The following is a 52,572-nucleotide window of genomic DNA, read 5'->3' on the forward strand; positions in this document are numbered from 1 at the left end:
CCAGGGTCCCGATCAACGGCCAGCGCGTGGGGGCATAGATCCAGCCCAGGCCGATCAGTCGATAGGCCTCGCGGAACACCGCCACATCCCGAAGGATGGTTCCATCGCCCGTGATCGCATGGATGCGGCCCATGGCCTCGCGATAACTGACTCCTTGATGAAGGTCCGGGTCGTAATCCGACGCATCGATGTCGACGAAAGCCATGCGTCCATCGCGGTCACGACGACGCAGAAAGTGAACCTCGCGAAGACAGAGAGGACAGCCGCCATCGAAGAGAAGTGTGAGATCCGCTGGCGTGGATGCGGACATGGACGGGGTGCGGAGCGGCACCAGCCTGCAGCAGGCAGGCGCTTGATCGCGAGCAGCGCCACGCTGAAGAGATCATGTCCATTCCGTCATGACGTCTGGAATCACTCCCCTGAGCCATCAGGCACTGCAAACGCTGGACTTCAGCACCAACGGTCGTGGCTTTTCCCGGATCGATCCGGCCCTGAGCCGCTGGATCGCCACCAGTGGCATCGCCCGAGGGGTGCTGAACCTCACCTGCCTGCACACGAGTGCCAGTCTCACCATCAACGAGAACGCTGACCCCCGGGTTCTCAAGGACCTCGCCGCCTGGATGGACGACATGGTTCCGGAGTCCAGGGCTTACCTCCACGACGATGAAGGGCCGGACGACATGCCGGCGCACATCCGGACAGCTCTCACCTGTCAGGCCCTCAGTCTCAGCGTGGAGAACGGACGGTTGCTGCTCGGCACCTGGCAGGCGGTCTACCTCTGGGAGCACCGCCGAGCTCCCCATCAGCGCCGCATTGCCTGCCACCTCATCGGCACCCTGAAACCTGACGTGCAGCAGCCTTCCCGCTCCAGCGACACGACCACACTGCTGGCCCGTCGCAACAGCACGCGGCTCAACGAAGCGATCCAGGCCCGACATGACCCGGAGGCCTGGGCCGGCGACGGTGGTGTCAACACGGAGGTGGATCTGCTGGTGGACCGACTGCACGACCTGGCAGGAGAATGAACTCACCAGGATCCCCCTCTCGGCATGCCGACCCTGCTCACGCCTGAACAACGCCAGCAGCTTCAACAGGAGCGTCCCGCCTGGGAGGTGGGCGACACCGCCATGCGGCGCAGCGTTGTGTTCAGCGACTTTGTGGAAGCCTTCGGTTTCATGAGCCGCGTGGCACTGCTGGCCGAATCCCGTCAGCACCACCCCGACTGGAGCAACGTCTACAACCGAGTGAAGATCGAACTCTCCACCCACGATCTGGGAGGCCTGAGCACGATGGACGCCGAGCTTTCGGCAGCCATCGACGCTCTGCTGCCAGCATGAGCTCAACAGGGCAGATCTCATGACTGCAGCATCAGCCCCGGTTGGGGTCCCGGTGACGATTCTCACGGGCTTCCTCGGTGCCGGGAAAACCACTCTGCTCAACCACATTCTCAGCAATCAGCAGGGCGTGAAGACCGCTGTGCTGGTGAATGAATTCGGTGAGATCGGCATCGATAACGAACTCATCGTCTCCACAGGAGAGGAGATGGTGGAGCTGAGCAACGGCTGCATCTGCTGCTCGATCAACGACGAGTTGATGCAGACGGTGGAGCGGGTGCTTGAACGTCCAGAGGACTTGGACTACATCGTTGTGGAGACCACTGGTCTGGCCGATCCTCTGCCGGTGGCGATGACCTTCCTCGGCAGCGAGTTGCGCGACCAGACGCGACTGGACTCGATCATCACGCTGATCGATGCGGAGAACTTCGACCAGAGCGTTCTCGACACCCAGGTCGGGCGGGCCCAGGTGGTCTACGGGGACATCCTGATGCTGAACAAGTGTGACCTCGTGGAGGAGGAGCGGTTACAGACCGTTGAACAGCAGCTCCGGGAGGTGAAGAACGATGCCCGCATCCTGCGGTCCACCCAGGGGGACGTGCCGCTGCCTCTGCTGCTCAGCGTCGGTCTGTTCGAGTCGGACAAGGTGTCGACGCAAGACGAGCATCACGACCACGACCACGACCACGGCCACGAGCCACGACCATCACGACCACAGCCACAGCCATCACGACCACGGCCACGACCACAGCCACGACCACGGCCACAGCCACTCGGATCACCTGGCCGTCGACGGTTTCACGTCGCTGTCGTTCCAGAGTGATGGGCCTTTCGCCCTGCGAAGGTTCCAGAACTTTCTGGACAATCAGCTGCCCGCTGAGGTGTTCCGCGCCAAGGGCATTCTCTGGTTCAACGAAAGCGAACGACGTCACGTGTTCCATCTCGCAGGAAAGCGCTTTTCGATTGACGACACCGACTGGACCGGCGAACGCAAGAACCAGCTTGTGCTGATCGGACGCGACATCGATCACGACACCCTGCGGCAACAGCTCCAGGCCTGCGTGGATGAGGAAGCCGCCGGCACACCCTCCGCCGGATCGAGCGGAAACGGGCTGAACTGACTAATGTGTCGAGATGGAGAACACCCCCATGGCAGAGCCCATCACCCTGGTTGCCCTTCTGCTGGTGACAAGTCTGCTGCTCTGGCTGCTGGCCGATTCCGACGATGACAACAGCGGTGGTGGCCTGCGGGAGCCTGTTCTGATTCCGATCCCGGTTCGCGACCAGCGTCGCTGATTCCTCGAAGCAATCAACTCGATTCACCACACTTCCCTCGCCTCTGGCGGGGGATTTTTTTTCGTCGTGTAACAGCCGAACGGAGAGACCGCGGAGCGGGGTATCGCTATTGCGTATCGTTCGCAAAGAGCAATGCCGCGAATGCATTTCATTCTCAATAAGTACCGCTTTTGCAAAGTGGCGGCACAGGCCTCTCTGGCCGTGTCCATCGCGATCCTGCTGATCGCCTGCGACAGCAAGGAATCGACGGAGATCGGTGTCTATTCAGGACGCCACTACAACACCGACAAGCAGCTTTACGACCGCTTCACGCAGGAAACAGGCATCCAGGTGAAGCTCCTGGAAGCCAAGGATGACGCCCTGATTCAACGTCTCGCCAAGGAAGGTGCGGACTCCCCTGCGGATGTCCTGATTCTTGCGGATGCGGCCCGTCTCGATCGCGCGACCGGGATGGATCTTTTTCAGCCCATCGAGTCGGAAACGCTCAACCGGTCGGTTCCGGCCGATCTGCGCGACAGCAAGAACCGCTGGTTCGGTTTCACACGCCGGCTGCGGGCGCCGATGTTCAATGCCGAGAAGGTGAAGGCCAACGAGGTGAGCCGCTATGAAGACCTGGCAGCTCCAGCTCTCAAGGGCAGGCTCTGCCTGCGAAACCGTCGCAGCGTCTACAACCAGTCGCTGGTGGCATTCATGCTGGACACCCGCGGGGAGCAGGAGACGACGCAATGGATTCAGGGAATGGTGGCCAACCTGGCTCAGCCGGTGTTCAGCAGTGACACGCCCATGATCCGGGCCGTCGCTCAGGGCGACTGCGGCGTCGCTCTGGCCAACAGTTACTACCTCGGCCGCATGCAGGCTGGTGACAAGGGCGACGCTGACTTGGCCCTTTCCAGCAGGGTGTCAGTGCGCTGGCCCGACCCCGTCCACGTGAACATCACCGGTGGTGGCGTGACCCGTGCCAGCCGCAACCCCGACGCCGCCCGACGCTTCCTGGAGTTCCTCAGCTCCGATCAGGCTCAGGAGGGCTACGCCACGGCCAATCATGAATATCCCCTGCGCGACCTCGGCAACAATCCTGTTGTGAAGGCCTGGGGCCCGTTCCAGCCGGCAGCGGTGTCGGCGCAGCGGCTCGGTGAGCTGAATGCCAAAGCCGTCGAGCTGATGGCTGCCAACGGCTGGCAATGAGTCGTCGGCTGCTGGGACTCACGGCTGCCGGGCTTGCTCTGCTGGCGATCTGGCCCCTGCTGAACCTCATCGGGGAGGGACTGCAGGGAATCCGCGACGGTCTCGGCAGCCTGGGCCCGGATGGTGGCCTTCAGATCCGCGGCACGCTGAGCTTGCTGCTGGGCAGTGCCATCGCCGGAACCTTGATCGGCACCGCCAACGGCTGGCTGCTGATCAACTGCCGATTTCCCGGCCGTCGCTGGCTGCGCATCGCTCAGCTGATCCCCCTGGCCACCCCGGCCTATCTGCTGTCAGCGACGCTGGTGGATCTGGGCAGCCGCCAGGGCTGGCGCATCCACGGCCTGGCCTGGGGCATCGCCGTCATGGCTCTGTCCACGTATCCCTACGTGTTTCTGCTGAGCACAGAAAGTTTCGCGATGAGCGGCAGACGGCAGCTGGAGGCCTGCCGCAGCCTCGGGATCGGTCCATGGGCCGCCTTTCGGCGGGTCGCGCTGCCGATCGCGCTTCCGGCGATCGGAGCCGGTGTCGCCCTGATGGGCATGGAGATCGTCAACGAGCTGGGAGCTGTTCAGCTCCTCGGCATCCCCAGCCTGTCGGCCGGCATCCTGGAGGCCTGGCAGGCCGAAAGCGATCCAACCGGTGCCATCACCCTGGCCCTGATCACCCTGGTGATCGTGCTGACTCTGGTGGTGTGCGAACGGCGGCTGCGGCGTCGCAGCCGCCGCTGGAGTGACGGTGTGGCCGGAGGCGATGCCACAGCCTGGACATTGCAGGGGCCTCGGGCACTCGTGGCCCAGCTGCTGACTCTGATTCCGCCTTTGCTGAGCCTGGGGACGCCGCTGATCTGGGCCGCCACGAATCTCGAACAGCTGGCAGGCAACCTGGAGGCCGACCTCTGGCAGCTCAGTCTCCGCAGCCTGTTGCTGGCGCTGGCCGCCGCCGTCCTGGCTGTGGTCACGGCCCTGCTGTTGGCGATCGCCAAGCGCTGGAGTGAAGCCCGCTGGCTGCAGAGCCTCACCTTCCTGGCCGGCATGGGCTACGCCGTGCCCGGCACCGTGCTGGCACTGGCTCTGCTGCTCACCGGCGGCCCCTGGCAGCTGGCCCCGCTGGTCCTGCTGCTCTGGGGCTACGGCGACCGTTTCCTGGCCGTGGCCAAAGGCGGCCTGGATGCCGCCCTGGAACGCATCAGCCCCAGTCTCGATGAAGCGGCCACCGGGATGGGGTTCAACTGGCAGCAGGTGCTGCAGCGGGTGCATCTGCCGCTCCTGCGGGGTCCCCTGACGGTGGGACTGCTGCTGGTGTTCGTGGACACCGTGAAGGAACTGCCGCTGACCTTCGCTCTGCGGCCCTTTGATTTCGACACGCTCTCCGTGCGTGTCTATCAGTACGCCAGTGACGAGCGGCTGGCGGAGGCGCTGCTGCCGGCACTGATGATCCTGGTGCTGGGGCTGGTGGCATCGATGGCCCTGGTGCCCAGCCTCGATCAGGCCTCCAGCAAAGGCTGACCGTTGAGGCGGCGGATCGCCACGACGCCCGGACGGGGGGGCCGGCCCGGAGCCTGAGCCGGCCAGTTGGACCCCAGCGGCACTGTGCGCAGTTGCTGGAAAACGCCACCATCACGATCCTGCAGCTCGTGGGCCTGAACCTCCTCATCCCCCCGAGCCCGGCTGCCGTTCACCTCACCGGGATGCTGAACCGCCAGAAACAGCGACGACTCGGCCTGATCGAGGCACACCCCCGTCACCTCGCACTCCATCGGTCCCGTGGCAAAGCAGGCCGCCTGTTCCTCCTGGCTGCCCTTGCGGGGAACGAACCAGCAGCTGTTGTTGCCGAACACATCGCCCGCTGACGACTTCATCGAACGGTCGGTGACGATCCAGAGGTTTCCCTTGCTGTCGAGCGCGACATTGTCGGGATTGGTGAAACCGAGACCGCCGGCCCAGGGGGTTCCACCGGTCACAGCCATGCGCCAGGTGAAGCGGTTCTGGCCGGACTCACTCAGGCGCATCACCCATCCGTTGGGCCAGCTGCTCTGTCCGTCGGGTCCCTGGAACACGGCAGGGTCAGCACCCCCTGTCGATCCGGGGGATCCGGAGGTGAAAGCGATCAGCAGATCTCCACTGATCGGATCGATCTTGGTGTCCTCCGGACGGGCCGTGGGGGTCGCCCCGATCGCGCTGGCCGCCAGGTGGGCATCCACCAGAATCGCCCCCTGCAGCGCCTCGCCCTCACCCCGGTACAGATCCGACAGGGTGGCGAAACGGCGGCAGTAGTCCTCGACAGCCGCATCCTCCCGGAAGAGTTCCGCTCCCGCCTGACTGCGATCGCTGTGGGGCAGCTCCACAGGACAGCCGAGATCCGCATCGCTGAAACGGCTTGGACGGAAAGGATTCACCTCGGCCTCCGGTGTCACCGCCAGCCATTCACCACTGCCATCGGCACGGAAGCGCGCCACCTGAAGCTCGCCAGCCTCGAACAACCGTGAATTCCGCTTGTCCTGGACCGTTTCGACACGGTCCGTGCTGACGAAGCGATAGAGATGCCCACCGCGGCGATCACAGCCCGAATACACCTGAAGCGGCTTGCCGGCTTCAGCCCGAACCGCCACGGCTTCGTGGCGGAAGCGGCCGAGGGCCGTGTGCTTCACCGCTGCCCGGCCAGCCGAGGTCGGATCCACCTCCACCATCCAGCCGTACTTGTTGCCCGCCAGTCCGTAGACATTGCCCAGCCCACCCAGTTTTCCTTTCCGGCAGACCAAGGGACGCTGTGAAGGTGCGGCCGCACTGCCATCGGCATAAACCGGTTCCGGCACCTGGGATTGGAAATTCTCCTCAGCGCTGAGCACCGTTCCCCAGGGCGTGATGCCACCGCCGCAGTTGGCGAAGGTGCCGACGATCCTGTCGCCCAGGCCATCGTCGTAGCCCTGCCGTTTACCGGCCGTGAACACCGCGGTTGCCGGACCGGTGCTGAGCAGCTGCTGCTTGGGGTCCTCAAGACCACTGATCCCCGTGATACGGCGATCCTGGGCGCCCTGCGCCCGTTGCCACTGACCCTGACCATCCCGCTGCAGGGTCATCACCCCGATCCCGAGATCGGTCATCGCTTCATCCGCGACCGCACGGATCTGCTGCAGACGTCGGTCGCCGGCCGGCAGTTCACCGCAGTCGATGACGCCATCGCTGGGCTGCAGAACAGACACGAGGTCTGCGAAGGGCAGAGGCTTACCCACCACCTCCTCGAAGCCCTGCACCCAGGGCACGGCGCTGATGTATTCGAAGTTCACCGTCATCGATGCCCGGTCCGGACCGTGCTGGACAAAGCCGAGGTGATCGTTGTTGAACCCGAAGCGGCTGTCGCCGAGTGGATCGCCCCATGCCGCCAGCAGCTGGGACCGAAATCCCTCCGGGACCGTCAGCCGGTCCTCCACCGCCAGCTCCCGGTAGGTGGCCCGCTGCTCCGAGGCGTTGAGGCCATCACTGTCCACCGGCAAGGGCACCCGCACCGGATGAAACGGAAATCCTTTGGCCGCACTGCTGTTGCCCCCTTGCTCCATGCAGCCCGACAGTCCCTTGGCCGTCAACACACCGGCTCCGCCGAGGCCGAGCAGGGAGAGCACGGAACGACGGCGCATCGGTCAAGCCTCAATCGGTGCAAGCAGCGGTGCGGCGGGGAGTCAGCACCGCAATCCAGCTTGACTGAAGCGGATTGAAGTTGTCATCACTGGCCAACACCAGCGTCTGTCGTCCATCCGACAGCGTGGGGCCCACCGCCATGGCTTCCCAGTTATCTGGAGGCAGGCCAGCCTCCAGCAGGTTCCAGCCGATGATCGGCTGCAATGGAGGACCCTGCGGATCGGGAAAGGCGAACAGCTGAAGCCAGGCCGACCATTGATCCGGCATCTCAAACCCCCGCCGCAGTCCCAGCAGCTGCTGCCGAAGTGGCAGGGCGAGCAGTTCCGTCAGTCCGTCATGGCGGCCGTAGGCACCCGAATCAAGCGCCCCTGCGGAGCGGATCGCATCACCGGGACGGCGGCGCATCAGGCTGATTCCATCTCCGGGTTGGTTTTGCAGCAACGGCGCCTCCGCCGCCAGCAGAAGGTCCCCGGGGCCGAGGGCCGTGAGTGATTCCGGGCCTTTGTTGGAGCCAAGGCCCTGCCCAGTGGTGGCCCGCCAGGCCTCGGGCATCGGCAGCTCCTGCCGCAGCCGACCGCTGCCGAGGTCAATTTGGATCAACCGGGGCGGACGTTCCAAGGAACGGCGCCCCTCACTGGCGATCCAGGCCTGACGGCCCTGGACCACCAGCCCCTCACCATCGAAGTCCTGGGTCAGAGGCTGGCCATCGCCTCCCTTCAGCAGCACTCTGCGGCCGGGTCGCAGCAGGTCCCGTTGGCCCCGGAGCACCTGGGCGAGTCCACCCCAGGGCACCAGATGCCCGATGGGTGCATCGCTGAGCAACCAGAGGCGATCCTGCTTTCGCTGGTAGGCCGCCGCTGAGACCCCACCCAGGGGCCGACCATCAGCGAGGGTCCTGGGCAGCTCGATCGTCCGCACCAGCTCCCAGCCGGCCTGCAGCGGACAGGGGAGCGGCAGCGGAGGCGCGGCATCCATGGCGGTGATCAGGGATGGGCCTTCAACCGTCGCAGCAGGGCGCTGTCGGCGGCAACCGACAGCGCTGCGACGACATCCGCCAGGGTGGAGATCACCCGGTAACTGAGCACGGCGGCCAGGAGTGGAGCTTCCGGCACGGTGCTGCCGAGACGCAGCAGCAGCGTGGCTTCGAACACACCAAGTCCTCCAGGTGCCCCAGGCACCACCAGACCCACGGCATAGGCCAGAGCGAAGGCCGCAAGCCAGACAGGCAGGGAGGGTTGCTGCAGTTGAAATGCCTGAACGCAGCAGAGAAAACCGGCGAACCGGGTGAGCACGAATCCCAGCTGAGCAGCCAGGGGCGCCCAGGGGTAGTCGCCGCGCCCGCTTCCAGATGCATGCTCGGCAAGGTCTCCACCGGCAGAGCTCTGCAATTGCTCCGCCTTGCGACGTTCCAGTCTCTGCAGCAGCGGCTCCCGCCAGCGCGGCAGCATCAGCAGAGCCGGCAGCGGCGCCAGCAGCATCAGACCTCCCTGCCAGCCCCCGAGAGGCAGAAGCAGCAGCGACGCCACCACGATGAGCAGCGGATCCAGGATCACCGTCGCCAGGGCGGGGCCCGCCCCGATGGAGCCGCGCAGCACCCGGACCCGCTCCAGCAGATGCCAGATGCCACCTGGCAGGTACTTGAGAAGGTTGCTGCGGACGAACAGCGGAACCAGAGCGACTTCATCCGGCGGATGACCGAGCCAGGCCACCAGCACGCACCAGGCCAGACCGTTGAACAGGATGCTGGCCCAGGTCAGGCCCATCCCGAGCAGCAACCAGGCCCAACCCCGACCATCAAGGCTCTGGTCCATCAGCTGGCCGGACTGCTGATGCAGCGCCACGGCCATGAACCCGAGGCTGGCCAGGGTGATCCAGAGGCTGGGCTTGCGAAGCCAGCTCATGTCCAGGACCAGGGCTGATCACTGCTGAACGCCCAGCCAGCGTGGGAGGCCCGCAGGGCGGCGATGGTTTGTCCGCTGTCCTGACTGAGCCGCTGCAGATCATCTGCCTCCGGCTTGACCGTGCAACTGCCGTCCGGACGTCGGACCTGCTTGGCCCGGAGCGCGCCCCAGGGCGTGTGAAGGATGCCGTTTCGCCGGGGCAGCAGCCAGCGCCCCTGATCCCGTTCCCGCAGACCGATCGTGGGGCTGCTGCCGAACCAGATCTCACGCAGGGCGGCAGCCCGATCCGGAAGCACCAGAGCCGTAACCGACTGACCGGGGCGCCCCTTCTTCATCTGAAGCGGCGTCGAGGCCGCATCCACGGCACCTCCCCGCTGCAGCGCCGCCAGCAGCAGAGCGAGGTCCTCCGGTGTCGCATCATCGATCCAGGCTTCCTGCACCACCAGCGGCTGCCAGCGCGGGACCGGATCAGAGCCATCGGTTCCCGAGAATGCAGGCTCCTGCTCAGGGATCTGGGGCTTCAGCTGAATGAGCCGCAGCAGGTTGGGACGATCCAGTTCCCGATGGCCGAGACCGATGCCGATCGCCCCTGGTGTGAGCCGCTGGGGCGGAGAGAAGTGATCCACCAGCACCGACAGCAGCGCCAGACCGGTGGGTGTGGTGAGCTCACCGGCCGGCAGATCACCGTCATGACGCAGCGGGATCTGCCGGCGCCGGGCCAGCTCCAGCACCGCCGGCACAGGAACAGGCAGCTGCCCATGGGCTGACCTCACGCTGCCGTGTCCTGCAGGAGGTGCCGTGCAGGTGACACGCAGGGGCGCCAGATGCTCCATGGCGGCACAGACCCCCACCACGTCCACCAGCGCATCCATGGCACCCACTTCATGGAAGTGCACCGATTCGGGGCTGGTGCCATGCACTGCGGCCTCCGCCTCCGCCAGAGCCTCGAACACCGCCAGCACGCGTTGCTGCAGAGCGGGAGTCAGCGGTGCTGCCTCGATCTGCTGACGGATGTCCGCCCACTGACGATGGGGGGGCTCCGGCTCGAGAGCCTTCACCGTGATGCGGAGACCCCGCAGGCCGGAACTGCGACTCTCCTCGCTCCGGAGCTGGTAGAGACCGGCGAGGCCCAGATCCGCCAGAGCCGTCTCGATCACCGCCTCAGGGACGCCAAGATCGAGCAGGGCCGCCAGCAGCATGTCCCCCGCCACCCCTGTCGGACAGTCGATGTGAAGAGGACGACCATGGAAGGGCGGGGAGCCGTTCATCGTCCGAGCCTCGGAGCCTCCGCCAGAAGCGTTCCGACGCGATCCTCCAGCTGGGAACGGTCCTGGCGCAGCTGCTGCTCGATTTCGCGGCGGGCGCGACGCTGCTCCCGCTGCGCCGTGGCGACGTCATGCCCCGAGAGCCCCCAGAGGCGGCCCAGCAGGGCCCTGTCATCGGCACCACCACGAGCCGAGCCGTAGATCACGGTCTCAGCGGCGATGCCGGCCTGAAGGACACGGCTCCAGCGTCGTAGATCCTCCAGCGGCATCCGCACACTCTCCGGAACGGTGAACTCCGTGGCTCCACTGCTGCGCAGCCCCGCGCGCAGACACGCCAGGGTTCCCACCATCACCCGCTGTACCGGAAGCTCCTCCGCTTCGGCGATGAGCAGATGACCCGCCTCATGAACGGCGATGCGGCGCAGTCGCCCCTCACCACCGGGCATCGCTTCAGCAAGCAGATGACCACCCATCCCCTGCCAGCTGGCGGCATCGACACTGAGAGCCACCAGACCGCCTCCGACCACCACGACAATCCAGGCCGGGGAGATCCCCATCACCGGGCCGAAGGCACCGAGCCCCGTGATGGCTGCGACGACGATGGCGGCCCTGAGGGTGCCCGTGGATCCCTGGCCCTCCGCCATCAGCCGCGGGCCCGGGTGCTCCGGGGTGCCGCCGCACCGCGCCGCCCCCCCTGGCCGCGCCCCCCCTTGGTCTTGCCACCCCGCGTGGGCATCGGTGCGATCACCTCATGACGCTCGAGATGCAGCTCCTGCCCCTGCCGGCGGATGTCCAGACTGACGAAATGACGCAGATGCTCCAGGGGGAGTTCGCCCTTCATCTGCAGCTTGAAGGGAAGCGGGCGGGTTCCATCCGCACGGGGTTGCTGACGCACCTTCACGACAAGCTCACCCGTTTCGGGTTTGGTGAAGATCAGTTCACCTCGGATTGAGAAGTAGTCATCCCCTTCCGGCAGGGTGTCATCGGCATCACTCTGATCCGGGTCGAGGCTGCTGGGCTCCCAGATCCCGGCGATCTGCAGGTGCAGTTGATCGCTCTCCCTGCAGCGTGGGTAGACCACCCAGAGATGGGACTGATCCATGGCCAGATGCCGACGCATCAGGGTCAGCACCCGTCCGAGCACCACTGTCTCCAGTTCGACGCCGTTGCTGTCGAGCAAGGCTCCTCGCGTCAGTTGCTCGGGCTCTTTCGGGGTGTAAGTCCCGCGGACCAAACCGATCGCCCGGTACTGCAGCGGTTCGGTGACCGGGGGAATCGGGTGGTTGCGCATGAAATTGATTGGGGCGGCGGCAAAACCCGCAGGCCGACTGTAGCCAGCACCCTGAATCCTCTTCAGACTTCCTCTCACAGACAGCGCTGTGATGCCCCGCCCGCTCCGCCTGATCCTGCTGGCGGGAGCTCTCCTGGGAGCCGGCCTGGTGGGCTGGCTCACGGCCGCATCATTCGCTCCGCAGACAGCAGCCCGCGGCAGCCGTCTGGTGGTGGACCGGGAGGTCAGCGATCTGATGCAGAAGCTCGGGGATGAGCAACTCGATGACGAGGGTCAGCGCCAGCTTCTGGAGAGACTTCTGGCCCTGGGCCGACTTCAGGAGGCGCAGCAGGTGCTGCACCCACTCCTGGAGAAGGAACCGGGATCCCTGGGACTGGCTCTGCTGATGGCGGACCTGCGTCGGCTGAACGGCGACAGCCGTGGAGCCCGAACGGACCTCGATCAACTGCTGCGGCTGCACCCCGATCATCCGGAGGTGCTCAAACTGCGCGTTCTCGTGGAGATCCAGGACGGACGCACGACCCAGGCGCTTCAGTTGCTCACACAACGCTTCCAGAACCTTGGGCCAGGGCGACGTGGGGACATGGGAATGCTCCTCGCGGACCTGCAGCGCCGGAGTGGGCAGGTCAACGCCGCTGCCGGGCTTTATCAACAGCTGGCTGAGGAGTCACCGACGGATGCCCGGCCGCTTCTGGCTCTGGCCATGCTGCGCCAGGAACAGGGGAAGGCGGAGGAGGTGAGTGATCTGCTTGAGAAGGCACGCCAGAGACGAGGCAACGAGGGTGACGCCGATGAGCTCATCGACACGCTGGCCTCATCCTGGGGATTGAGTGCCCTGCGGATCAGGGCTGGGCGACCTGCTTCTCTTCCGCAGGCTGCAGTTCCAGCGCCTTGAGCGCGGCATCGATGGCGTCGGCAGGGGGTGTGGCGTCGTCGAGAGAACCTGCCTGTCGGATGCGGTTGATCAGATCCATGGGGTTGGTGGCATCGAGGATCGAACCGCTTTCGGAACCCTGAGCGCCGCTTCCGTAGATCTCACGCTCCTCCCTGTTCTGGTACTGGGTTTCCACCTGGGCCTGAACCGCAGGGACCTGGGCGAGCAACACCAGAGCGACGGAGGTGAACCGGAGGATCATCCCTGCAGATAACGATCGTTGAATGCTAAGCGTCTCGACCAGACGCCACAGCGCCGTGCAGATCGCCTCCTGGAATGTCAATTCCGTGCGCACCCGGCTTGACCAGGTGCTGAGCTGGCTGGAGACCAACCAGCCCGATCTGCTCTGCCTGCAGGAAACCAAGGTGGATGATCCGCAGTTTCCCCTCAAGGCCTTTGAAGCGGCGGGGTGGCGGGTGAGCATCCATGGTCAGAAGGCCTACAACGGTGTGGCCATGGTGAGTCGCGAGGCGCTTGAGGACGTCCGCTGCGGATTCATCGGCGAGCTTCCCGATGATTCCGACGCCAGAACCCTGAGCGAACAGAAGCGGGTGATCAGCGCCAGGCTTGACGGTGTCCGGGTGCTGAACCTCTATGTGCCCAACGGTTCAGGGCTCAAATCGGAGAAATACCCCTACAAACTGAGCTGGCTGGCCTGCCTGCGTCGGTATCTGGACGCGCAGGCGGAACGGGGTGAGCCCCTGTGCATGGTGGGGGACTTCAACATCGCGATGGAGGCCCGCGATATTCATGACCCCGACCGACTGACGGGGGGGATCATGGCCAGCTCAGCCGAGCGCGAGGCACTCAAGGCCGCTCTCGGTGACCGGCTGCAGGATGTCTTCCGGGTCTTCGAACCCGACAGCGGCCACTGGAGCTGGTGGGACTACCGCACCGGAGCCTGGGACCGGGACCGCGGCTGGCGCATCGACCACATCTATCTGTGTGATGAACTGCTGGAACTGGCACGCTGCTGCGTCATCCACAAACAGGAGCGGGGCAACGAGCAGCCCAGTGATCATGCCCCCGTGTCCGTCGATCTCGACTGGCCACCCGCCGATGAGGAGGACGAAGACGACCGACTGATCTGAACGGACAGCAGGGGAATCAGAAGACCTCAACCCCGGTGGGAAGCGTCACCGATCGCTTCGCGGACTCGCCGCAGGTCCTCGGAGTCGGAAGGACCTTGCCCGGATTGGCCCGGCCGTCCGGATCGAAGGCGCTGCGCAGCAGAGCCATGGTCTGGAGATCGTCCGGCTCGAACATCCAGTCGAGGTAGCACCGCTTGTCCGCCCCGATCCCGTGCTCGCCGCTGATGCTGCCACCCACTGCCAGACATTCCTTCAGGATGGCGGCGCCCAGCTGCTTCACCCGCGACTCCGCCTCCGGCTCACCGGCGTCGTAGAGAATCAGGGGGTGAAGGTTGCCGTCGCCGGCGTGAAAGACATTGGCGACGGGAAGTCCGTGATCCTGGCTCAGGCGTTCGATGGCGGCCAGCACGGACGGCAGGCTGCTGCGGGGAACAACGCCATCCTGGACGTAATAGGTGGGAGTGATCTTTCCCACGGCGGAGAAGGCCGACTTGCGCCCTTTCCAGAGCACCGCGCACTCCGTGGGGTCCTGAGCAAGGCGCAGGCCGCGGGCCCCGGCATGACGACACAACTGCTCAGCCCGCTCCGCTGAGGCCTGCACTTCCGCCACCTGGCCATCCAGCTCGATCAGGAGCACCGCGGCCGCATCGCGGGGGTACTCGTCGTAGCCGAAGAAATCGTCCACGGCGTTGATCGTGACGTTGTCCATGATCTCCATGCCCGCCGGAAGCAGTCCTTCCGCGGTGACGGCCCGCACCGCCTCGCCGGCAGCCTCCATCGTCTCGAAGTCCGCCAGGAGCACGTTCACGCACTCCGGCGCCCGCAGAAGACGCAGCGTGATCGCCGTCGCGATCCCGAGGGTGCCCTCGCTGCCGATGAAGGCCCCTCGCAGATCCAGCTCAGCTGATTCCGCCAGTCCATTGCCGAGCTGCGTCACCGTTCCATCGGGAAGCACCACTTCCAGGGAGAGGACGTGGTTGCTGGTGACCCCGTACTTCAGGCAGTGGACCCCGCCGGAATTCTCCGCGACGTTGCCACCGATGCTGCAGACCACCTGACTGGACGGATCGGGCGCGTAGTAGAACCCATCTCCCGCAACCGCCCGGGTCACCCAGCTGTTGATCACGCCGGGTTGAACGGTGATGCGCTGGTTCTCCAGATCGAGATCAAGAATCCTGCGCATGCGGCTGGTCACCACCAGCAGGGCCTGCTGATCGACCAGAGCGCCTCCTGAAAGACCGGTTCCACTGCCGCGGGCCACGAAAGGAACCTGGTGATCCCGGCACAACCGCAGCACGTGAGACACCTGTTCGGTGGTCTCCGGGAGCACTGCCAGCGGGGGCCGATGGCGTTCAAGTGTCAAACCGTCACAGTCGTAGCTGAGCAGGTCCTGACGCTTCGCCAACACGGCTCGCGACGGCAGATGACGGCGGAGATCCCTCTCCAGCGCTGTCCAGTCGTGGGGCACACCTCAACCTGCGCTGGGGTCAAGCTAAACAGCTTCCGGGTGCCGCGGCCGCGATCGAGACACACTCCAGACGCATCCGGACGTTCCTGGGTCAGGATGTTGCACGGTTTGCATCAGCCTCTTGGCGTCGGTTCCCGTGACAACTTCCGTGTTGAACACCAGCCGCTCCCAGGCCATCTTCGGCGAAGCCCAGGGCCTGATGCCCGGTGGAGTCAGCTCGCCGGTGCGTGCGTTCAAGTCCGTGGGCGGACAGCCGATCGTGTTCGATCGCGTCAAGGGCCCCTATGCGTGGGACGTGGATGGCAACAAGTACATCGACTACATCGGCAGCTGGGGACCGGCGATCTGCGGGCATGCCCACCCCGAGGTGATCAGTGCCCTGCAGGAAGCGATCGAGAAGGGAACCAGCTTCGGAGCTCCCTGCGCCCTGGAAAACACCCTCGCCGAGATGGTGATCGACGCCGTCCCCAGCGTGGAGATGGTCCGCTTCGTGAACAGCGGCACCGAAGCCTGCATGGCGGTGCTCCGCCTGATGCGGGCCTTCACAGGCCGGGACAAGGTGATCAAGTTCGAAGGTTGCTACCACGGCCACGCGGACATGTTCCTGGTGAAAGCGGGCTCGGGGGTGGCGACCCTCGGACTGCCCGATTCCCCCGGAGTGCCGCGCAGCACCACGGCCAACACCCTCACCGCCCCTTACAACGATCTGGAGGCGGTCAAACAGCTGTTCGCCGAGAACCCTGACGCCATCTCCGGGGTGATCCTCGAGCCGATCGTCGGCAACGCCGGATTCATCCAGCCGGAGCCCGGCTTCCTGGAGGGGCTGCGGGAGCTCACCAAGGAGCACGGCGCCCTGCTGGTGTTCGACGAGGTCATGACCGGCTTCCGGATCAGCTATGGAGGAGCGCAGGCCCACTTCGGCGTCACGCCGGACCTCACCACCATGGGCAAGGTGATCGGCGGCGGCCTTCCCGTCGGTGCCTACGGAGGCCGGGCCGACATCATGGCGATGGTCGCTCCGGCCGGGCCGATGTATCAGGCCGGCACGCTGAGCGGCAATCCTCTGGCGATGACCGCGGGCATCAAGACCCTCGAACTGCTCCGCCAGCCAGGCACCTACGAGAAGCTCGCGGCCACCACGGAGACCCTGATCAACGGCATCAAAGCCGCCGCCGCCGAGGCCGGGCTGCCGATCACCGGCGGAAGCGTCAGCGCCATGTTCGGCTTCTTCCTCTGTGAAGGCCCTGTCCGCAATTTCGAGGAAGCCAAGGCCACCGACTCCGAACGATTCGGCAAGCTGCATCGCGCCATGCTCGAGCGCGGGGTCTATCTGGCACCCAGCGCCTTTGAAGCGGGCTTCACATCCCTGGCCCACTCCGACGCAGACATCGACGCAACCCTGAATGCATTCCGCGAGAGCTTCGCGGCTGTTGCCTGACCGCTTCCGATGCTTCTGGCGGCGACTCCGGCGGTTCCTCCGCTTCTCTGCACCATCGAGGCCGTCCAGAGCCGATGGTCGCCCGGACCCATCCCAGGGGTGCGTGTGGTGCAGGGCCAGACCTTTGAGGTGCATCGGGAGGGAGCTGTTCACGTTTCACCCCGCTACGTCATCGAGAGCAGGCTCTCTGTGCTGGCCGACGACCTGCTGGCACCGGATGGGGTCGTTGCAGAGGACGGAACCGTCAGCTACCGCTGGTCATTCCAGGCCCTGATCGGCCCTGTCGCCACCGCCGTCAACCAGCAGCCCCGCGATGCCAAGGCCGTCGTGGAGGGCGATCTGAGCATCGGGTCGGATCTGCGGTTCAGTCTCCGCAACAGATCCACGCTGGTGGCGATCGGCCAGCACACACCCTTCACCCGTCTGGATGAAACAGCATCAGGTCGCTGCCTTGACCGATCCTGAACAGCTGCTGATCCGCGCCCGCTCTGCAGCACAGCGGGCCCATTGCCCCTACTCCAATTTCCGGGTGGGTGCGGCGGTTCTCTGTGCTGACGGCAGCGTCGTCGATGGCTGCAACGTGGAGAACGCCAGCTACGGGTTGAGCATCTGCGCCGAACGGGTGGCTCTGACGAGCGCTCTTGCCCAGGGAAAGCGGCCCACATCCCTTGCGGTGAGCTGCATCGATGCCAGCGACGAAACGGATGATCAGGCGGACACCGCAGCCCTGCGCATGCCCTGCGGAGCCTGCCGGCAGGTGATGCTGGAACTGCTGCCCAGCGATGCGGAGATCCACATCGACGGCGTCGGAAGCCGCCGCCTTGCAGCGTTGATCCCTCAGGGATTCCGTCTCAGCTGACAGCGGCCGTTGAAAGAGATCCGTCGTTCCGGGCCCAGCGTGCAAGGGCTTTGGAGGGATCGCCGATGGACGCCAGGCTCTCGTGAACATGGGCCTGCCAGTCCTGCTCCGGCAGGCCTGCGAACAGCATCAGATTGAGCGGGTAATGCTCGGAGTCCGTGCAGCGGCGGAAGTCGTCGCGGAACAGAAAGATCGGCTTGCCGAGAGCGATTGCGACGCCCAGTTCCACCATCACCCCCTCATCGGGAGGCGTTCCGTTCACGATGGCGAACAGCGCATCGGCATCCCGCACGTCCTGAACATCACGCTGGGCCACGCGATAGGCCCAGCCGGGTTCCGCCAGATCCACCTGACCGTTGCGGGCGAAGGGCTCCCAGACCTCCAGCCCAAGGGCTTCAAGCGCCTGGATGAATTCCGGCAGCAGCAGTCTCTTCCACTGTTCGGAGAACCCATACGGCGAGGCGAGGTAAATGGTCTTTGCCGCCATCACACCAGTCCACGAGCCTGTCGATAGGCCTGTTCGTCCACTCCGGCACGCTCGGCGTTCTCCCAAGGGAACACCAGCCAGTCATCGCGATCCGTGACTTCCACCGCCTCCCACCACTGCGTTGGCTGCTTGCTGACCCAGACCGCGAAGACTGCATCGGGCAGCTCCTGCCGCATCGCCGCCAGGGTCTTCCCTGTTTCATAGACCTCATCCACCACCAGACATGCCGAATCCGGGGTGGACAGCATCGGGAGTTCCAGCGCGTGGCTGAGGGCGACCGCAAGACACAGTCCACCCCGTGGAATCCCATGCACACCAGTGAAAGGATGTCCCTGAAAACGCTTGCTCAGAACGAGCACAGCCTGATCAAACTCGTTCCAGGTGAGCCGCCTCATGGCCGGAGCATGGCACAAGTCAATCTGAGATCAAGACGGCGAGCCGTCCTGCTGTTGGTGGGAACGTTTCTGATCATCCCCACCGTCAAAGCAGGGCCAACGCTGGGCCCGGACACGTGGCAGGACTTCATGGCCATGGCTGCTGTTCTGGAGCAGCAGGGGAACCAAAGGGATGCCTGCCGAACCGCCATGGCCATCGGCAGGAGCCTTGATGAGCATGAGGAAACCGAGCTGGAGCTGGCCTGGATGCCATCCGTCGGCCGGTACTGCGGTGCGATGCCGGCCGTTGAGACCCCGTCGAAGTGATCGGGATCAGCGGTAGTTCTCGAACTGCAGAGGGACATCCAGTTCATCCTCCTTGCTCTTCACCAGCTGGATCGCCACCTGGAGGTCGTCCTTGCTCTTGCCGGTGATGCGAACGCTTTCCCCCTGAATCGCCACAGTGACCTTCTTCAGCTCATCGCGCACGATCTTGCTCAGCTTCTTGGCGATCTCCTGGCTGAGTCCCTTGCGAAGCTTCACCACCTGCTTGACCCGGTTGCCACCGACGCTCTCCGGGTCCTGAAAGTCGAAGATCTTCAGCGAAAGATTGCGCTTGGTCGCCTTGGCGCGAAGCACGTCCTCCACCGCCTGAAGCGTCATATCACTGGCGGTGGTGATCACCAGTTCGGTCTCCTCGAGGTCGATCTCGGTCTTGGAATCCTTGAGGTCGTAGCGGGTTCCCACATCCCGACGCACCTGATCAAGGGTGTTCACCAGCTCCTGCCGGTCGAAATCGGACACCACATCAAAGGAGTAGGTGCTGGCCATGGCTCGCGTTTGCTCGACTCTTCAGCTTAGAAACCCTCCTGTTACGGGACCGCTCTCCATGTCGCTGCTGCAGTTGTTCACCGCCACGGATGCCGCGCCCTACGCCTGGTCCCTGGTGCTCGCAGGAGGGACGGTGCTGGCCAGCCTGATTCCCCTGGGCGCTGCCCGCTCAGCTGCCGACTTCGAGATCCAGGACATGGCGGCTCCCCGCGCCATGTTCGAACGCTTCCCGGACTGGGGGAAGCGGGCCAGCTGGGCTCATCAGAACAGCTTTGAAGCGTTCACCCTGCATGCGCCGGCTGCGCTGCTGGCTCTGATCGGCTCCCTCCATAGCGGAGCGCTTCCCGCTGCTGCCATCGTTGCCGCCTTCGCCCACCCAGCGCTTCGGGTGGCCTACATCGCTGCTTATGTCGGCAATGTTCCGCCCCTGCGTGGACTCTGCTGGGCCAGCGGACTCATCTGCAGCGGGCTTCTCTACAGCGAGGGACTGAAAGCGCTGATCAGCAACTGATCAGTCGAAATAGAGCAGACTCACCACCTTGCCCATGTCCTCGGCGGTGCGACAGCTGGCCAGAAGGGTTTCACTGTCGTGAAAGGCCAGACAGATCAGCTGATCGCAGCGGTTGATGATCTCCTGATTGCAGAGGCTGCTGGCCATCGGCAACGGCAGATCATCCTGCTCGGGCTTCTCGATCAAGTGCAGCACCCGATCCAGCAGATCACGGATTTCGACCGGCTGACGATCCAGGCTCTGGGGAAGCAGAACCGTGAGCTGGGACGGTTCGATCTCCAGAACGCCACGGATGACGGCCGCATTGACCCCCTGCGAGCCGGACGTGATCAGCGAATGCCCCTCCTGTACGAGGGAGCGCGCCACAAGCTCGATCAGATGGATCGCAACCACCGGCACATGGCGGCTGCCGAGCACAGCGATGCGGCGCTTTCCCTTGTCCTGCAGCAGCGCCAGCTCCTGAGCCAGGGTGTCCACCCGATCAAGAGAAGGAAGATCTAGAGACTGACCCAAGGACAACCCACCGGTCCTCATCGGAAACTAGCAACGTTCAAACCGTTGCTGCCTGCAGGTTCAGTGCTGCGAACAGACGATCCAGGCGGCAGTGCTCCTCGACGAGCCGGAAGGCATAGGTGGCTTTCACCGCTTCATGCAGCCGCACATGGCCGAAGGCCTGCTCGATCACCTCGACCGTCGCCAGCGTGTCGTGCTCAACCTTCAGCAGCGGAACATCCAGTTCTTCTGCCCGGCTGATCAGCTGTGGCAACGGTTCTCCAGCACCGGTGAGAATCAGACACTGGGTCGAGGCCTCGAGAGCCGCCAGCTGGATATCCGTGCGGTCAGCCCCGGTCACCACCGCCATGTTGCGGCGCCTCCGGAAGAACTCCATGGCGGAATTCACATTCATCGCGCCGATGCTCAGCGTCTCCACCAGCAGCTCCTGACGATCGGCGCAGCAGATCACCCGCGCCTCCAGACGTCGCACCAGTTCTCCGACGGTGACGCTGCGCAGCAGCGGCGAGCGGGGCATGACTCCAAACACCACCAGGCCGAGATTCGCCAGAGCCGGCACCACCTGCCGCTCGAGGCTTTCCACCTCATCAGGGGTGACGGCGTTGAGCACAACTCCCACCAGGCGGTCGCCGAGGATCTGTTTCGCCGCCAGCAAGGGCTCCACGCTGCGGCTGTCCTGCCAGAGATGCACCAGCACCACCTTGGCTTCGAGACCCTCGGCCAGCTGCGGCAGGCTCAGTCCGTAGAGCAGACCTTCCTGCAGGGACCCGGCGCACTCCAGCAGGGTCAGGCCTGGATCGTTCGCGACCTGTTGACGCAGTTGGTCGAATCCTTCACCAGGGTTCAGCTGACCCTGACCGAGACGAAGGGTGGCCGTCGTCGGTGACAGCAGATGGAGCGAGGAGATCAGTCGATCGGAGGACAGCCCCAGGGTGTCGCCGACGAAACGCACGTCATCGTCGATCAGGGGCTGAGGCAGAGGTCCCTTGTCGGGGTCCCAGTCGAGGCTGGTGGCCAGGGGCTTGCCAAAACGGATCGGAAGTCCGGACTGAATCAGCTGCTGGGCGATGCCCAACACCAGGGCCGATTTGCCGCTGAAGGGTTCACAGGATCCGATCAACAGAGTCGTTCCCATGAACTGATGCCGATCCGCCTTCCGCATCGAATCTAGGCGTCAGCTGCGGAAGGATCAGCACCCGTCAGCAACCATCTCCAGAAGCTGTCGGGCAGATCCGAGCCTGCCCCCCCGGAATCGGAACGATCCATCAGCCAGTCCACGAGCTGATGGGTGAGCAGCTCGAAGCGGTACGTGATGTCGGGCTGATCGGGGAACGCCAGTTCACAGTGCGCGATCTCCAGCGGCGCATGCACGGCGCTCCAGCTCAACCGGAAGCGATGACCACGCCCCCCGTGAACGGGACGCAGGCCGTCCAGACGGCGACCCGCCAGCACCTGGAGGGCCTCCTGCAAGTCCTGTTCCCTGGAGAGGCCTCCGCAGTAGGGAGCGAACAGTGCCAGCAGGGCGGCATCAGACAATCGCGGCGCCATCTGCGTACTGATGAGCCAAGGATGCCCCAAGCTGATGCCATGGCCCAGACCCTGCGATCCGAGACGCGCTGGAGCGGACGCCGCATCGGCATCACCGGGGCCCGGGGCAGGCTTGGACAAGCTCTGGGGCTGGAACTCCAGGCCCGTGGGGCCCATGTGGTCGGCCTCACCCACAGTCCTGAGCGCTCATCCTCCGCATCCGCTCCTGACTTCGAGTGGGTGGTGTGGCGGTGCGGGGAGGAGAAGGCACTTGATGACTGCCTGGCTGCACTGGACATCCTTGTCATCAATCACGGCGTCAATCCGCAGGGTGCACAGGACCCGGAGACCTTGAACCGGGCGATCGAGGTCAATGCCCTCAGTGCCTGGAGACTGATGCAGCGGTTCGAAGCCTGCGCGAAGGCATCGGCAGGGGGGAACCGCCGCGAAGTGTGGGTGAACACCTCGGAGGCTGAAATCCAGCCGGCGGTGAGTCCCGCCTATGAGCTGAGCAAGCGCCTGATCGGTCAGCTGGTGAGCCTGCGCGGCGCCAACCTCGACCCGAACCTGCGGGAGCATCTGGTGATCCGCAAGCTGGTGCTGGGTCCATTCCGATCGGAGCTGAACCCGATCGGCGTGATGTCAGCGGAGTTCGTGGTGCGCCAGGTGCTGATGCAGGTCGGTCTCGGTCTGCGGCTGGTGATCGTCACACCGAACCCGTTGACCTATGTGCTGATGCCGCTGACGGAACTCGGGCGATGGGTGTACAGCCGTTCGCTCAGTCGCCACGGTCCGTGAGGATCTCGCAGCCATCACTGGTCACGAGGACCGTGTGCTCCCACTGGGCGGACAGCGACCCGTCGCGGGTGACCACGGTCCAGCGGTCCCGGAGCGTGCGGCAGACCTTGCTGCCCGCGTTGAGGATCGGCTCGACCGCGAGGGTCATGCCAGGCCGCAGGGTGAGGTTCGGCAGTTCATCGGTACGGAAGTTGAACACCGAAGGCTCTTCATGCAGATTCCTGCCGACCCCGTGGCCGGTGTAGTCCTCCACCACGCTGAAACCGTTGGCCCTCACGTGATCTTCGACGGCACCTGCGATATCGAGAAGGGTGTTGCCGGCCTTGATCTGGCCGAGACCGGCCATCAGAGACTCCCGCGCGACGCGACTGAGGGTCTGAGCCTCGGGAGAGGCCTCCCCGACGCAGATCGTGACGCAGCTGTCGCCGTGGTAACCCTCGAAATAAGCACCCGTGTCGACCTTCAGCAGATCACCCTTGTGAATCACCCTCTTGGGGCTGGGGATGCCATGCACCACTTCGTTGTTGATGCTGGCGCAGATGCTTGCGGGGAACCCGTGGTAACCCTTGAAGCTGGGGGTGGCTCCCATCTCGCGGATGCGGCGTTCGGCGAAGGCGTCGAGATCGCCAGTGGTCTGGCCGGGCTCCACCATCGCCATCACTTCGCGGAGCACGGTGGCCACGATGCTGCTGGCCTGGCGCATGATCTTCACTTCCCGGGCCGATTTGATCTCCACACCCCGGCGTTTCTGGATGCGTGGACCGGTGGCGGTGGCACGGGAGGTCTGCGTGGTGCTGAGCAATTCGGCGAACAGGTTCATCACCCAACTCCATATCCGTCACGCTATCAACAGCGATTGAAGCGGTGACAGTCATGAGCCTGCTTGTGCGCGTGCGCGAACTGCATCGGCGCATCGCCCCCCTTGTGGTGCTGCCCCTGCTGATCACCGTGTGCTCCGGTGTCAGCTATCGACTGGCCCGGGACTGGTTCGGCGCCAGCCGCGACCAGGTGCACTGGCTGATGGCTCTGCATGAAGGTGAATGGCTCGGGGCGACGCTGGAGCCGGTGGTGGTCCTCCTCAACGCCATCGGTCTGCTCTGGATGCTGGTGACCGGTGCAGGAATGCTGATCGGGCAATGGCGCCGGAAGGTACACTGATTGTTTGGCGATTCAACGCGGAGCTGGGATGGCAGCCGATCCGAAGGACACGACGGTGGCGGACGAGAGCACAGAGACCTCGGAAGAGGTGGTGACCACCGAGGCGCCGGCGGAAGCCAGTGCGGCACCAGCCCGCAGACTCAGCCCGGAAGAGCTGATCCGCGGTTTCGAGGCAGACCAGCTGAAGGCGGAACTTCCCGACATCTACGTGGGTGACACGGTGCGGGTGGGCGTGCGCATCAGCGAGGGCAACAAGGAGCGGGTGCAGCCCTACGAAGGGGTGGTGATCTCCAAGCGCCATGGCGGCATGAATGAAACGATCACCGTGCGCAGGATCTTCCAGGGCATCGGTGTGGAAAGGGTCTTCATGCTGCACAGCCCCCAGGTGGCCTCGATCAAAGTTGAGCGGCGCGGTAAAGTACGCAGGGCGAAGCTTTTCTATCTGCGGGAACGGGTGGGCAAGGCCACCCGCGTGAAGCAGCGCTTCGATCGCTGAGGTTTCGACCTCGTTCAATCCAGTCGCCATCACATTGATGATGGTCAGGGGGTTCATCGCCTTGCGCCGTTAGTTCAGTTGGTAGAACGCAGGTCTCCAAAACCTGATGTCGGGGGTTCGAGTCCTCCACGGCGCGTCCGATGACCCCCAGTGCAGTTTCCCGGTTCTGAGCATGGAGTTGGATCTTCAACCAGGTGATGTTGTGAAGGTGCTCGAGTCAGCCGCCCTCGGCTGGGTCCGTGCCCGCGTCATCCGCGTCAAGTCAGGTGGTCGTGTGGTCGTGCAGAGCGACCAGGGTCGGGAATTCACGGCCCGTGGAAACCAGGTGCGCCTCATCGAGCCCGCTGGATTCAGGCCCTGAGGTCTGCTCGACAACGTTCACACGCATGATCCCGATGGCCGTGCCATCGGGATTTTTCTGTTGCAACGGCGTCGACATGGCTTCGCTGACACACTCCGTTCGCGTGCTGAAACGTGTTGACGGAGGGCATGCCGACAGTCGATACTTCTGATGTCGCGCAGGCGACACAGTTCAGGTTTCGCCGGGCGAGCTCCGGTTCCGAGGCCGATCTGGGACCGTAGTTCAACCGGTTAGAGCACCGCCCTGTCACGGCGGAAGTTGCGGGTTCGAATCCCGTCGGTCCCGTTCTCACCATCCTGTGTCGCCATGGTGCGCGTTCGTCTGGCCCCCAGCCCCACGGGCACGCTTCACATCGGCACGGCAAGAACTGCAGTTTTCAACTGGCTTTTCGCCAGAAATCAGAAGGGCAGCTTCCTGCTTCGCATCGAGGACACCGACAAGGAGCGCTCCAAACCCGAATTCACCCAGAACATCCTCGAAGGCCTCCAGTGGCTTGGCATCGACTGGGACGAGGAACCCGTGATCCAGAGCGAGCGGGTGGAGCAGCATCGCGACGCCATCCGGATCCTGCTCGAGCAGGGGCTCGCCTATCGCTGTTACGCCAGCGAGCAGGAGCTGGAGGCCATGCGGGAAGCCCAGAAGGCCGCCAACCAAGCGCCTCGGTATGACAACCGTCACCGGCACCTCACGCCGGAACAGGAAGAGGCCTTCCAACTTGAGGGTCGGGAAGCCGTCATCCGCTTTCGCATTGATGACTCCGCGGAGATCCGCTGGACGGATCTCGTGCGAGGACCGATGAGCTGGCGCGGAGCCGACCTCGGCGGCGACATGGTGATCGCCCGCAGAGCTGCTGCGGATCAGATCGGCGACCCTCTTTACAACCTCGTCGTGGTTGTCGATGACGCCGCCATGGCCATCACCCATGTGATCCGTGGTGAAGACCACATCGCCAACACCGCCAAACAGCTGCTGCTCTATCAGGCTCTGGGACTGGCAGTTCCGGCCTTCGCCCACGCGCCGCTGATCCTCAACGCGGAGGGCCGGAAGCTGTCCAAGCGGGACGGTGTGACATCGATCAACGACTTCCGCGCGATGGGCTACACCCCTGAAGCGATCGCCAACTACATGACCCTGCTGGGCTGGTCCGTGCCCGAAGGGATGGAGGAACGCTTCACCCTGCCGGAGGCTGCTGAGGTGTTCAGCTTCGAGCGGGTCAACAAGGCGGGCGCGCGCTTTGACTGGGACAAGCTCAACTGGCTCAATGCCCAGGTGCTGCATGGCCTGAGCAGCGAACTGCTGCTCAGCTGCCTCAGGCCTCTCTGGGAGCAGCGCGGGTGGCAGCTGCCCGCATCGGCCGACTGGGGGCTTGACCTCTGCACCCTCCTGGGGCCGTCCCTGACCCTGATCGAGGACGGTGTCGATCAGGCCCGCCCCTTCTTCGAACGCCCTGGCCTGGAGGCTGATGCGGAGAAACAGCTGGAGGTGGAGGGGGCCGCAGCGGCGATCAAGGCCCTGGCGGACGCTCTGCACGCCTCCCCCTGGAACGGGGATGACCCGGCACGGGGGCAGATCCTGCTCGCAGACGCCGCCAAGGCTGCAGGCGTGAAGAAGGGCGTGATCATGAAATCCCTGCGTGCCGCGCTGCTCGGTCGCCTGCAGGGGCCTGATCTGCTCACGACCTGGTCGCTACTGGCCAGGATCGGCGAGGACCTGCCCAGACTTGAACGCTGTCTCAGCTGAGGCCACGGGTTCGTCCGGCTCCGGCTCGATCAGTCCAAGGGCCCGGGCAAGCGGCTGGGCCGTCAAGCCCTGCAGACCCACCGTCATCAGGATGGTCAGGAACACAAGGCCCTGAAGTCGGCCGGCCCCAAGGATCCCGGCCTGTTCCAGGCGGATCGAGAACAGCGAGGCCACCGACGCGGTGACGATGCCCCGTGGTGCAAGCCAGCCCAGGAAGAATCTCTGACGACCGTTCAGAGGGAGTCCGGCAGTGGCCACCCCCACGGAGATCGGACGCACCACCAGCATCAGGGCCAGGACACAGCTGATGCCGCCCCAGCCGAGAGGACTCAACTCCGCCCAGGAGACGTCTGCGGCCAGCAAGGGGAACAGCATCGTGATCGCCAGCTGGGCCAGCTCCTGGATCAGAACATCCAGATCCGCAGTGTTCGTGGCTGGCCGTCGGCCCACGACGATGCCGGCAGCGACGGAGGCCGGCAGAGCGGATTCCGGCAGCAACCATTCACTGACGCCGTACATCAGGAACAGCATCCCCAGCGTGAGCTGCAACGGCAGACCGGACGCCTGATCGGGTTTCAGCCGGCGCAGCATCTCCGAGAGCAGCCAGCCGACACCGGCACCGATCAGCACCCCGCCGCCGAGGCGCAGCAGCAGACCGACCACCAGCTCCCGCCAGCCGTGCAGATCCCCCAGCACCAGCTCCAGCAGCAGCAGCGCCAGCACCGCTCCGATCGGCTCCAGAACGAGACCCTCTGCCTCGAGAATGTCCCCGAGCGGTGAGGCCAGACGCATCTGACGCACCAGAGGCGTCACCACCGTCGGCCCTGTGGCCAGGACGATGGCACTGAACACGGCAGCCACTGACCAGTTCAATCCGGCCAGCCAGTGGGCTGCCATGAGCCCCGCTCCCAGAGAGATCAGCAGGCGCAGAACAGCGATCCGCTGCACCGTGGTCTTGATCGTCTCGCCAGGGAAACGCAGGTTGAGTCCACCATCGAAGAGCACCAGGCTCACCAGCAACCCCACCACGGTTCCCAGACCGGAACCCAGATCCAGCGGCTCCACCAGTCCGAGGCCGGAACGTCCGATCAGCAGTCCGGAGAGCAGAAGCAGCACCACTCCAGGCAGTTTGGACACAGCCGCCAGCAGCCTTGCCCCGGCGCCGGCGAAGACGGTCACTCCCCAGAGCAGGCCAAGCCGTTCAGGCGTCATCGACCGAGGAGAACTGAGGTTCAACACGGACGCCGATCACTGCTTCCGGACGAACCACCAGATACTCGCCCTCCAGATCACTGATGGGAACGTTGACGAAACCGGCCTGACCACTCGCGTTCACGATGCCCTGGTACCACTCCTGAAAGGTCTCGAGTTTGGGGAAGTGGACCCGTTCGGTCTGCCCGCCGACCAGGTGGAGATGCACGGCGTAGCGGCGGGGTTTGCGGGGCATCAGCGAGGTCGTCGGACCGCGGAGGTGGTCTCAGGATGACGGATGATCTGGGCCTCTGCCCAGGCGAACGGCTTGAGCACAGCCTGGGACGGTGAATAGAGGGGATGGCGGGGATGACCGCCCCGGGTGAGAGCGATGGTCAACGGGCCCGACGCCGTCGGATGACATCGCTGCCGTTCCGCCATGCAGGGCAGCAACAGGGAACGCACGGCCTGATCCCGGTGCCGCCAGCATCCACCGGCCCCCCAACCGCACCAGAGATCCCATTCAGGCCGCTGCGTCCAGCCTGAGCACCACTGCTCCAGCACGGCATCATTCCTGGCCCCGACAGGATCCTGGACGCGGCGCAGCGCCGCCGGCGATGGAGAGATCCGAGCGAACAGGTTGAGCACCAGAAGCTCCCGGTAGCCCCACCCCCGGGCGAAACCGATCAGTCGCCGCAGGGTGGGGTCATCGCGGCGGCCATCTGCCCGCGAGGGATTCAGGCCGATGAACAGCAACAGGCCATCCCCCTGCTCCCAGCGCCTGCGAAGCCACCATCTGTAGTGACCGTCGTCGCTGATGAACGCCTCAGACGCCGAGATGCTCGCGGCAGAGAGACAGGATTCTGACGCTGGCCTGGCCGTCCCCGAAGGGATTGACCGCCCGCGACATCGCTCCGTAGGCATCGGCATCGTCAAGGAGACGGGAGGCCTCTTCCAGGATGGCGGAGGGCTCGGTTCCAACCAAGCGGGCCGTTCCCGCTTCCACCGCCTCGGGGCGTTCCGTGGTCCGGCGCAGCACCAGAACCGGCTTGCCAAGAGCAGGCGCTTCCTCCTGCAGGCCTCCGGAGTCAGTGAGCAGCAGCGTGCAGCCCCTCATGGCCGCCACCAGTCGGTCGTAATCCAGCGGCTCCGTCAGCACCACGCGGGGATGATCCCCGAGCATCTCCCGCAGTGGTTCCCGCACGGTCGGATTGCGATGAAGCGGCAGCAGCAGGGCGGTGTCGGGATGGCGATCAAGCACCTGAAGCATCCCGCTGGCGATGTCCCTGAGGCGATCGCCCCAGTTCTCCCGTCGATGAACCGTGGCGAGGATCACGCGCTGGGTCTGCCAGTCGAGCCCGTCGAAACAGACATCGGGGGCCGATTCCGCCATCAGCAGCAGTGCATCGATGACCGTGTTCCCGGTGACACTGACGCGCCCCACGACACCCGAGGCCTGCAGATTCAGCTCCGCCTTGGGCGTCGGGGCGAAATGGAGGCTGGCGATCTGGGAGATCAGTCGACGGTTCGCCTCCTCCGGGAAGGGGTCGAGCAGGTTGTCGGTGCGCAGGCCGGCTTCCACGTGACCGACGGGGATCTGCTCGTAGAAGGCCGCCAGTCCGGCAGCGAATGCCGTCGTTGTATCCCCCTGCACCAGCACCAGCTGAGGCGGATATGCCTGGAAGTCATCCCGCAGGCCGTTCAGGGCAGCACAGGTCACATGGGTGAGCGTCTGACGGGGGGCCATCAGATCCAGATCACGATCTGCCTTGAGACCGAACAGATCCATCACCTGCGTCACCATCTCGCGATGCTGACCGGTGAGCACCACCCGGGTGCGCAGAGCCTCGCAGGCCTGAAATGTGCGGATCACGGGTGCCAGCTTGATCGCCTCCGGGCGGGTGCCCAGAACGATCGTGACCCGAGGCTGATCAGCCATGACGGTCGACGGTTCGTGCGGATCTTACGGGCGTTTGTCGGCATCCTTGAGACACCGGAACGGTGTTGCCGTGGCTCAGCCCGTCTTTCCTCCCAGCTTCCCGCCGCGGCCTGCGGTCACCTCGAGCGCACCGGCGGCAGCCACGGACGCATCCCCCAGCCTGGAAGCGATCGTGCGAGTGGCCCATGAGGAAGGTCATTCCGATGTGCATCTCGGTGTCGGGGAATCTCCCCGGTACCGGGCTCGTGGCGAGATGCAGCAGACAGACTGGCCGGTCACCGATCAGAGCGTGTTTCAACGCTGGCTGGGGGAGATCCTCTCGCCGCAGCAGATCGATGCCTTTTTCCGGGAGAAGGAATTCGACGGCTCCCATGCCTTTCCGTTCGTGAGGGTCAGGATCAACCTGCTGGATTCACTGCGGGGACCGGCGATGGTGCTGCGGCTGATCCCCCAGACGATCCTCACCATGGAGCAGCTGAACCTGCCGGCGATCCTGCAGGAGCTGGCGGGGCGTCCAAAGGGGCTGATCCTGGTGACCGGCCCCACCGGGTCCGGCAAGAGCACGACCCTGGCAGCGATGATCGACTGGATCAATCGCAACGAAACCCGTCACATCCTCACGATTGAGGACCCCGTGGAATTCGTGCACGAAAGCCGGAGATCACTGATCCGGCATCGGGAGGTGGGATTGCACACCCTGAAGTTCCACAACGCCCTGCGGGCCGCGCTGAGGGAGGACCCTGACGTGATCCTGGTCGGCGAGATCCGCGACCGGGAAACCCTCTCCACGGCTCTGGAGGCTTCCCAGACCGGTCACCTGGTGTTCGGCACTCTGCACACCAATTCGGCGGTCAAGACGGTGGAACGGGTGCTGGGCATGTTCCCGCCCGAAGAGCAGGACAGCATTCGTCGGTCTCTCTCCGAGTCGTTGCTCGGGGTGATTGCCCAGGGGCTGATCCGCACCACGGATGGCAAGCGTGCGGCGTACCACGACATCCTGATCAACACAGACGCCTGCAAGGACTACATCCAGCGGGGCGCTCTCGATGAAGTCGAGGAAATCATGGAGCGCAGCGGGTTCGACGGAATGGTGACCACCAATCAATCGCTGCAGGTTCTGGTCGAGGCAGGACGGGTGGAGGCTGAACAGGCGGTTGCCGTGAGCCTCAGGCCGAACGAACTGGCTCAGGCCCTCCGAGGGCGCAGCTGAACCATCAGGCTCCGAACAGGCGCACCAGCAGCAGCACCGCGATGCCTGCCGAGAGACCGATCATCGCGAGGCGACCGTTCCAGATCTCCGCCTGAGGTGTGAAACCTCGACGCCAGGCGTTCAGTTCATCGGAACCGACAGGTTCCTGCGTCGCGTTGCCGGTCTGTTCCGCCATGGGGATGGAACGTTTGCGCCACCTTAAGGGGATTCTTCAGAAAGCCGGCACGTCTCCGTAGAGCTCATCGGCGCGCTGCAGTGGCCAGCGGGCCGAAACGCCGGTCTCAGGAGAACTGAACCGCCGGCCCCTGGACAGACGCTCCAGCGCAGCGGCTCCGATCATCGCCGCGTTGTCGGTGCAGTAGGCCAGCGGAGCGATGGAGACCGAAACCCCGACGGCCTTTGCCCTTTCCTGCATCTTCAGGCGAAGCCGACGGTTGGCGGCAACCCCTCCGACCATCACAAGACGTTGAAGCCCGTGATCCCGGGCACAGCGCAGGCTGCGTTCCACCAGCACATCAGCGACCACGGCCTCGAAGCTGGCGGCGAGATCGGCGAGCGGCAGAGGTTCCCCCGATGCCCGAAGCGTCTGCACGCTGCGCAGCATCGCCGTCTTCAGACCGCTGAAGGAGAAGTCGTAGGGGTGAAACCCGCCTCCCGGAAGCGAGATACGACCCTTCGGCAGAGCGAAGCGGGAGGCGTCACCGTCGGTGGCCAGCTCCTGGATCGCAGGTCCTCCGGGGTATCCGAGCCCGAGCAGGCGGGCGACCTTATCGAAGGCCTCACCGGCCGCATCGTCATGGCTGCGGGCCAGACGGTCCATGGCACCTGTCTGATCGACCTGGATCAGCTCGGTGTGGCCTCCGCTGACAAGCAACACCAGATAAGGGGGACGCGGAGCCAGCTCACTCAGCTGCACGGAGGCCAGATGCCCCTCGAGGTGATGGATGGCGAGGAAGGGGCGATCGTGTAGGGCCGCAAGGGTGCGGCCGGTGACGGAAGCCACCATCAGCGCTCCGGCCAGGCCGGGCGTGACCGTCGCGGCCACGGCGTCGAGCTGATCGAAGCCGATCCCGCTGTCGGAGACAACGGCTTCAATCAGCTGCGGCAGAGCTTCCACGTGGCGGCGCGATGCAATCTCAGGGACGACACCACCCCATTGCGCGTGCTCCTCGACCTGGGAGGCGATCCGAGAGGAACGGACCTCCACAACCCCGTTCTCGCTCCGCGTGACGATCGCCGCGGCCGACTCGTCACAACTTGTTTCGAGGGCCAGCACCGAGGTCATGGTGGTCAGGGCCCTCCCCTACTGTCCGCAAGTGACATCCTGCCCCCTTGGGCAACTAACCACACAGGAATCGATCCGATGCGTCGTCTCTTCGCCGTTGTGCTTTCGGCCCTCCTGGTGTTCGGCTTCGCCCCCGTCGCCAAGGCGGATGTGGCCGGTCTGACGCCCTGCTCAGAAAGCGCCCGCTTCCAGCAGCGAGCCGCTGCTGCCGACACCCCACAGGCCAAGGCCCGCTTTGAGATGTACAGCCAGGCCTCCTGCGGTGAAGACGGCCTGCCCCACCTGATCGTTGACGGACGCTGGAGCCATGCAGGCGACTTCGTCTATCCCGGCATCATGTTTCTCTACGTGGCTGGCTGCATCGGCTGGGCCGGTCGGGAATACCTGAAGGCCACCCGTGGCAAGAACGCCGCCATGAATGAGATCCAGATCGATCTCTCCATCGCCCTCAAGAGTCTTCTGGCCGCCGCCACCTGGCCTCTGGCCGCCTTCGGCGAGTTCACCAGCGGAAAACTGCTGGAGGACGACAACAAGGTCACCGTCTCCCCCCGCTGATTCAGATCCCGACACCACCCCTTACCGAACTCATGCAGAAATTCCTCACCACCGCTCCTGTCGTCGCCGCCATCTGGTTCACGCTGACCGCCGGAATCCTGATCGAGTGGAACCGATTCTTCCCTGACCTCCTCTTCCACCCTCTGGGTTGATCGACGTCTAGATCCCTACGGAAGGGGCCCCTGGGCCCCTTTTTTGCTGTCAGCTGAGACCCATCAGTCGCTCCAGCTCGGCAAGAGCCGTGTCGAGAGCGTCGTTGATCACCACGGCATCGAACTCATGCTGAGCCTTCAGCTCCTGCTCAGCTCTGGCCAGCCGACGACGAATGGCATCCTCTGCATCCGTGCCGCGGCCACGGATGCGACGTTCCAGTTCCGAGAAGCTTGGCGGCGCCAGAAAGATCTGAAACCCGCTCGGGAAACTGCGCCGCACCTGACGGGCCCCCTCCAGTTCGATCTCCAGCAGCACCGCCCGGCCACTCGCCAGCTGCTCCTCGACAGGCGCGCGAGGGGTGCCGTAACAGTTGCCGGCGAATTCAGCCCATTCCAGCAGTCCCCCCTGGGTCACAAGGGCATCGAATTGATCCCTGGTGTGGAAGAAGTAGTTGACGCCGTCCTGTTCCCCCTCACGGGGAGCACGGGTTGTGGCGGAAACCGACAACCACACCGAGGGGTGACGTTCCAGAAGACGGCTGACCAGAGTCCCCTTCCCAACTCCACTGGGACCGGTGATCACGGTGAGGCCGCCACGGCTGCCGCTCATGCCCTGCATCTGCGTCGGCCAGCAGAGTAGGAAGACCTCTGAATGCCAGCTGATGGCGGCGGCAAGCCTGCAGCTGATGGATCTCACCAGCCTCAGGGCCGTGCTGTGGGATCTGCGCCGACAACTTGTGCCAAGCCGTTTCGAAAAGGCGCAGCAGCCTGATGCCGCTCGCCTGCAGCTCGGCTTCCGCAGCCTCAGTGGCATGACCTGGGTCGAGCTGAGCTGGCTGGCGGAGGCTCCGCATCTGATCCAGATCCCCCCTCCGGCAAGACAGGGGGCTGGCAGCACGCTGGCCCAGCAGCTGCAGCACAGCCTGCGCCAGCTGGCCCTCGTGGAGCTGCACCAGCCTGGTTTCGAGCGGGTTGTGGAGTTCCGTCTGGCGGCACGCCCCGGGGAACGGGTGCAGCGGGTGCTGGTGCTCGAGCTGATGGGTCGCCACAGCAATTTGCTGCTGCTTGATGACCAGCGACAGGTCATCACTCTGGGCAGACAGGTGCGCGATCACCAGTCACGGGTACGCCCGATCGGGACCGGCGACGGATACGCACCACCACCACCGCTTCAGGGTCAGCCTCCGGATCCGCAGGAATCCGACGAGCGCTGGCGGGAGCGTCTGCAACTGCTGCCGGTCCCGCTCCGCAAAGCCCTTCAGCAGAGTTATCAGGGGATCAGTCCACCTCTGATTCGACAGCTGGCGGGAAGCCTGGCGGATTCCGGCGTGCAGGATCTGGAACCGGATCAGTGGCAGCAGTTGCACCGCTCCTGGCAGTGCTGGCTGAAGGCTCTGGAGCAGGAATCCTTTCGGTTGCAGCTGCAGGAGGACGGCCGGTATCGGGTGTGGGGAACAGGCCAGGACAGCGGGGAGCCCGGCCTGGCCCTGGTGCTTGGACGCTGGTACCGGGAGCAGCTGGACCAGCGAGCCCTCAGCCGGAGAAGTGATGAAGTGCGCCAGCGCCTCGAGCGGTGGCGCGGCAAGGAGGAGCTCGCCCTGGAGGACCAGATGCAGCGGCGGGCAGCCACGGCGGGAAGCGACGACCTGCAGCAGCAGGCCGATGCACTGCTCTGCCTGCCATCCCCCAGCCGGGAGCAGGTGGAGCAGGCTCAGAAGCTGTATCGGCGTGCCCGCAAGCTGCGCCGATCAGTGGCCGTTCTGGAGGAACGTCTCACCCACCACCGGCGGCGGCTGGATCTGATCAACGGCAGTGAGGCCTTCATCGAAGACCTGCAGATCGCCCATTGGCAGGAGGTCGCGCCACGGTTGACAGCGCTGCAGGAGCTGCGCAGCGAACTGGAGGAGCTGCTCAATCCCGGAGGCCGCCAGCAGGAGCGGCGCCAGCAGCGTCAGAGCACGCCGCAGCCGCTGGAGCTGGTTTCACCTGGAGGCCTGCTGATTCAGGTGGGGCGAAACCACCGCCAGAATGACTGGATCAGTCTGCGCCAGGCGCGCAGTGGTGACCTTTGGTTCCATGCCCAGGAGTGCCCGGGAAGCCATGTGGTCCTGAAGGCCTCCAGCGGTCTGCCCGAGGACGGCGATCTGACACTCGCCACGGATCTGGCCGCTCACTTCAGTCGTGCGCGCGGCAACAGCCGGGTTGCGGTTGTGATGGTGCCGACCATGCAGCTGCAACGCATCCCGGGAGCCGGCCCAGGCACGGTGCGTCATCGCGGCGGCGAAATCCGCTGGGGTGAGCCGCATCGGGCCGAACAGCATCTTCATGACAGCGCGGCTTCTAGCCTTGCTTCAACAGGCGTCTGATGTTCAGACCTTTTCCCGCCCCCCATCCTTGCCCGAGAGTCCCGACGGTCCACTCCTGAAACCTCCTCCACCGATCCGGATTGGTGGGGGGACCAACGCCGGCGATCTGCCGGACGAGGTGGAAATGCCGCTGGTGGACCACCTCGAAGAGCTGCGTCAGCGGGTTCTGCGCAGTCTTCTGGCCGTTGTCGTGGGAGCCGCTCTCTGCCTGGTGGCGGTGAAACCGCTCGTGCGCATGCTGGAGGCACCGGCCAGCGGCATTCACTTCCTGCAACTCGCCCCGGGCGAGTTCCTGTTCGTCTCCCTCAAGGTGGCGGGCTACGCCGGCCTGACCCTGGCCCTTCCCTACGTGCTGTATCAGGGCCTTGCCTTCGTGCTGCCGGGCCTGACCCGACGTGAGCAGCGGCTGATCGCTCCCGCGGTGGCAGGCTCGGCGGTGTTGTTCGTCGCAGGCCTTGCCTTCGCCTGGTGGGCCCTCGTGCCGGCGGCGCTGCGCTTCCTGGTGAGTTACGGCGCCGATGTGGTCGAACCGCTCTGGTCGATCGAGCGCTATCTCGACTTCGTGCTGCTGCTGATGCTGGCCACGGGTCTGGCCTTTCAGCTGCCCGTGCTGCAGCTGCTTCTCGGTGTGCTCGGGCTCGTGCGCTGGCGAGCGATGCTCGGGGCCTGGCGATGGGTGGTGCTCAGCGCAGCGCTGGCAGGAGCCGTGCTCACTCCCTCCACGGATCCCATCACGATGCTGTTGCTGGCCGGCGCCATCACCGCACTGTTTCTGGTGGGAGTCGCCCTCGTGGCCCTGGCGGAATCCCTCAGACCAGAAACTCCCTGAGCAGATTGCGGGCCTCGGGTCCCTCCACCTCCAGATGCAGGCTGAGGGCCTTGCCGAGACGAGGTTTGTCACGGGTATCCCACAGCCATCGGCGCACTTCCGTGGCCAGACCAAGACGATTCACAACATCCAGAACTTCGGCGATGTGCTCCCGATAGGCGGATTCGTCCATCGGAAAGGACTGCTGCTCCAGATAGGCCCACATCACCTGCAGGTAGAGACGCTGCCTGCGCACCACCAGCTGAAGGTCGTAAGTCGCTTTCCAGCGCTGGCGGAGACAGCTGATCAGCTCCTCCACCCCGAGGGGACTGTCGGCTGATTCGAACGGATTCACAAGCACAGATCGGGTGTCGCCGGGGCGGGGCAAAGGCCAGTCGTTGCAAAGCGTGACAGGCACTTAAGCGTCCATAATGATCGCCATTCCGTGCTGGATGAACGTCCGCCATGACCCAACTTTCCTCGAGCGATGTGCCCGGAATGGGTCGTCGGCAGTTCATGAATCTGCTGACCTTTGGATCCGTCACAGGCGTCGCTCTCGGGGCTCTGTACCCCGTGGCCAACTACTTCATCCCGCCCAAAGCCGCCGGCAGCGGCGGTGGCACGAGTGCCAAGGATGAACTCGGGAACGACGTCAGCGCCAGCGGCTGGCTGGCGTCTCACCCCGAGGGAGACCGCAGCCTCGTTCAGGGCCTCAAGGGAGACCCCACCTATCTGATCGTGGAGGGTGAAGACGCCATCGGCAGCTACGGCATCAATGCGATCTGCACCCATCTGGGCTGCGTTGTGCCCTGGAACAGTGGCGCGAACAAGTTCATGTGCCCCTGCCACGGCAGTCAGTACGACGCCACCGGAAAGGTGGTCCGCGGCCCAGCCCCCCTGTCCCTCGCCCTGGCGAATGTCAGCGTCGAGAACGACAACGTCTTTGTCAGCCAGTGGACCGAGACCGACTTCCGCACGGGCGACAAGCCCTGGTGGGCCTGACCTTCCTCCCCCTTCGCCCGAACCCCCTCCCACACCGTTCCATGCGTCGCCACCTCTCCCTCCTGATCGGATCGCTGGTTCTCGGCCTGGCTCTTCTGATCGCACCGGCCGCCAGCTGGGCCTATCCCTTCTGGGCTCAACAGAACTACGACAGTCCCCGTGAAGCCACCGGCAAGATTGTCTGCGCCAACTGCCACCTCGCTCAGAAGCTGACCCAGGCGGAAGTTCCCCAGTCGGTGCTCCCCGACAGCGTGTTCAAGGCCAGCGTCAAAATCCCCTATGAGGAAGGCATCCAGGAGATCGGAGCAGACGGCAGCCAGGTTCCGCTCCAGGTCGGTGCCGTGGTGATGCTGCCCGACGGCTTCACCCTCGCCCCTCAGGACCGCTGGACCGACGAGATCCGCGAGGAGACCGAAGGCGTCTACTTCAGCCAGTACAGCGACGACCAACCCAACATTCTTCTGGTGGGGCCCATTCCGGGTGATCAGCATCAGGAGATCGTTTTCCCGGTGCTCTCCCCCGATCCCGCCACCGACAGCAGCATCCACTTCGGTAAGTACCAGATTCACGTGGGTGGGAACCGCGGCCGCGGCCAGGTGTATCCCACCGGTGAGAAGAGCAACAACGCCGTCTACACCGCTCCAGCAACAGGCACCGTCGCCGGCATCGAGGCCGGCGACAACGGTTCCAGTGTGGTGACCATCACCGGTGCCGATGGCGCCTCGGTTGCTGAGACCGTTCCCGTCGGTCCCGCACTGCTGGTGAATGTCGGCGACAGCGTTGAGGCCGGAGCAGCACTCACCGATGATCCCAACGTCGGCGGCTTCGGCCAGGTGGATGCCGAGGTGGTTCTTCAGAACCCTGTCCGGATCTACGGTCTGCTGGCCTTCTTCGCCGCGGTCGCTCTGGCTCAGATCATGCTGGTGCTGAAGAAGCGTCAGATCGAGAAGGTTCAGGCTGCTGAAGGCATCTGAGGCGATGTTCACCTCACCGGGGCCTGAGCTGATCCAGCTGGGGCCCCTCACCCTCCGCTGGTATGGCCTGCTGATCGCTCTAGCGGTGCTGGTCGGCCTCAACCTCTCCAGTCAACTGGCCAGATCCCGGCAGCTCGAAAACGGGCTGATCAGTGACCTGCTTCCACTGCTCGTGCTCACGTCGGTGATCGGAGCACGCATCTATTACGTCGCCTTCGAGTGGCGCAACTACGCCGACCAGTGGACCAAGGCCCTGGCCATCTGGGAAGGGGGGATCGCCATCCATGGAGCGCTCCTGGCCGGGACCCTGACGCTGATCCTTTTCTGCCGCTGGAGACGTCAGCCCTTCTGGGATGTTCTGGATGTGCTGGTTCCCTCCGTCGCCCTCGGCCAGGCGATCGGCCGATGGGGCAACTTCTTCAACTCCGAGGCCTTCGGAGTGCCCACAGACCTTCCCTGGAAGCTTTTCATTCCCTTTGCGAATCGGCCGGCGGTCTATGCCGATTCGGAGTTCTTCCATCCCACCTTTCTCTACGAGTCGATCTGGAACCTGGTGCTGTTCCTCGTTCTGATCGTGTTGTTCCGCCTGGGGAGCCGAGGCAGCATCCGCCTGCCCTCCGGAGCACTGAGTTGTGTCTACCTGGTGGGATACAGCCTTGGTCGCGTCTGGATCGAAGGACTTCGCATCGACCCGCTGTGCATCGGAGCCCTGCCACCGGCCTGTGAGGGCGGCCTGCGGATCGCCCAGTTGATGAGCGGCCTGCTGATGGTGGCCGGAGGCATCGGCCTGGCCTGGCTGTACTCCCGCGGTCCATCCCATCGGGAGCCATCCCAGACGGGACCCTCCGGCTCCAATGGATGATGAAGGGATGCTGAGATCACCGGTCTGTTTCATCGGAGGAGGTCCTGGAGCCCCGGATCTGCTGACGCTCCGCGCCGCCGAGCGGCTCAAACGGGCCGACGTTCTGGTCTGGACTGATTCCCTGGTCTGCCCGGCCATTGCTGCCCTGGCGCCGGAGCACTGCGAGCGGATCCGCACCAGCACGCTCACTCTGGAGGAGGTGATCCCTGTGCTGATCGAACGGCACCGGCAAGGCCATCAGGTGGTTCGCCTGCATGACGGGGACACGTCGCTGTACAGCGCGATTCATGAGCAGATCGCCGCGCTCTCCGATGCGGAGGTTCCCGTGGAGGTCGTTCCCGGGCTCAGCGCCTACCAGGCTGCCGCTGCCCGGCTCGGCCAGGAGCTCACCGTCCCAGGACTGGTGCAGACCATCGTTCTGGGACGTGCCGGCGGCCGAACAGGGGTTCCTGAGCGGGAGGATCTCAACAGACTCGCTGCTCTGGGGGCCAGCCTCTGCCTGTATCTGAGTGCCCGACACGTTGACGAGGTTCAGGAGATCCTGCTGCGTCACTATCCAGCCGACACCCCCGTCTGCATCGGACACCGGATCAGCTGGCCGGATGAATGGATCGACGTCGTTCCGCTCTCGACCATGGCAGAGGTCAGTCAGGCCCGGTCACTGATCAGAACGACCCTTTACATCGTCAGCCCCGCACTCAGCGGCAGCGCACGGAGATCGAGGCTCTATTCGCCGGATCACGATCATCTCTTCCGCCCGAACCAACAGAACCCTGTGGTTTAAGATCGGGTTGTGCGGGCGATTAGCACAGTGGTAGCGCACTTCCTTCACACGGAAGGGGTCACTGGTTCGAATCCAGTATCGCCCATCTGAATGAACACTTCCTTCCGAACATTTGATCGGAATCAGATGCTGATCATCACTTTGACAGTCAAATCATCCAAAAGGCATTACGTTCATATCCAATCCTTCTGATTCGCCTTTTTCGTGGCTGTCAGTGATCACAGAGATACTGATTCCGGGGGCACTGCCCCAGGTGGCCTCGTCGACGTCGGACGGACCATCCAGGAGCGCAGGGAGGCGCTGGGACTGAGCGCGGAACAACTGGCAGGCAATCTTCATCTCGGCGTGGAGCAGCTCCGTTCCCTGGAGCTCGGAGACCTGCAGGGACTCCCGGAACCGGTCTTCATCAAAGCGATGGTGCGCCGGATCGCCGGTCATCTCAAACTTGACGCGGATGCCCTGGCGGAGCAGCTGGGAACGATCAGCAGCACTCCAACGCGCACCACCATCAACATCACCGCACCGGCCTCGACAGCGGCCTCTCCCGCCAGGGGGCGCTGGAGCTTCATGCTGCCGATCGTCCTGGTCATCGCAGCCGGCGGTGGTGGGGCCATGCTTCTGCGCACCAGAACGTCCATGCCCCCGGTGCAGAAACCGGCTGAAATGACGGAGGAGCCGATGGCCACTCCCGCACCGAAGCCGTCTGTTCCCGAAGCGGAACCCGTCAGCGCAGCCCCTTCGGAACCACTCGCTTCATCTCTCACGATCAGCAGTCGCGAACCCAGCTGGATCGCGCTGCGTCGCAACGGCAACCTCGAGTTCCAGGGAACTCTGGTGAACGACCGCACGGTCGACGACCCGGAAAGCGTGGAGATCTACGCGGGCAGGCCCGATCTGGTGATGGTGAAACGACCTGGCGGCGAAGCGGCTGCCCTCGGCCCGATCGATGCTGTGCGCTGGTATCGCCTCAGCCCTGAACTCTGATCATCAGCTTCATCCCCGACGCTTCCCACACCACATCAGCACAGCTTTCGAGGCTCCACTGCTCGAGACTGAGATTCTGGTTCAGGCGCTCGGGAATCAGCTCAAGCTGAAGTTCTCCCGGAGCAGCTGAAACGCGCAGCGATGCCACGACGGGTTCCGGACGTCGGTCCAGTGCTGCGGCGAGTCGCAGCAGCAGTGCCATCTCCGAGACCAGCCGGCGATGCTCCCGGGTGGTGATGGCCTGCCAGGACTCATGACGCTTCTTGGGAAGGCTGCGGCGGTGATACCGGGCGATCGCCGCCACCATCAGGTGTTCCGCTTCGGAGTAACCCAGCAGTTCACCGTGGCGGATCAGGTACCAGGAGTGCTTGTGATAAGCACTGAGGTTGATGTGCTGCCCACAGGAATGCAGCATCGCGGCTGCCCAGAGCAGCTCGCGTCCCTGACCATCGTCATGGTGCATCACGCCATGGGTGTTGTCGTAGAGGCTGAGGGCATGAAGAGCGACGCGCTCAGCGCGGCGCTGATTCACGGCGAAGCGCTGCACCTGATGGATCACCGTGCGTTGACGGATGCTGCTCTGGAAGCTGAAACGGTCCTCGAGCAGACCGTGACGCAGCATCCAGTCGACGATCAATCCTTCACGGAGGGCCCGCTCGCTCAGCGCGAGCTCGTCCACCCCGAGCATCTGCATGGTGGTCTGCAGGATCAGCGCGCCAGGAACGATGATCTCGGCGCGGCGATCGTTGATCGGGGAGAGCTCCCTGCGCTGTTCAGGCGTCATCGCCACCAGCTTCTCGACAACACGATCGAGGCGCTGACGGGACACCCGGTACCCGTGCAGCTTCAGAGGCGGTCGATCGTCCTCACTGGCGGCCAGCGCACCGATCGCCATGGCCGTGCCGCTGGTGGCGACCAGCACAGGAATCTCGCCCGGTTTGATCCGGCGGTGCACCTTGTCCACCGCCGGCTCGAGGGATCCCTGAATGAACGCCTGGAGGAACGCGCGGCGCTGGGGTGGAATCGGATCGTCCTTGACGAAATCCCGCTGCAATCGGACGGCCCCCACCCGGGTGCTGGTGAGCGCGCGGGCATCACGTCCATCCGCGAGGATCAGTTCGGTGGAGCCGCCGCCGATGTCGAGCAGCAGATGCGGACGATCGCCGAACGACATGCCTGAGAGCACGCCCAGATAGATCAGGCGCGCCTCCTCCGGCCCACTCACCAGATCCACCTCGAGGCCGAGAACGTCCTGGATGCGCTGCAGGAAATCCCTGCCGTTGGGAGCTTCCCGGACTGCACTGGTGGCAGCAGTGACCACTTGCTCCACCGCATGGCTGGCCGCCAGGTCTCGGAAACGACGCAGGGTCTCAACACCGCGCTGCATCGCCTCAGCGGTCAGTTCGCCGCTTTCCGGGTCCCGCTCCCCCAGCCGAGTGGTGGATTTCTCAGCCTGAACGATGCTGAACGTCCGCAGGGTCGTGTCCACCGATGCCACCAGCAGATGGGTGGAATTGGTACCGATATCGATGGCGGCGATCCTCCGCCGCTGACCGGACAGGCCCTCCGCGCTGCTGGCCCCCAGCTGCTGGGTGGACGAAGAGGCAGGCGACGCAGACGGAGTGGACTCAGCACCCAGCATCGGCAGCCCCGACCCGAAGTCGAACCACTCTGCCACCCATGGCTGATGCAGATAGACCCTGACTAGGGTTTTGTAAATCTGTGACCCTGTGATCAGTCACCCTCCCAGCACGTTGCCCTGGCTTCAGCTTCTGCGCTGGAACAAGCCCACAGGGAGACTGATTCTGCTGGTGCCGGCGGGCTGGGCCCTCTGGCTGATGCCGTCTGCACCGCCATCGGCATCTCTGGTTCTGCGCATCGTGGTCGGCGGCCTGGCGGTGAGCGGAGCCGGGTGCATCGCCAACGATCTCTGGGACCGCCGGTTCGACGGCGAGGTGGAGCGCACCAGCAGCCGCCCGCTGGCCCGTGGAGCCATGAGGGTCAGCACTGCTGCCGCACTGTTGATCGGCATGCTGATCCTCAGCCTTCTGGTGGTGCTCAGCCTGCCGCAGGCGAGCCTGCTGCTCTGTCTTGCCCTTGCTGTTGCGGCATTGCCACCGATCCTTCTCTACCCCTCAGCCAAGCGCTGGTTCCCCTTTCCTCAGGCCGTCCTCGCGCTCTGCTGGGGCTTCGCCGTTCTGATTCCCTGGGCTGCGGCTGAAGCGGAGCTGACCGCGGATGCCGCCCTGCTCGGGTGCTGGCTCGCCACCATGCTCTGGACCTTCGGCTTCGACACCGTCTATGCGATGGCGGACCGACGGGACGACGCCAGGCTTGGCCTGCGCAGCAGCGCTCTCACCCTGGGTGGCTCGGCGGTGCCTGCGGTTCGTGTCTGTTACGGGGTCACCTGCATCCTGCTGGCCATCGCCGCCGCGGCGAGCGGCATCGGCTGGATCTTCTGGCCGCTCTGGGCCATCGCCAGTTGGCTGATGCAGGCCAGTTGCACGCCGCTTGAGCAGGGCCAGACAGGCATGGCGGTGTTCGGTCGTCACTTCAGTCGCCAGGTCCAGCTCGGATCACTCCTGCTCATCGCTCTGATGCTCGGAAGAGCGTTCGCCTGATGGCAGAGCAGACAGCAGCACCTCTGCGGCCCGGTGATGCCATGGCAGTGGTGGCCGCCAGTTCTGCCCTCGCGGATGCCGAGCGCCTGCATCAGGGAGTGAGCCTGCTGGAGAGCTGGGGGCTGCGCTGCCGACCTCACTCCGTTGTTGGACGTCACTGGGGATATCTGGCAGGCCGGGATGAGCAGCGGCTCGATGATCTGCTCCCGGAGACTCCGGTCAGCCTGCTGGCCTGTGCCAGGGGTGGATGGGGGGCTGCCCGTCTGCTGGAGCGGCCTATCCCCTGGCAACCAGGCTGGCTGCTGGGGTTCTCCGATGTCACGGCACTGCTGTGGGGTCGGCTCGCCGCCGGTTTCGATGGAGGGATTCACGGCCCCCTGCTCACCACCCTGTCCTCGGAACCGGAGTGGAGCCAGCAGCGGCTGCGGCAGCTGCTGTTCGGAGACGCTCTGCAGGATCTGCAGGGACGAGGGCTCGGAGGAGGAATCGCCAGCGGTCCGTTGCTGGTGGCCAATCTCACCGTGGCCAGCCATCTGCTGGGATCGCCATGGATTCCCGATCTCGATGGAGCGATCCTGATCCTCGAGGACGTGGGTGAGGCGCCCTACCGCATCGATCGCATGCTCACCCACTGGCGGCTTTGCGGTGCCCTGCATCGACTGGCGGGTCTCGGTTTCGGAAGCTTCAGCGACTGCGAGGACGATCGCCCTGATCAGCTGAACTTCACGGTGAGTCAGGTGCTGGAGGAGCGCACAGCGGATCTGAACATCCCCAGGGTGATGGATCTGCCGGTCGGACACCAGCCCGGCAACGCGGCTCTCCCCCTCGGCCGTCAGGCACGCCTCGACGGAGACACGGGTCAGCTCAGCCTGCTCTCCTGAGCTGGAGCACCGCCTCGGCCACCGTCAGGTCGAAGGGCGTCGTCACCTTGATGTTCGAGGGGCCCGCATCCAGCACCTGCACAGGCCAGCCGAGGCGTTCGTAGAGGGAGGCATCGTCCGTGACGTTCCAGCCCTGCTCCCTGGCCCGGTCATGGCCCTGCTGCAGCTGCTGAACCTGAAACCCCTGGGGCGTCTGGGCAGCCCACAGTTCGGAACGGTCCGGCGTCTCCCTGATGCAACCTTCGGCATCCACCCGCTTGATCGTGTCCGTCACCGGTGTGGCAGCGATCAACGCCATCCCCGCCTCGACCCGCTCGGCGCACCGATCGAAGAGCGCAGGCTCCGCAAGGCAGCGGGCTCCGTCATGAATCAGAACGTGCTCGGCCCCGGGAGGCAGTCCCGCCAGACCTCGCAGCACCGAGTCCTGACGCGTGCTGCCCCCCTGGATCCAAACCACCGGCTTGGGCGCACCCTGCACCAAGGCGAGGATCTCCTCGCGATCGATCTCCTGACCGACGATGCCGATCCAACGGATCCGATCGGCCGCCATCGCCGCGTCCAGGGTCCAGGCGATCACGGGGCGTCCCGCCAGCGGCAGCAGCAGCTTGTTGCGATCCGCCCCCATGCGGCGACCACTCCCCGCTGCGGCGATCAACAGATGCACAAGCGACTCCTGCCCCCAGCAGGCTGAAACGGTCTCCATACAATCAGCCCAGACGCTCTCCGCAGCGGTTCGATGCGAGTCCTTGCCCTCAGCCCTGGCCCGGTTCTGGCCCAGCTGGAGCGTCTTCCCGCTCTTGCGGCTGTCGCCGAAGCACTGGGAGCGATGGTTCAGGTGGCCTGTGATCCCAAATGCCGCGCGGCATGGGAGCTGATGCCGGGTTTCGAAAAGCTGATTCCCTTCAGCTTCGAATCCAACCCATCACTGGCCGACTGGACGAACCTTCTCGGCTGCGTCCGTGAACCGGACTTCCAGGCCTGCCTCAACTTCGCGGAAGGTCAGTCGGTCAATCTGATGCTGTCGATGAGCCACATCCCGACCCGAGTGGCCCTGTCAGGCTTCGCCTCCACCGATCGCATTGCCCTGGGGCAGGGCTGGGCGGCTCAGAGGATCGCTCCGTTCGTGGAAGCGCTTGGATGTTCCCTCAAGGCTGACGGTTTCCGTCTGAGCCTGCCGTCCAAGGCCCTGGAGAACGCCCGTGCCGAGCTTCCTGCTGGAGACGGACCACTGCTGCTGATGGCACCCTCGGGAGCATCCAACGACTGGCCCGACCAACGATGGGGCGCACTGCCTGAGGCGGTCCGCACCCGCCTGGCGACCCTGCGGAGCCGAAGCCTTTCTCCGGAGCTGAAGCTTGTCGAGCGAGCCGCCGCCGTGGCCTGCGCGGACGTGGTGCTCAGCAGTTGTCCGCTCACTCAGCTGTTGGCGGCTTACAGCAATGTTCCGCTGGTCGCCCTTGGCGGACAGGCCGGAGATCTTCCCGAACGGGCCGAGATCAGATGCCTCGGCGGTGAAGGCCCCCTGACAACGATCGGTGAAGACGACGTGCTCACCGCCCTGGGGTTCTGACACAAGCTGATGGCTCGCCAAAGGCGGAGGATCCGGGGGCAGAGCCAGTTCCAGGCGATCACAGCTCCATGGCGGGGTCCCCTGACCGCCCTGAGCAGCGTGATTCTTGCCGGATCCATCGGTTACCGCATCACCGAAGGCTGGGACTGGGGGGACTGTCTCTGGATGGTGCTGATCACCATCAGCACCATCGGCTACGGCGAGGTGCATCCCCTCTCCTCACAGGGCCGGCTTGTGACCGTGCTGATCGTGATCGGCGGTCTGTTGGTGGTCCAGCTGTTCATCCAGCGCGTGCTGGGGCTGACAGAATCGGGTTACTTCCGACAACTTCGGGAGTTCCGCTTCCAGCGCCTGCTTCAGAGCATGCGGAATCACGTCATTCTCTGCGGTTACGGACGCATCGGTCAGGAGATCGCCGCTCAGCTGCAGCGCGATGACATCCCCCTCGTGGTGATCGAAACGGATCCCGAGCGAAGCCAGATCGCTGAATCACGAGGTCTGAAGGTGCTTCTGGCCGATGCGACGCTCGATGAATCCCTGCTCGAGGCTGGGCTGGAGCAATGCCGCAGCCTTGTAGCTGCGCTGCCCGGAGATGCATCGAACCTCTACGTGGTGCTCAGTGCCCGTGACCTGCAACCGTCCTGCCGTCTGATCGCCAGAGCCAACAGCGATGAAGCGGCCGCCAAACTGCGACTGGCCGGCGCCACTGTGGTGGTGAGCCCATACATCGCCGGAGGACGGGTGATGGCGGCTTCGGCCCTGCGACCGCTGGCGATCAATTTCATGGAGCTCCTGGTCGGCTCCAACTACGAGATCGAGGAATTTCAGCTCAGCAGCGACCCGCTGCATCTGCTCAACGTGCACGGCCGCTCTCTGCAGGAGCTGGAACTGGGACGGCGCAGCGGCGCCCTTGTGCTGGCGATCCGGGAAGGGAACGATCTGATCGCCAATCCCCGCGGGGAAACAAAGCTGGCCCCCGGACAGCTGCTGATCGTGCTGGGCAGCCGACCTCAGCTCAAGTGCTTTCAGGAGCTGCTGGGAGAGGCGGTCGACAGCATCGAAACCATGGCTGGCTGAGGTGGCAATCACACCGATCCCTACGATCCTCCGAGCTCAGGCCCCTTCATGACCTCCTCCACAGCCCTCACCGGCCAGACCGCCCTGGTGACCGGCGGCGGCCGCGGGATCGGTCGGGCCATCGCCCTCGCTCTGGCGGAATCCGGCATGGAGGTGGTGGTCAACTACTCGAACTCAGCCGCCGCAGCCGAGGAGGTGGTGGAGCTGATCACCGCATCAGGGGGAAAGGCCTACGCGCTCCAGGCGAACGTGGCGATGGAAGAGGACGTGGACGGTCTGATCAAGACGGTCCTTGAGCGCAGCGGTCGTCTTGATGTGCTGGTGAACAACGCCGGCATCACCAGGGATGGGCTGCTGATGCGGATGAAAACGTCCGAATGGCAGGCGGTGATCGATCTGAATCTCACGGGCGTGTTTCTCTGCAGCCGAGCTGTGGCTCGACCGATGCTCAAGCAGAAGAGCGGACGGATCATCAACATCACCTCCGTGGTGGGCCTGATGGGCAACGCCGGCCAGGCGAACTACGCCGCAGCCAAGGCCGGGGTGGTGGGCCTGACCCGGAGCACCGCCAAGGAGTTGGCCAGCCGCGGCATCACGGTGAATGCCGTGGCGCCGGGCTTCATCGCCACGGACATGACCAAGGATCTCGATGCCGATGCCATCCTCCGGGACATTCCCCTCGGCACCTTCGGCACTCAGGAACAGGTGGCTGGAGCCGTGCGTTTCCTGGCCACAGACCCCGCCTCGGCTTACATCACCGGCCAGGTGCTCCAGGTGGATGGCGGCATGGTGATGGCCTGACGATCACGACTCCAGCGGCTGAGCCAGTTCTTCACGCAGTCGGCGGATCCGCTGCAACAGGCGCAATCGGCGGCTGCGGGCTGTCGCGGTCAGGAAGATTCGCAGAGGCACGTAGACGAGGGCCATGGACCCCGCCAGCCCGGCCATCAGCACAAAAAAGAAGGCACCGGAATCAGCCATATCCGGACGTTAATCAGCCTGTGATGAGCAGGCATCCGCGCCACGGGAGACATTCGGCTTTCCCCACCGCGCACCCCCTGCACCGGGCCTCCGTCGCTGTGGGACATTGATTTGCGGCTGTCCAGTGACCATGGCGAAACTCCTTTCCTTCTCCGACGAGTCCCGCAGCGCTCTTGAGCGGGGTGTCGATGCTCTTGCCGACGCCGTCCGCGTCACCATCGGCCCCCGCGGCCGCAATGTGGTGCTCGAGAAATCCTTCGGCGCCCCTGACATCGTCAATGACGGTGACACCATCGCCAAGGAGATCGAACTGGAGGATCCCTTCGAGAACCTCGGAGCGAAACTGATCCAGCAGGTGGCTTCCAAGACCAAGGACAAGGCCGGTGACGGCACCACCACCGCCACCGTGCTCGCCCAGGCCATGGTGCGGGAAGGCCTGCGCAACACCGCCGCCGGAGCCAGTCCCGTGGAACTGCGCCGCGGCATGGAGAAAGCCTGTGCCCAGGTGGTGGAGGGTCTCAGCCAACGCAGCCAGACCGTTGAAGCCGACGCCATCCGTCAGGTCGCCACGGTGAGTTCCGGGGGGGATGACGAGGTCGGTCAGATGGTGGCGGAAGCCATGGACCGTGTGAGCGTGGATGGGGTGATCACCGTTGAGGAATCGAAATCCCTGGCCACAGAGCTGGAGGTGACCGAGGGCATGGCCTTCGACCGGGGCTACAGCTCCCCGTATTTCGTCAACGACGGCGATCGTCAGCTGTGTGAATTCGAAAACCCGCTGCTGCTGCTGACCGACCGCAAGATCAGCGCCATCGCTGACCTGGTTCCTGCGCTCGAGCTGGTCCAGAAGAGCGGTTCCCCGCTGTTGATCCTGGCCGAAGAGGTGGAGGGAGAGGCTCTCGCCACGCTGGTGGTGAACAAGAACCGCGGCGTTCTGCAGGTGGCTGCGGTGCGCGCCCCATCCTTCGGCGAGCGCCGTAAAGCGGCCCTGGCCGACATCGCCGTGCTCACGGGAGCCACGGTGATCAGCGAGGACAAGGCGATGACGCTGGACAAGGTCACCCTGGCTGATCTCGGCCGGGCCCGCCGGATCACGATCAGCAAGGAGAACACCACGATCGTCGCCAGCGAGGATCACAAGCAGGCGGTGTCGGCCCGGGTCGCCTCGATCAAGCGCGAGCTGGAAGCCACCGACTCCGATTACGACCGCGAGAAGCTGAATGAGCGGATCGCCAAACTGGCGGGCGGTGTCGCCGTGATCAAAGTGGGTGCCCCCACTGAGACGGAACTCAAAAACCGCAAGCTGCGCATTGAAGATGCCCTGAACGCGACCAGGGCCGCAGTGGAGGAGGGCATCGTCGCCGGCGGTGGCAGCACCCTGCTGCAGCTGGCCCAGGGGCTCGATGCGCTGGTGGCGCAACTCGATGGCGATGAGCGGACTGGCGTTGAAATCGTGCAGCGAGCCCTGGCGGCTCCCGTTCACCAGATCGCCACGAACGCGGGTCGAAATGGCGATGTGGTGATCTCAGCCATGCGGGAGAGCGGCCAGGGCTTCAACGCGCTGACCGGCAATTTTGAGGACCTCAGAGCCGCTGGAATCGTCGACGCCACCAAGGTGGTGCGTCTTGCCCTTCAGGATGCGGTCTCCATCGCCTCCCTGCTGATCACCACGGAGGTGGTGATCGCCGACAAGCCCGAACCACCGGCACCGGCCCCTGAAGGTGGTGGAGATCCGATGGGCGGCATGGGAGGAATGGGCGGCATGGGCATGCCCGGCATGGGAGGAATGGGCGGCATGGGTATGCCCGGAATGATGTGATCAGCCGGCCATGCCTCGGCAGTAGGCGGCCACCTGCAGATCCACGCCCGTGATCGCTGTTCCCACAACGACGTTGTCCGCTCCGGCCTTCAGAGCCGAGCGGGCGGCGTCCGGGGACGCGATTCCCCCTTCACAGATGAGGCGCACGCTGGTTTTCAGCTGATGCCTCAGATCCGGAAGCAGAGACAGCCCCGGGGGCTGCTGGCCGGATGTCTCCTCCGTGTAGCCAAAGAGCGTGGTGCCGACCCAGTCGCAACCGAGGGAGGCCGCACGCAATCCGTTCTCGACGCTGTCGACATCAGCCATCAGGGGGGCACGCAACTCGACCCTCGCCCGTTGGATCAGATCCTCCAGCTCCTGCCTCTCAGGACGGGGTCGGGCCGTGGCATCGATCGCGATCACGTCGGCACCGGCAGACCAGACCGTCTGGATTTCTCTCCAACCCGGCGTGATGTACACGGAACTGTCAGGGAACGTGCATTTCCACAATCCGATGATCAAGGCATCGGGGCAGCGACGGCGAACCGCTCCGATGTGTTCCGGGCTCTCAAGACGAACCCCGACCGCTCCGTTGCGGAGTGAGGCGTCGGCCATGGCCGCGATGACGTCAGGGTCACGCATGGGAGAGCCCGGAGGGGCCTGAACGGAAACGATCAGTCCCTGATCCAGCACCTCATTGGACGGCAACATGACGTCTCAGGAAGCCTTGGGGAAGGATGACTCAGCACCGGGCAGCCAGCGGCGCAGGGAGCGTGGTGTGCTGAGAGGCGGTGCCGGAACAGGCCGCTGGGGCTCGGCGGGCTGTTCAGCGACGAACGGCTGTTCCTCGACAACAGGCTGTTCCTCGACAACAGGCTGTTCCTCGACGACAGGCTGTTCCTCGTTCGTGCCGCCCATGATCTCCAGGAAGCCGGCCGCTGCGGAGGACTCAGCAACGACGGAAACATCCGATTCACGGCTCAACGGCGTGAGGGGAGCCATCGGACTCTCCGAAACCGGCGCTGCTGCAGTGGAGACCGGCAGTGTCGCGACGCCGAAGCGATGCACCCACTGCCCCTGCAGCAACGAGAGACGGCGGGCATCACCCCGCTCTTCGGCTTCAAGCATCTGCCTGGAGAGGGCGTGCTGACGGGCTGAAGGCTGCTGGAACGGTGAGGAAGGCACGGATTCAGGAGAGCTTGCGGTTGAGCAGTGGACGGATCAGCAGGAACAGTCCGACGGTGAGCACCAGCAGAACGAGCAGACAGGCGAAGCCGGTGACATCGCCGTAGGGCGCCTCGAGGAGGACTGCCGAGAGATCGAGCGAACCGCTGTATGCGGCACGGATGGGCTCTATCGCGAAGGTAAGGGGATTCAGGGCCGCAAGCCAGCCCAGCCAGGCCGGCATGAAGGACAACGGAGCCAGAGCCGTGCTGGCGAAGAGCAGCGGAAGATTCGCCACGAAGATCACGGCGATCAGCTCGATGTGACCCGGCAGCGCAAAGGCCATCCCGAGACTGAGGGCGGTGACCGCGAACACCAGCAGCAGCAGGGTGGCAACCACCAAGAGCAGACCGGCGCCCCCGGGCCAGCCGTAGCCCAGCAGGGCGGCGGTGATCATGATCGCCAGGCTCTGAAGCAGGCTCAGCACCGTGATGTACAGCACGGAGGCCAGCACGATCGAACTGCGACTGCGCAGGGGAGCGACGAGCAGACGATTGAGAAAGCCGAACTCACGGTCGAACATCACCGGCAAGCCGGCATTCAGAGCACCGCTGAACGCTGTGAACACAATCACTCCCGCTCCGAGAAAGCGGCCGTAACTCATGCCCCCGGGCAGCAGCCCCTCGGGTGCGTTGGCAAACAGGGCGCCGAACAGAATCAGCCAGATCAGTGGCTGCAGCACGCCGGCCACCAGGGTCGATGGGCGCCGCGCCAGTTGAAGAAACAGCCGTTTCGTGAGGGCAGAGGTCTCCTGAACAAGCTCGGAGACCGCTCCCCGTTCCGGTGCGGTGCTGTTGACGGACAGGCTGGGAGAGGTCATCGATCAGCGCATCACATGGACTTTCGACGTTCCTGCTTGACATCGCGCTGACCGGCCACGGCCAGCTCGGCATCCATCAGGGTGCGTCCTGTTGCCTGAAGGTAGACGTCATCCAGGCTGGGGCGGCTCTGGGCCAGCGCGAACACCGGAACTCCCGCTCCGGCCAGTCGATCCCGGAGACGCTCCACCACCGGCTCGCCCTCGATCACGAGATTCAGAGAGAAGCCCTGTGCTCGATTCACCACCACCTGCCGCACGCCCTCCAGGGGCTCCAGCAAGGCACGCACCCGGTCAGCCTCCTGCGGATCGCTGAACTCGCGAACCCTCAGCGTCAGGCGGTCCCCTCCCAGGCGCCGCTTCAGCTCCTCCGGCACGCCTTCGGCGATCACCGTTCCGGCATCGATGATGGCCATTCGATCGGCCAGAGCTTCCACCTCCTCCAGGTAGTGGCTGCTCAGAAGCACGCTGGTTCCAGCCTCAACCAGCTGGCGCAGCAGCTCCCAGATTGCCGAACGGCTCTCGATGTCGAGACCGACGGTCGGCTCATCAAGCACCAGCAGCCTCGGACGATGCAGCAGACCGGCGGCGAGATCGAGCCGCCGCCGCATCCCTCCGGAGTACGTGCCGCATCGGCGATCAATCCACTCCGCCATGGCCAGACGGTCGATCAGGTCGTCAATCCGCTGGTTGCGATCCGAACGACCCAGGTGATACAGGTCTCCCTGAAGCTGGAGCAGTTCCCGGCCCGTGAGGATCTTGTCGATCGCCACCTCCTGGGCCACGTAACCGAGCAGACGACGGACCGCCCGGGGATCCGCCAGGGCATCAACACCGGCCACCTCCACCGACCCCCGATCGGGCCCGAGCAGGGTGGCCAGAATCCGCATCGCCGTGGTCTTGCCGGCTCCGTTGGGTCCGAGCAGACCGAACAGGCAGGCTTCCGGCACCGACAGAGAGAAATCCCGGAGGGCCTGAACAGCTCCGTAGGCCTTGTGAAG

General features: G+C 64.7%; 64 protein-coding genes, 3 tRNA genes and 1 pseudogene (2 of these 68 cut by a window edge). 37 read left to right on the forward strand and 31 right to left on the reverse strand.

All coding sequences use genetic code 11. The features are described 5' to 3' along the window. On the reverse strand, positions 1-310 hold the 5' portion of the coding sequence (locus ACJ0G7_RS03860; protein ID WP_043697436.1) for a thiol-disulfide oxidoreductase DCC family protein. Its footprint begins 116 nt before the window's first position; 310 of the gene's 426 nt are visible here — the first part of the coding sequence; it begins with the start codon at positions 308-310; its stop codon lies off the left edge, out of view. An 88-nt stretch (positions 311-398) separates the two neighbouring features. On the opposite strand from ACJ0G7_RS03860, the gene ACJ0G7_RS03865 reads away from it, so the two are divergent. The 6 genes and pseudogenes from ACJ0G7_RS03865 to ACJ0G7_RS03890 all read left to right on the forward strand — a co-directional run bounded on the left by ACJ0G7_RS03865 (position 399) and on the right by ACJ0G7_RS03890 (position 5,320). Then, a complete protein-coding gene (locus tag ACJ0G7_RS03865) occupies positions 399-1,025 on the forward strand; it encodes a secondary thiamine-phosphate synthase enzyme YjbQ (RefSeq protein ID WP_043695571.1) in 627 nt (208 codons plus the stop codon). Positions 1,026-1,049: 24 nt separating this feature from the next. Next, positions 1,050-1,337, forward strand: a complete 288-nt coding sequence (locus tag ACJ0G7_RS03870; protein ID WP_407395241.1) for a 4a-hydroxytetrahydrobiopterin dehydratase — start codon at positions 1,050-1,052, stop codon at positions 1,335-1,337. Positions 1,338-1,356: 19 nt separating this feature from the next. Next, positions 1,357-2,455 (forward strand): annotated as a pseudogene (locus ACJ0G7_RS03875) (CobW family GTP-binding protein). Positions 2,456-2,468: 13 nt separating this feature from the next. Continuing rightward, positions 2,469-2,630, forward strand: a complete 162-nt coding sequence (locus ACJ0G7_RS03880) for a hypothetical protein (protein ID WP_173402151.1) — start codon at positions 2,469-2,471, stop codon at positions 2,628-2,630. Between the two features lie 141 nt (positions 2,631-2,771). Beyond that, positions 2,772-3,815, forward strand: coding sequence for an extracellular solute-binding protein (locus ACJ0G7_RS03885; RefSeq protein WP_407395242.1), 1,044 nt, complete (start codon positions 2,772-2,774; stop codon positions 3,813-3,815). Continuing rightward, positions 3,812-5,320, forward strand: a complete 1,509-nt coding sequence (locus ACJ0G7_RS03890) for an iron ABC transporter permease (RefSeq protein ID WP_043695562.1) — start codon at positions 3,812-3,814, stop codon at positions 5,318-5,320. Before ACJ0G7_RS03885 ends, ACJ0G7_RS03890 begins: the two co-directional genes overlap by 4 nt. On the opposite strand, the gene ACJ0G7_RS03895 is transcribed toward ACJ0G7_RS03890, so the two are convergent. From ACJ0G7_RS03895 to ACJ0G7_RS03920, 6 genes are read right to left on the reverse strand one after another with little or no spacing between them, the layout of a single operon-like run. Beyond that, on the reverse strand, positions 5,299-7,446 hold the full coding sequence (locus ACJ0G7_RS03895; protein ID WP_407395243.1) for a PhoX family protein: 2,148 nt from the start codon (positions 7,444-7,446) through the stop codon (positions 5,299-5,301). The two genes, ACJ0G7_RS03890 and ACJ0G7_RS03895, sit on opposite strands and share 22 nt — an antisense overlap. 10 nt (positions 7,447-7,456) lie before the next feature. Next, entirely contained in the window at positions 7,457-8,422 is a 966-nt protein-coding gene (locus tag ACJ0G7_RS03900; protein ID WP_407395244.1) for an esterase-like activity of phytase family protein, read from the reverse strand. An 8-nt stretch (positions 8,423-8,430) separates the two neighbouring features. Then, entirely contained in the window at positions 8,431-9,348 is a 918-nt protein-coding gene (locus tag ACJ0G7_RS03905; protein ID WP_043695550.1) for a lysylphosphatidylglycerol synthase domain-containing protein, read from the reverse strand. Then, the gene (gene larC, locus ACJ0G7_RS03910; protein ID WP_407395245.1) at positions 9,345-10,616 is read right to left on the reverse strand and encodes a nickel pincer cofactor biosynthesis protein LarC; all 1,272 of its coding nucleotides are present in this window, start codon (positions 10,614-10,616) and stop codon (positions 9,345-9,347) included. The genes ACJ0G7_RS03905 and larC overlap by 4 nt, the downstream gene beginning before the upstream one ends. Further along, on the reverse strand, positions 10,613-11,257 hold the full coding sequence (locus ACJ0G7_RS03915; protein WP_043695544.1) for a hypothetical protein: 645 nt from the start codon (positions 11,255-11,257) through the stop codon (positions 10,613-10,615). The genes larC and ACJ0G7_RS03915 overlap by 4 nt, the downstream gene beginning before the upstream one ends. Continuing rightward, positions 11,257-11,904 (reverse strand): hypothetical protein, encoded by a 648-nt coding sequence (locus ACJ0G7_RS03920; RefSeq protein ID WP_407395246.1) that lies wholly within the window; start codon positions 11,902-11,904, stop codon positions 11,257-11,259. Before ACJ0G7_RS03920 ends, ACJ0G7_RS03915 begins: the two co-directional genes overlap by 1 nt. A 91-nt stretch (positions 11,905-11,995) precedes the next feature. On the opposite strand from ACJ0G7_RS03920, the gene ACJ0G7_RS03925 reads away from it, so the two are divergent. Next, entirely contained in the window at positions 11,996-12,799 is an 804-nt protein-coding gene (locus ACJ0G7_RS03925; RefSeq protein ID WP_407395247.1) for a tetratricopeptide repeat protein, read from the forward strand. On the opposite strand, the gene ACJ0G7_RS03930 is transcribed toward ACJ0G7_RS03925, so the two are convergent. Further along, positions 12,747-13,040, reverse strand: a complete 294-nt coding sequence (locus ACJ0G7_RS03930; RefSeq protein WP_407395248.1) for a hypothetical protein — start codon at positions 13,038-13,040, stop codon at positions 12,747-12,749. The two genes, ACJ0G7_RS03925 and ACJ0G7_RS03930, sit on opposite strands and share 53 nt — an antisense overlap. A gap of 55 nt (positions 13,041-13,095) precedes the next feature. On the opposite strand from ACJ0G7_RS03930, the gene xth reads away from it, so the two are divergent. Beyond that, positions 13,096-13,929 carry an exodeoxyribonuclease III gene (xth, locus tag ACJ0G7_RS03935; protein ID WP_407395285.1) on the forward strand — a complete coding sequence of 278 codons (834 nt, stop codon included), beginning with the start codon at positions 13,096-13,098 and terminating at the stop codon, positions 13,927-13,929. A gap of 16 nt (positions 13,930-13,945) precedes the next feature. Here the strand turns inward: xth and ACJ0G7_RS03940 are convergent, their stop codons facing one another. Then, complete coding sequence (locus ACJ0G7_RS03940) at positions 13,946-15,397, reverse strand: FAD-linked oxidase C-terminal domain-containing protein (protein ID WP_043695532.1); 1,452 nt, start codon at positions 15,395-15,397, stop codon at positions 13,946-13,948. A 136-nt stretch (positions 15,398-15,533) separates the two neighbouring features. On the opposite strand from ACJ0G7_RS03940, the gene hemL reads away from it, so the two are divergent. The 3 genes from hemL to ACJ0G7_RS03955 are packed head-to-tail and all read left to right on the forward strand — an operon-like array spanning position 15,534 to position 17,694. Then, on the forward strand, positions 15,534-16,835 hold the full coding sequence (hemL, locus tag ACJ0G7_RS03945) for a glutamate-1-semialdehyde 2,1-aminomutase (protein WP_043695529.1): 1,302 nt from the start codon (positions 15,534-15,536) through the stop codon (positions 16,833-16,835). Between the two features lie 9 nt (positions 16,836-16,844). Next, on the forward strand, positions 16,845-17,300 hold the full coding sequence (locus ACJ0G7_RS03950; RefSeq protein ID WP_407395249.1) for a hypothetical protein: 456 nt from the start codon (positions 16,845-16,847) through the stop codon (positions 17,298-17,300). Next, on the forward strand, positions 17,287-17,694 hold the full coding sequence (locus ACJ0G7_RS03955) for a cytidine deaminase (protein WP_253912760.1): 408 nt from the start codon (positions 17,287-17,289) through the stop codon (positions 17,692-17,694). Before ACJ0G7_RS03950 ends, ACJ0G7_RS03955 begins: the two co-directional genes overlap by 14 nt. Here ACJ0G7_RS03955 and ACJ0G7_RS03960 read toward each other — a convergent pair. Further along, positions 17,687-18,181 carry a nucleoside 2-deoxyribosyltransferase gene (locus ACJ0G7_RS03960; RefSeq protein WP_407395250.1) on the reverse strand — a complete coding sequence of 165 codons (495 nt, stop codon included), beginning with the start codon at positions 18,179-18,181 and terminating at the stop codon, positions 17,687-17,689. The two genes, ACJ0G7_RS03955 and ACJ0G7_RS03960, sit on opposite strands and share 8 nt — an antisense overlap. After that, entirely contained in the window at positions 18,181-18,576 is a 396-nt protein-coding gene (locus ACJ0G7_RS03965) for a phosphoribosyltransferase (protein ID WP_407395251.1), read from the reverse strand. Before ACJ0G7_RS03965 ends, ACJ0G7_RS03960 begins: the two co-directional genes overlap by 1 nt. A 57-nt stretch (positions 18,577-18,633) precedes the next feature. On the opposite strand from ACJ0G7_RS03965, the gene ACJ0G7_RS03970 reads away from it, so the two are divergent. After that, entirely contained in the window at positions 18,634-18,882 is a 249-nt protein-coding gene (locus ACJ0G7_RS03970) for a hypothetical protein (RefSeq protein ID WP_156957188.1), read from the forward strand. Positions 18,883-18,888: 6 nt separating this feature from the next. Here ACJ0G7_RS03970 and ACJ0G7_RS03975 read toward each other — a convergent pair whose 3' ends face one another. Beyond that, on the reverse strand, positions 18,889-19,386 hold the full coding sequence (locus tag ACJ0G7_RS03975; RefSeq protein ID WP_043695511.1) for a YajQ family cyclic di-GMP-binding protein: 498 nt from the start codon (positions 19,384-19,386) through the stop codon (positions 18,889-18,891). Between the two features lie 58 nt (positions 19,387-19,444). Between ACJ0G7_RS03975 and ACJ0G7_RS03980 the strand changes: the two genes are divergently transcribed. Beyond that, the gene (locus ACJ0G7_RS03980) at positions 19,445-19,897 is read left to right on the forward strand and encodes an MAPEG family protein (protein WP_043695508.1); all 453 of its coding nucleotides are present in this window, start codon (positions 19,445-19,447) and stop codon (positions 19,895-19,897) included. Here the strand turns inward: ACJ0G7_RS03980 and ACJ0G7_RS03985 are convergent, their stop codons facing one another. From ACJ0G7_RS03985 to ebsA, 3 genes are read right to left on the reverse strand one after another with little or no spacing between them, the layout of a single operon-like run. After that, complete coding sequence (locus ACJ0G7_RS03985) at positions 19,898-20,431, reverse strand: DNA recombination-mediator protein A (protein ID WP_043695505.1); 534 nt, start codon at positions 20,429-20,431, stop codon at positions 19,898-19,900. Between the two features lie 16 nt (positions 20,432-20,447). Continuing rightward, the gene (locus ACJ0G7_RS03990) at positions 20,448-21,545 is read right to left on the reverse strand and encodes a phosphotransacetylase family protein (protein WP_043695502.1); all 1,098 of its coding nucleotides are present in this window, start codon (positions 21,543-21,545) and stop codon (positions 20,448-20,450) included. Between the two features lie 32 nt (positions 21,546-21,577). Beyond that, positions 21,578-21,946 (reverse strand): type IV pilus biogenesis protein EbsA, encoded by a 369-nt coding sequence (gene ebsA, locus ACJ0G7_RS03995; RefSeq protein ID WP_407395252.1) that lies wholly within the window; start codon positions 21,944-21,946, stop codon positions 21,578-21,580. 33 nt (positions 21,947-21,979) lie between these two features. On the opposite strand from ebsA, the gene ACJ0G7_RS04000 reads away from it, so the two are divergent. Further along, positions 21,980-22,735, forward strand: a complete 756-nt coding sequence (locus ACJ0G7_RS04000; protein WP_043695496.1) for an SDR family oxidoreductase — start codon at positions 21,980-21,982, stop codon at positions 22,733-22,735. Here the strand turns inward: ACJ0G7_RS04000 and map are convergent. Then, a complete protein-coding gene (map, locus tag ACJ0G7_RS04005) occupies positions 22,716-23,555 on the reverse strand; it encodes a type I methionyl aminopeptidase (protein ID WP_043695492.1) in 840 nt (279 codons plus the stop codon). The two genes, ACJ0G7_RS04000 and map, sit on opposite strands and share 20 nt — an antisense overlap. A gap of 53 nt (positions 23,556-23,608) precedes the next feature. Between map and ACJ0G7_RS04010 the strand changes: the two genes are divergently transcribed. From ACJ0G7_RS04010 to gltX, 6 genes are all read left to right on the forward strand, one after another. Continuing rightward, the gene (locus tag ACJ0G7_RS04010; protein ID WP_043695490.1) at positions 23,609-23,893 is read left to right on the forward strand and encodes a hypothetical protein; all 285 of its coding nucleotides are present in this window, start codon (positions 23,609-23,611) and stop codon (positions 23,891-23,893) included. Positions 23,894-23,921: 28 nt separating this feature from the next. Next, entirely contained in the window at positions 23,922-24,389 is a 468-nt protein-coding gene (rplS, locus tag ACJ0G7_RS04015) for a 50S ribosomal protein L19 (protein ID WP_043695488.1), read from the forward strand. Positions 24,390-24,452: 63 nt separating this feature from the next. After that, positions 24,453-24,525 (forward strand) — tRNA-Trp (locus ACJ0G7_RS04020). Positions 24,526-24,561: 36 nt separating this feature from the next. Then, positions 24,562-24,750: a hyperconserved protein Hcp gene (locus tag ACJ0G7_RS04025; protein WP_006043540.1), complete on the forward strand. Its 189-nt coding sequence runs from the start codon at positions 24,562-24,564 to the stop codon at positions 24,748-24,750. A 211-nt stretch (positions 24,751-24,961) separates the two neighbouring features. Next, positions 24,962-25,035 (forward strand) — tRNA-Asp (locus ACJ0G7_RS04030). A 21-nt stretch (positions 25,036-25,056) separates the two neighbouring features. Continuing rightward, on the forward strand, positions 25,057-26,490 hold the full coding sequence (gltX, locus tag ACJ0G7_RS04035; RefSeq protein ID WP_043695485.1) for a glutamate--tRNA ligase: 1,434 nt from the start codon (positions 25,057-25,059) through the stop codon (positions 26,488-26,490). On the opposite strand, the gene ACJ0G7_RS04040 is transcribed toward gltX, so the two are convergent. Genes ACJ0G7_RS04040 through wecB form a run of 4 tightly spaced genes read right to left on the reverse strand, consistent with a single transcriptional unit; the run spans position 26,437 to position 29,620 of the window. Further along, a complete protein-coding gene (locus tag ACJ0G7_RS04040; RefSeq protein WP_407395253.1) occupies positions 26,437-27,702 on the reverse strand; it encodes a cation:proton antiporter in 1,266 nt (421 codons plus the stop codon). The genes gltX and ACJ0G7_RS04040 overlap by 54 nt on opposite strands. After that, entirely contained in the window at positions 27,692-27,937 is a 246-nt protein-coding gene (locus ACJ0G7_RS04045; RefSeq protein WP_043695479.1) for a hypothetical protein, read from the reverse strand. Before ACJ0G7_RS04045 ends, ACJ0G7_RS04040 begins: the two co-directional genes overlap by 11 nt. Next, complete coding sequence (locus tag ACJ0G7_RS04050; protein ID WP_084188039.1) at positions 27,937-28,605, reverse strand: DUF1643 domain-containing protein; 669 nt, start codon at positions 28,603-28,605, stop codon at positions 27,937-27,939. Before ACJ0G7_RS04050 ends, ACJ0G7_RS04045 begins: the two co-directional genes overlap by 1 nt. Further along, entirely contained in the window at positions 28,508-29,620 is a 1,113-nt protein-coding gene (gene wecB / locus ACJ0G7_RS04055; protein WP_043695476.1) for a non-hydrolyzing UDP-N-acetylglucosamine 2-epimerase, read from the reverse strand. The genes ACJ0G7_RS04050 and wecB overlap by 98 nt, the downstream gene beginning before the upstream one ends. A gap of 70 nt (positions 29,621-29,690) precedes the next feature. Between wecB and ACJ0G7_RS04060 the strand changes: the two genes are divergently transcribed. Then, the gene (locus ACJ0G7_RS04060) at positions 29,691-30,830 is read left to right on the forward strand and encodes a type IV pilus twitching motility protein PilT (RefSeq protein ID WP_407395254.1); all 1,140 of its coding nucleotides are present in this window, start codon (positions 29,691-29,693) and stop codon (positions 30,828-30,830) included. 4 nt (positions 30,831-30,834) lie between these two features. Here ACJ0G7_RS04060 and ACJ0G7_RS04065 read toward each other — a convergent pair whose 3' ends face one another. Next, positions 30,835-31,005, reverse strand: a complete 171-nt coding sequence (locus ACJ0G7_RS04065) for a chlorophyll a/b-binding protein (protein WP_043695470.1) — start codon at positions 31,003-31,005, stop codon at positions 30,835-30,837. 36 nt (positions 31,006-31,041) lie between these two features. Beyond that, positions 31,042-32,115: a tRNA (adenosine(37)-N6)-threonylcarbamoyltransferase complex transferase subunit TsaD gene (gene tsaD, locus ACJ0G7_RS04070; RefSeq protein WP_407395255.1), complete on the reverse strand. Its 1,074-nt coding sequence runs from the start codon at positions 32,113-32,115 to the stop codon at positions 31,042-31,044. Between the two features lie 78 nt (positions 32,116-32,193). Here tsaD and ACJ0G7_RS04075 point away from each other — a divergent pair, with 78 nt between their 5' ends. Then, complete coding sequence (locus ACJ0G7_RS04075) at positions 32,194-32,670, forward strand: photosystem I reaction center subunit III (RefSeq protein WP_043695463.1); 477 nt, start codon at positions 32,194-32,196, stop codon at positions 32,668-32,670. A gap of 32 nt (positions 32,671-32,702) precedes the next feature. Beyond that, entirely contained in the window at positions 32,703-32,822 is a 120-nt protein-coding gene (gene psaJ, locus ACJ0G7_RS04080; RefSeq protein WP_043695460.1) for a photosystem I reaction center subunit IX, read from the forward strand. A gap of 49 nt (positions 32,823-32,871) precedes the next feature. On the opposite strand, the gene gmk is transcribed toward psaJ, so the two are convergent. Further along, positions 32,872-33,432 (reverse strand): guanylate kinase, encoded by a 561-nt coding sequence (gene gmk, locus ACJ0G7_RS04085; RefSeq protein WP_407395256.1) that lies wholly within the window; start codon positions 33,430-33,432, stop codon positions 32,872-32,874. 52 nt (positions 33,433-33,484) lie between these two features. Here gmk and ACJ0G7_RS04090 point away from each other — a divergent pair, with 52 nt between their 5' ends. Continuing rightward, complete coding sequence (locus ACJ0G7_RS04090) at positions 33,485-35,188, forward strand: NFACT family protein (RefSeq protein ID WP_407395257.1); 1,704 nt, start codon at positions 33,485-33,487, stop codon at positions 35,186-35,188. Between the two features lie 124 nt (positions 35,189-35,312). Beyond that, positions 35,313-36,017 carry a twin-arginine translocase subunit TatC gene (tatC, locus tag ACJ0G7_RS04095; RefSeq protein WP_253912876.1) on the forward strand — a complete coding sequence of 235 codons (705 nt, stop codon included), beginning with the start codon at positions 35,313-35,315 and terminating at the stop codon, positions 36,015-36,017. On the opposite strand, the gene ACJ0G7_RS04100 is transcribed toward tatC, so the two are convergent. After that, positions 35,998-36,357, reverse strand: coding sequence for a DUF3067 family protein (locus tag ACJ0G7_RS04100; protein ID WP_253912875.1), 360 nt, complete (start codon positions 36,355-36,357; stop codon positions 35,998-36,000). The genes tatC and ACJ0G7_RS04100 overlap by 20 nt on opposite strands. 104 nt (positions 36,358-36,461) lie before the next feature. On the opposite strand from ACJ0G7_RS04100, the gene petC reads away from it, so the two are divergent. The 6 genes from petC (at position 36,462) to ACJ0G7_RS04130 (ending at position 40,602) form a co-directional block, all read left to right on the forward strand. Next, the gene (gene petC, locus ACJ0G7_RS04105) at positions 36,462-36,998 is read left to right on the forward strand and encodes a cytochrome b6-f complex iron-sulfur subunit (RefSeq protein ID WP_043695450.1); all 537 of its coding nucleotides are present in this window, start codon (positions 36,462-36,464) and stop codon (positions 36,996-36,998) included. Positions 36,999-37,039: 41 nt separating this feature from the next. After that, a complete protein-coding gene (gene petA, locus ACJ0G7_RS04110) occupies positions 37,040-37,972 on the forward strand; it encodes a cytochrome f (protein ID WP_407395258.1) in 933 nt (310 codons plus the stop codon). 4 nt (positions 37,973-37,976) lie between these two features. After that, positions 37,977-38,834, forward strand: coding sequence for a prolipoprotein diacylglyceryl transferase (lgt, locus tag ACJ0G7_RS04115; protein ID WP_407395259.1), 858 nt, complete (start codon positions 37,977-37,979; stop codon positions 38,832-38,834). 7 nt (positions 38,835-38,841) lie between these two features. Further along, complete coding sequence (gene cobM, locus ACJ0G7_RS04120; protein WP_043697417.1) at positions 38,842-39,618, forward strand: precorrin-4 C(11)-methyltransferase; 777 nt, start codon at positions 38,842-38,844, stop codon at positions 39,616-39,618. 13 nt (positions 39,619-39,631) lie between these two features. After that, positions 39,632-39,703 (forward strand) — tRNA-Val (locus tag ACJ0G7_RS04125). Between the two features lie 119 nt (positions 39,704-39,822). Then, positions 39,823-40,602 (forward strand): RodZ family helix-turn-helix domain-containing protein, encoded by a 780-nt coding sequence (locus tag ACJ0G7_RS04130; protein ID WP_043695439.1) that lies wholly within the window; start codon positions 39,823-39,825, stop codon positions 40,600-40,602. On the opposite strand, the gene ACJ0G7_RS04135 is transcribed toward ACJ0G7_RS04130, so the two are convergent. Then, positions 40,586-42,244: a Ppx/GppA phosphatase family protein gene (locus ACJ0G7_RS04135; RefSeq protein WP_407395286.1), complete on the reverse strand. Its 1,659-nt coding sequence runs from the start codon at positions 42,242-42,244 to the stop codon at positions 40,586-40,588. The two genes, ACJ0G7_RS04130 and ACJ0G7_RS04135, sit on opposite strands and share 17 nt — an antisense overlap. A gap of 88 nt (positions 42,245-42,332) precedes the next feature. On the opposite strand from ACJ0G7_RS04135, the gene ACJ0G7_RS04140 reads away from it, so the two are divergent. Both ACJ0G7_RS04140 and ACJ0G7_RS04145 read left to right on the forward strand, forming a co-directional pair. Continuing rightward, positions 42,333-43,223 (forward strand): 4-hydroxybenzoate polyprenyltransferase, encoded by an 891-nt coding sequence (locus tag ACJ0G7_RS04140; RefSeq protein WP_407395260.1) that lies wholly within the window; start codon positions 42,333-42,335, stop codon positions 43,221-43,223. After that, positions 43,223-44,104, forward strand: coding sequence for an LD-carboxypeptidase (locus tag ACJ0G7_RS04145; RefSeq protein WP_407395261.1), 882 nt, complete (start codon positions 43,223-43,225; stop codon positions 44,102-44,104). The genes ACJ0G7_RS04140 and ACJ0G7_RS04145 overlap by 1 nt, the downstream gene beginning before the upstream one ends. Here ACJ0G7_RS04145 and ispD read toward each other — a convergent pair. Then, positions 44,088-44,768 carry a 2-C-methyl-D-erythritol 4-phosphate cytidylyltransferase gene (gene ispD / locus ACJ0G7_RS04150; RefSeq protein WP_043697411.1) on the reverse strand — a complete coding sequence of 227 codons (681 nt, stop codon included), beginning with the start codon at positions 44,766-44,768 and terminating at the stop codon, positions 44,088-44,090. The two genes, ACJ0G7_RS04145 and ispD, sit on opposite strands and share 17 nt — an antisense overlap. 72 nt (positions 44,769-44,840) lie before the next feature. Between ispD and ACJ0G7_RS04155 the strand changes: the two genes are divergently transcribed. Genes ACJ0G7_RS04155 through fabG form a run of 3 tightly spaced genes read left to right on the forward strand, consistent with a single transcriptional unit; the run spans position 44,841 to position 47,552 of the window. Continuing rightward, a complete protein-coding gene (locus ACJ0G7_RS04155) occupies positions 44,841-45,674 on the forward strand; it encodes a glycosyltransferase family 9 protein (protein ID WP_043695430.1) in 834 nt (277 codons plus the stop codon). 9 nt (positions 45,675-45,683) lie between these two features. After that, a complete protein-coding gene (locus ACJ0G7_RS04160; protein WP_043695427.1) occupies positions 45,684-46,751 on the forward strand; it encodes a TrkA family potassium uptake protein in 1,068 nt (355 codons plus the stop codon). Between the two features lie 48 nt (positions 46,752-46,799). After that, on the forward strand, positions 46,800-47,552 hold the full coding sequence (gene fabG / locus ACJ0G7_RS04165; protein WP_407395262.1) for a 3-oxoacyl-[acyl-carrier-protein] reductase: 753 nt from the start codon (positions 46,800-46,802) through the stop codon (positions 47,550-47,552). 3 nt (positions 47,553-47,555) lie between these two features. Here fabG and ACJ0G7_RS04170 read toward each other — a convergent pair whose 3' ends face one another. Continuing rightward, positions 47,556-47,732: a hypothetical protein gene (locus tag ACJ0G7_RS04170; protein ID WP_156957186.1), complete on the reverse strand. Its 177-nt coding sequence runs from the start codon at positions 47,730-47,732 to the stop codon at positions 47,556-47,558. 130 nt (positions 47,733-47,862) lie between these two features. Here ACJ0G7_RS04170 and groL point away from each other — a divergent pair, with 130 nt between their 5' ends. Then, positions 47,863-49,551 carry a chaperonin GroEL gene (gene groL / locus ACJ0G7_RS04175; RefSeq protein WP_043695420.1) on the forward strand — a complete coding sequence of 563 codons (1,689 nt, stop codon included), beginning with the start codon at positions 47,863-47,865 and terminating at the stop codon, positions 49,549-49,551. On the opposite strand, the gene ACJ0G7_RS04180 is transcribed toward groL, so the two are convergent. The 4 genes in view from ACJ0G7_RS04180 to ACJ0G7_RS04195 are tightly spaced (at most 11 nt apart) and all read right to left on the reverse strand, a layout consistent with a single transcriptional unit that may run on beyond the window. Further along, positions 49,552-50,241, reverse strand: a complete 690-nt coding sequence (locus ACJ0G7_RS04180; protein ID WP_043695416.1) for an N-acetylmannosamine-6-phosphate 2-epimerase — start codon at positions 50,239-50,241, stop codon at positions 49,552-49,554. A 6-nt stretch (positions 50,242-50,247) separates the two neighbouring features. Continuing rightward, a complete protein-coding gene (locus tag ACJ0G7_RS04185; RefSeq protein ID WP_407395263.1) occupies positions 50,248-50,715 on the reverse strand; it encodes a hypothetical protein in 468 nt (155 codons plus the stop codon). A gap of 4 nt (positions 50,716-50,719) precedes the next feature. Continuing rightward, positions 50,720-51,574 carry an ABC transporter permease gene (locus ACJ0G7_RS04190; protein ID WP_043695408.1) on the reverse strand — a complete coding sequence of 285 codons (855 nt, stop codon included), beginning with the start codon at positions 51,572-51,574 and terminating at the stop codon, positions 50,720-50,722. An 11-nt stretch (positions 51,575-51,585) separates the two neighbouring features. Next, positions 51,586-52,572: the 3' portion of an ATP-binding cassette domain-containing protein gene (locus tag ACJ0G7_RS04195; RefSeq protein WP_043695405.1), read on the reverse strand. Its footprint extends 24 nt past the window's final position; 987 of the gene's 1,011 nt are visible here — the last part of the coding sequence; the start codon falls outside the window, past its right edge — the gene reads right to left on this strand; it ends in the stop codon at positions 51,586-51,588.

Source organism: Parasynechococcus sp. (assembly GCF_045559935.1).
GTDB lineage: Bacteria > Cyanobacteriota > Cyanobacteriia > PCC-6307 > Cyanobiaceae > Parasynechococcus.

Bases quoted from the DNA above. Each gene is read 5' to 3' on its own strand.
- ACJ0G7_RS04145 (WP_407395261.1), top strand. From the start codon at position 43,223: ATGGCAGAGCAGACAGCAGCACCTCTGCGGCCCGGTGATGCCATGGCA.
- ACJ0G7_RS04170 (WP_156957186.1), bottom strand. From the start codon at position 47,732: ATGGCTGATTCCGGTGCCTTCTTTTTTGTGCTGATGGCCGGGCTGGCG.
- petA (WP_407395258.1), top strand. From the start codon at position 37,040: ATGCGTCGCCACCTCTCCCTCCTGATCGGATCGCTGGTTCTCGGCCTG.
- tsaD (WP_407395255.1), bottom strand. From the start codon at position 32,115: ATGACCTCGGTGCTGGCCCTCGAAACAAGTTGTGACGAGTCGGCCGCG.
- ACJ0G7_RS04180 (WP_043695416.1), bottom strand. From the start codon at position 50,241: ATGTTGCCGTCCAATGAGGTGCTGGATCAGGGACTGATCGTTTCCGTT.
- ACJ0G7_RS03965 (WP_407395251.1), bottom strand. From the start codon at position 18,576: ATGAGGCGGCTCACCTGGAACGAGTTTGATCAGGCTGTGCTCGTTCTG.
- ACJ0G7_RS04090 (WP_407395257.1), top strand. From the start codon at position 33,485: ATGGCGGCGGCAAGCCTGCAGCTGATGGATCTCACCAGCCTCAGGGCC.
- larC (WP_407395245.1), bottom strand. From the start codon at position 10,616: ATGAACGGCTCCCCGCCCTTCCATGGTCGTCCTCTTCACATCGACTGT.
- ACJ0G7_RS04155 (WP_043695430.1), top strand. From the start codon at position 44,841: ATGCGAGTCCTTGCCCTCAGCCCTGGCCCGGTTCTGGCCCAGCTGGAG.
- ACJ0G7_RS04065 (WP_043695470.1), bottom strand. From the start codon at position 31,005: ATGGCGGAACAGACCGGCAACGCGACGCAGGAACCTGTCGGTTCCGAT.
- ACJ0G7_RS04075 (WP_043695463.1), top strand. From the start codon at position 32,194: ATGCGTCGTCTCTTCGCCGTTGTGCTTTCGGCCCTCCTGGTGTTCGGC.
- ACJ0G7_RS04045 (WP_043695479.1), bottom strand. From the start codon at position 27,937: ATGCCCCGCAAACCCCGCCGCTACGCCGTGCATCTCCACCTGGTCGGC.
- rplS (WP_043695488.1), top strand. From the start codon at position 23,922: ATGGCAGCCGATCCGAAGGACACGACGGTGGCGGACGAGAGCACAGAG.
- fabG (WP_407395262.1), top strand. From the start codon at position 46,800: ATGACCTCCTCCACAGCCCTCACCGGCCAGACCGCCCTGGTGACCGGC.
- ACJ0G7_RS04010 (WP_043695490.1), top strand. From the start codon at position 23,609: ATGAGCCTGCTTGTGCGCGTGCGCGAACTGCATCGGCGCATCGCCCCC.
- ACJ0G7_RS03950 (WP_407395249.1), top strand. From the start codon at position 16,845: ATGCTTCTGGCGGCGACTCCGGCGGTTCCTCCGCTTCTCTGCACCATC.
- ACJ0G7_RS03915 (WP_043695544.1), bottom strand. From the start codon at position 11,257: ATGGCGGAGGGCCAGGGATCCACGGGCACCCTCAGGGCCGCCATCGTC.
- psaJ (WP_043695460.1), top strand. From the start codon at position 32,703: ATGCAGAAATTCCTCACCACCGCTCCTGTCGTCGCCGCCATCTGGTTC.
- ACJ0G7_RS04160 (WP_043695427.1), top strand. From the start codon at position 45,684: ATGGCTCGCCAAAGGCGGAGGATCCGGGGGCAGAGCCAGTTCCAGGCG.
- ACJ0G7_RS03890 (WP_043695562.1), top strand. From the start codon at position 3,812: ATGAGTCGTCGGCTGCTGGGACTCACGGCTGCCGGGCTTGCTCTGCTG.
- ACJ0G7_RS03880 (WP_173402151.1), top strand. From the start codon at position 2,469: ATGGAGAACACCCCCATGGCAGAGCCCATCACCCTGGTTGCCCTTCTG.
- ACJ0G7_RS03900 (WP_407395244.1), bottom strand. From the start codon at position 8,422: ATGGATGCCGCGCCTCCGCTGCCGCTCCCCTGTCCGCTGCAGGCCGGC.
- gmk (WP_407395256.1), bottom strand. From the start codon at position 33,432: ATGAGCGGCAGCCGTGGCGGCCTCACCGTGATCACCGGTCCCAGTGGA.
- ACJ0G7_RS04040 (WP_407395253.1), bottom strand. From the start codon at position 27,702: ATGACGCCTGAACGGCTTGGCCTGCTCTGGGGAGTGACCGTCTTCGCC.
- tatC (WP_253912876.1), top strand. From the start codon at position 35,313: ATGCCGCTGGTGGACCACCTCGAAGAGCTGCGTCAGCGGGTTCTGCGC.
- ACJ0G7_RS03975 (WP_043695511.1), bottom strand. From the start codon at position 19,386: ATGGCCAGCACCTACTCCTTTGATGTGGTGTCCGATTTCGACCGGCAG.
- ACJ0G7_RS03990 (WP_043695502.1), bottom strand. From the start codon at position 21,545: ATGGGAACGACTCTGTTGATCGGATCCTGTGAACCCTTCAGCGGCAAA.
- ACJ0G7_RS04050 (WP_084188039.1), bottom strand. From the start codon at position 28,605: ATGCCTACGGAGCGATGTCGCGGGCGGTCAATCCCTTCGGGGACGGCC.
- ACJ0G7_RS04000 (WP_043695496.1), top strand. From the start codon at position 21,980: ATGCCCCAAGCTGATGCCATGGCCCAGACCCTGCGATCCGAGACGCGC.
- ACJ0G7_RS04025 (WP_006043540.1), top strand. From the start codon at position 24,562: ATGGAGTTGGATCTTCAACCAGGTGATGTTGTGAAGGTGCTCGAGTCA.
- ACJ0G7_RS03865 (WP_043695571.1), top strand. From the start codon at position 399: ATGACGTCTGGAATCACTCCCCTGAGCCATCAGGCACTGCAAACGCTG.
- ACJ0G7_RS03905 (WP_043695550.1), bottom strand. From the start codon at position 9,348: ATGAGCTGGCTTCGCAAGCCCAGCCTCTGGATCACCCTGGCCAGCCTC.
- ACJ0G7_RS03885 (WP_407395242.1), top strand. From the start codon at position 2,772: ATGCATTTCATTCTCAATAAGTACCGCTTTTGCAAAGTGGCGGCACAG.
- groL (WP_043695420.1), top strand. From the start codon at position 47,863: ATGGCGAAACTCCTTTCCTTCTCCGACGAGTCCCGCAGCGCTCTTGAG.
- cobM (WP_043697417.1), top strand. From the start codon at position 38,842: ATGCTGAGATCACCGGTCTGTTTCATCGGAGGAGGTCCTGGAGCCCCG.
- petC (WP_043695450.1), top strand. From the start codon at position 36,462: ATGACCCAACTTTCCTCGAGCGATGTGCCCGGAATGGGTCGTCGGCAG.
- ACJ0G7_RS03960 (WP_407395250.1), bottom strand. From the start codon at position 18,181: ATGGCGGCAAAGACCATTTACCTCGCCTCGCCGTATGGGTTCTCCGAA.
- ACJ0G7_RS03895 (WP_407395243.1), bottom strand. From the start codon at position 7,446: ATGCGCCGTCGTTCCGTGCTCTCCCTGCTCGGCCTCGGCGGAGCCGGT.
- gltX (WP_043695485.1), top strand. From the start codon at position 25,057: ATGGTGCGCGTTCGTCTGGCCCCCAGCCCCACGGGCACGCTTCACATC.
- wecB (WP_043695476.1), bottom strand. From the start codon at position 29,620: ATGGCTGATCAGCCTCGGGTCACGATCGTTCTGGGCACCCGCCCGGAG.
- map (WP_043695492.1), bottom strand. From the start codon at position 23,555: ATGAACCTGTTCGCCGAATTGCTCAGCACCACGCAGACCTCCCGTGCC.
- ACJ0G7_RS03925 (WP_407395247.1), top strand. From the start codon at position 11,996: ATGCCCCGCCCGCTCCGCCTGATCCTGCTGGCGGGAGCTCTCCTGGGA.
- ACJ0G7_RS03920 (WP_407395246.1), bottom strand. From the start codon at position 11,904: ATGCGCAACCACCCGATTCCCCCGGTCACCGAACCGCTGCAGTACCGG.
- ACJ0G7_RS03980 (WP_043695508.1), top strand. From the start codon at position 19,445: ATGTCGCTGCTGCAGTTGTTCACCGCCACGGATGCCGCGCCCTACGCC.
- lgt (WP_407395259.1), top strand. From the start codon at position 37,977: ATGTTCACCTCACCGGGGCCTGAGCTGATCCAGCTGGGGCCCCTCACC.
- ACJ0G7_RS03985 (WP_043695505.1), bottom strand. From the start codon at position 20,431: ATGAGGACCGGTGGGTTGTCCTTGGGTCAGTCTCTAGATCTTCCTTCT.
- ACJ0G7_RS04190 (WP_043695408.1), bottom strand. From the start codon at position 51,574: ATGACCTCTCCCAGCCTGTCCGTCAACAGCACCGCACCGGAACGGGGA.
- ACJ0G7_RS03930 (WP_407395248.1), bottom strand. From the start codon at position 13,040: ATGATCCTCCGGTTCACCTCCGTCGCTCTGGTGTTGCTCGCCCAGGTC.
- ACJ0G7_RS03870 (WP_407395241.1), top strand. From the start codon at position 1,050: ATGCCGACCCTGCTCACGCCTGAACAACGCCAGCAGCTTCAACAGGAG.
- ACJ0G7_RS04135 (WP_407395286.1), bottom strand. From the start codon at position 42,244: ATGCTGGGTGCTGAGTCCACTCCGTCTGCGTCGCCTGCCTCTTCGTCC.